The organism is Paucibacter hankyongi, from assembly GCF_037482915.1.
GTDB lineage: Bacteria > Pseudomonadota > Gammaproteobacteria > Burkholderiales > Burkholderiaceae_C > Paucibacter_A > Paucibacter_A hankyongi.
This window is the reverse complement of sequence record NZ_JBBHJX010000013.1, coordinates 57,672-113,245: the sequence shown is the minus strand read 5'-3', so window position 1 is coordinate 113,245 and position 55,574 is coordinate 57,672. Positions and strand designations below refer to the sequence as shown.

Sequence of the window (55,574 nt, the reverse complement as noted above, 5' to 3'; positions counted from 1 at the left end):
GGATCGCTGGGCGCTGCGTCAAAGACCAAGCGCGCCAAGCTGGCATAACCATGTTGACCTGCGGAAGCACACCAGGCCAGGATCTGCGTGCGGTCTGTGCCGGCCACGCCCCACACGGCTTGCGCCAGCGGGCTGACCTCAGTCCGGCCATCGAGCGCTTTCTGCGCATGCCGCATGGCCCGCAGGCCCAGCCAGGCGCCGCTGCCTTCATCACCGCAAATCCAACCCCAACCGCTGGAGTAAGCCCGCGAACCATCGAGACGCAAGCCCTCGCCAACGGTGCCGGTACCGGCCGCCACCACCAAACCGGGCTGACCCGCATGGGCACCCAGCAAGGTGGTGAAGCCATCGTTGTCCAAGGCCAGCAAGGCATAGCCCGGCTGCAGCGCCAAGAAGGCCTCAACCTGCTCGACCACCCCGGCGCCCGACAAACCCAGGCCGATGGCGCATTGCGCAGGGTTCAGGGCCGGCAATCCAGCCTGCGCCGCAGCGGCCTGCGCGGCCTGCTGGATATGACGCCAAGCCTGCTCAGGCCCCTGCCCCAAAGCCGAAGGTCCGGCCTCGCCCTGCCCCAGCAAGACGCCATTCAAATCGGCCAGACGCACCCGTGTGCCAGTGCCACCGCCATCCACCCCCAAGAGGTATTGAACAGCGCCATTCGCCTGGCTCAAGATGCGGGTATGGGAGAAGTCGATGTGCGGCAACATATTCATACCAGTCTAATACCAAAAATAAGGCCAGTCAACGCAACTGGCATTGGTGTTTACCTTGGGTTTCCCCTTGGTCCAGAGACCGCTCTAGGGGGTAATCGGGCGATCATGTCAGGGTCTTACATACCAGTTCAGCACCAAGTTGCGGCTATCCTTGCGGCTATCCTTGGCGCTTTTTTGCGCCTCCGCGGTTGCCTGACGCCGCCCCATTTCCCGAACACATCGCTTCGCCGTGACCGACGCCCTGAACCTTGATGCGCTGACGCGCCTGTCCACCGTGGCCAAGCGCCACCCGGAAAGCGCGCTGCTGCGCCTGGCCGCACTGGAACGCAAGGCGCGCGCCGCCGGCGAACTGGCCGCGGCCGGCGATGCACTCTATGCCCGCTTCTACCTGCTGGAACACCGCGGCCGCGCGCTGGAGCTGCAGGCCGCCCTGACCCAGACCGAGCGAGAGCTGACACCGGAACGCGAGCCCTTGCAGGTCGCGCGCCTGTGCGAAGCACTGGGTCGGCTGGCCTACCAGCAGGGCGAGTACAGCGAGGCCACCGAGCAATGGCGGCGCGCCGCCGAGCTGGCCGCGCAGCTCGGTGAGGCGCGGGTTGGCGCCGCCGCCCGCATCGGCCTGGGCCAAATCCATTACGCCTTCGGCGACTGGGAGCGTGGCCGCGAGGTGCACCGCGAAGCCGCCGCACTCTTGGGTACGGCCGACGACAGCTACCTGGCCGCCAAGCTCGCCCTGAACATCGGCGTGGGTCATTTCGAAACCCATGAGTTGGACGACGCCGAACGCCACTTCAGCCATGGCCTGGCCGCCTCGCGGCGCGGCCAGCACCGCGAGTACGAGGCCGAGGCGCATTGGCAGTTGGCGCGCGCGGCGCTGGCCCGCGGACGGCTCGACTGGGCCACCACCGACTGCCGCATGGCCCTGAGCATTGCCAGCAAGCTCGGCCACAGCTGGCTGGAGGCGGCCGCCAGCCGCAGCTGGACAGATATCGCCCTGGCGCGCGGCGACCAACTCGGCGCCATCCGCAGCACCGAGCATGCCCTGCTCTTGGCTGAACGCATCCATTCGCGCCCGCAGCAGAGCCAAGCCCATCTGCAATTGGCCAAACTGAAAGAGGCGCGCGGTCAAAAAGAAGCGGCGCTGCGCCACCTCTGGCAGCACCAAGCCTTGCAAGCGGAGATCGAACGCCTCAGCAGCGCGGCCCATTTGCCGGCCCAGTCGGCCAGCCACAAGCGCGCCGACGAGATGCTGCTGGCCTTGTCCAATCAACGTTGGCGCATCGGCGACCGGGCCGATCTGCTGCGCGCTTTGCAGCAGCTGTGCGCAGCCAGCGGCCGCATCCTGCAACTCGAGCAGCTGCTGTTTTGGTGGGTGGAGCCCGGCAACGAGGGTGCAAGCGCGGGCACAGCCGATCAAACCGAACCCTTCCCCTGCCTTGACGCTGCGACGCTGCAACCCTATCTGGCCTGGCTCAGCGGCCAAGCCCTGCCCCACGCCCAGTCGAGCCGCGCGGCCCACCCCCATGAGGGCTTGATCGGCAACACGGCGCACTTAGCGACGCTCTTGCCCGGCGCCGCCGGGCACAGCGCGCGCTTGGAAATCCCACTGATGGTCGGCACCCAGTTGGTGGCCTTGCTGTGGTTGCTGCCCAAGCAAAACGAGCACGACTGGAGCAGCCGCGAGCTCTTGCAAGCCAGCCATTTGGCGCGGCTGTTTGAAGCGCTGCTAAGCAGGCGCTAAGCCGGCGACACGGTCTACAAAGCCCAGTCGACCGGCCGACCTTGCCGCGCCAACCAAGCCGCTGCCTGCGAAAAATGCCCGCAGCCGATGAAAGGCGCAGGGGGACGCAGGGCCGACAAGGGCGAAGGATGGTTGGCCTGCAAGATCAAATGCTGCGGCCCGGCCGCGGCGATCAAGCCGGCCTTGGCCTGTGCATACGCACCCCAAAGCATGAAGACCTTGGGCGCCGTATCGCGCGCCGCGGCGGCCACCAAGGCATCGGTCAAGGCCTCCCAACCCTGCTTGGCATGGCTAGCGGGCGCACCGTCCTCGACCGTCAAGCAGCTGTTGAGCAACAAGACACCGCGCTCGGCCCAGGCACTCAGGCTGGGCGACATGGGCGGCTGCTGCCCCAGATCGCGCTGCAATTCCTTGAAGATATTGCGCAGACTGGGCGGCGGCTTCACACCCTCCGGCACCGAGAAGGCCAGGCCCTCGGCTTGACCGGGGCCGTGATACGGATCTTGGCCCAAGATCAGCACCCGGGTCTGGGCCAGCGGCGTGAGGCGCAGGGCGCGAAAAGGATCGGGCGGATAGATGATGGCGCCTGCTGCGGCGCGCTCGGCCAGCAAGGCCAGCAGCTGCTGGCCGGCCGCACTGTCGCGCCAAGCCTCGACGAGCGGCCGCCAACTGCCATCGACCTGGGCCAGGCTAGCGGCCAGATTCATCTCAAGCGAACAAAGCGGCCAAGGCCACACCCGGGTCGGGTGCGCGCATAAAGGCCTCGCCCACAAGGAAGGCGTTGACCTGAGCGGCGCGCATGGTCTGCACATCGGCGGCGCCCAGAATGCCCGACTCGGTCACCAGCAAGCGATCGGCCGGCACGTCTTGCAGCAATCCCAGCGTGGTGTCCAGCGTGACCTCGAAACTGCGCAGATTGCGGTTATTGATGCCGACCAGCGGCGTCTTCAAACGCAATGCCCGTTGAAGTTCGGCACCGTCATGCACCTCGACCAAGACGTCCATCTTCAGACTCAAAGCCACCGCCTCCAGATCGGCCATCTGGGCATCGTCCAAGCAAGCGGCGATCAGCAAGATGCAGTCGGCGCCCATCGCACGCGCCTCAAAGACCTGGTACTCATCGACCATGAAGTCCTTGCGCAGCACCGGCAGCTCGCAGGCGGCGCGCGCCTGCTGCAGATAAGCCACCTGGCCCTGGAAGAACTGCTCGTCGGTCAGCACACTCAAGCAAGCCGCACCATGCTTGGCATAACTTTCAGCAATGGCGGCGGGCTGGAAGTTCTCTCGCAGCACGCCTTTGCTGGGCGAGGCTTTCTTGATCTCGGCGATCACCGCGCTCTGGCCCGCCGCGATCTTGGCGCGCAAGGCGGCTTCAAAGCCACGCTGGTCATGCCGAGCTTCCGCCTCATCACGTACGCTGGACAGCGAACGATGCTGACGCGCCCGCGCCAGTTCTTCATATTTCACCGCAACAATGCGGCGCAGGATGTCAGACATGGCTTGATTCCTTCAGCCTCTTGCTCTTCACAAGCGAGGCGTTCTCATCTGTTTCACAAACTCAACCCGGCCCGTTCCACACCCAGGCGCCGAGCCATCACATCAGCCAACTGGCTGATCAACGCATGCTCGGCGCGCCCGGCATTGGCGCGGGTTTGAAAGACGCGCAAGGGCCGTCCGCCATCGACATGGCGGAACTCCAGCGCCAGCGACTGGCGCTTGGAGCCGGCAATGCACAGCAGCTTCCAGCCGGCGCCCTTCAGCACCGCCGGTGCGCCGGCTTGGCCGACCGGTTCGACCCGCGCGTCGGCCAAGCCGATACGCCAGCCGATGCCGGGCCTCTGCATCAGCACATACATCAGCATGCCGGCCACCACCAAAGACAAGGCCAACCAGCCAAGCTCGCGCACAAAGGGCATGCCCTCAACGCGCACGGTGGCCAGGCCCAGCGCGGTGCCCGCCAGCCCGACGATCAGCGCAGCCGGATGCGGCTCCAGTAAAGGCAGCACCAGGCTGTCCGATGCCTCCGCCTCGCTCAGCAGTCGGCGCAGCAGGGCGGCATTCGACCTCATGCCGCCGCAGCTCCCAGGGTTTGGGTGGCGCCGACAAACTGATTCAGCTTGGCCCGCGCCGCGCCGCTGGCGATGGCCGCGCGCGCCAGCCCAATGCCCTCGGCGATGGAGCCGGCACGATTGGCGGCGTAAAGCGTGGCGCCAGCATTCAAGATGACGATGTCGCGCGCCGGCCCTTCTTCATTGGCCAGGGCGCCCAGCAACATGACCCGTGACTCCTCCGGCCCACTGACCCGCAGGCTGCGGTTCGACACCATGGCCAGACCAAAGTCTTCCGGGTGGATCTCGTACTCGCGCACCTCGCCGTTTTTCAGCTCGCCCACCAGAGTGGCGGCGCCCAACGAGATCTCGTCCATGCCGTCCTTGCCGTAGACAACCAGCGCATGTTCGGCGCCCAGGCGCTGCATCACCCGCACCTGAATACCGACCAAATCGGGGTGGAACACGCCCATCAAGATATTCGGCGCACCAGCCGGATTGGTCAGCGGGCCCAGGATGTTGAAGATGGTGCGCACACCCATTTCGCGGCGCACCGGCGCGATGTTCTTCATCGCCGGATGGTGATTCGGCGCGAACATAAAGCCGATGCCGGTCTGCGCAATCGACTCAGCCACTTGGGCCGGCGTCAGCATGATGTTGGCACCCAGAGCCTCCAGCACATCGGCACTGCCGGTCTTGCTGGAGACGCTGCGGTTGCCATGCTTGGCCACTTGCGCGCCAGCCGCGGCAGCCACAAACATCGAGCAGGTCGAGATATTGAAGGTGTGGGCGCCATCACCGCCGGTGCCCACCACATCGACCAGATTGGGGTTCACGGGCTGCGGCAGCGGCACCTTGTTCGACAACTCGCGCATCACCTGCGCGGCGGCGGTGATCTCGCCAATGGTTTCCTTCTTGACGCGCAACCCGGCCAGCAAGGCGGCCGACATGACGGGCGACATTTCGCCGGCCATGATGCGGCGCATCAGCGTCAACATCTCGTCGTGGAAGATCTCGCGGTGTTCGATGACGCGGGTCAGGGCTTCGGTATCGGTAATCGGCACGGTCAATTTCCTCTCAAGCGAAGTATTCGCGCACGGCGGTCACGGCGCGGTCAATGCCGGCCGCGTCCACATCCAAATGGGTGACAAAACGCAGCTGATAAATGCCGGTGGCCAGCACGCCACGCGACTTCAGATGCGGCAACAAGCCGGCTGCGCGCTCAGCCGCCTCGGACTTGACGCTCACAAACACGATATTGCTCTGCGGCGCCTCCACCGCCAGCGCCTCAATGCCTTGCAGGCCGGCGGCCAGGCGTTGGGCCAAGACATGGTCTTCGGCCAAACGCGCCACTTGATGGTCCAGCGCATAGTGCGCCGCAGCCGCCAGCAGGCCGGCCTGGCGCATGCCGCCTCCGACCATCTTGCGCCAGCGCCGCGCTTGTTGGATGAATGCCTGCGAGCCACACAAGACCGAGCCCACCGGCGCGCCCAGGCCTTTGGAGAAACAGACCGAGACACTGTCGAAATGCTGAGTGATGGCGCGCGCGGAGGCGTAGGGGTCGCCGCCTGCACCGGCGCCAACCACTGCCGCATTGAACAAACGCGCGCCGTCCAAGTGCCGACTCAGGCCATGCTTGAGCGCCAAGCTTGAAGCCTGGGCCAGATAGTCCAAAGGCAAGACCTGACCCCGGATGGTATTCTCCAGCGTCAGCAAGCGGGTGCGGGCGAAGTGGAAGTCATCGGGTTTGATATTGGCCGCGATGTCGGCCAGACTCAGCGAGCCATCCGGCTGATGGTTCAAGGGCTGAGGCTGAATGGAACCCAGCACCGCCGCGCCCCCACCTTCCCAGCGGTAGGTGTGGGCGAACTGGCCGACGATGTACTCATCGCCGCGCTGGCAGTGGCTCATCAAGGCGCACAGATTGCTCTGCGTACCACTGGCGAAAAACAGCGCCGCCTCAAAGCCAAGCCGCTCGGCCAAGGCTTCTTGCAAGGCATTGACGCTGGGGTCGTCGCCAAACACATCGTCGCCCAGCGGCGCGGCCGCCATCGCTTCCCGCATGCCCGCCGTCGGCTTGGTGACGGTGTCGCTGCGTAAATCAATCAAGGCTGCCATGGCGAATTACAAGGCCAGGGTCAGGAAGTTCTTCAGCATCGCATGACCATGCTCGCTGAGGATGGATTCGGGATGGAACTGCACCCCTTCCATCGGGGTGGCGCTGCCGGCCAAAGCCCGGTGACGCACCCCCATGATCTCGCCGTCATCGCTGCGCGAAGTGATCTCGAACTCGGGCGGCAGCGTCGCTTCGTCGATCACCAGCGAGTGATAGCGGATGACGCTGAACTCAGCAGGCAGGCCTTTGTAAACGCCTTTTTGATCGGTGCTGAGCACGCAGGCCTTGCCATGCATCTGATGCTTAGCCCGCACGATCTTGGCGCCGAAGGCCGCACCCATGCTTTGATGCCCCAAGCAAACGCCAAGAATAGGCAGCTTGCCAGCAAAGTGCTGGATGGCCGGCACGCAGATGCCCGCCTCGGCTGGCGAGCAGGGGCCGGGCGAGAAGACCAAGTGGTCGGGCTTGAGCGCGGCGATCTCTTCGATGGAGATCTCATCATTGCGCACCACCTTCACCTCGGCCCCGAGTTCGCCGAAGTACTGCACCAGATTGAAGGTGAAGCTGTCGTAGTTATCAATCATCAACAACATGATCAGAATCCTTCCTCAACCAATTCAGCCGCGCGAATCAGCGCTCGTGCCTTCGCCTCGGTTTCTTGCCATTCCAGCTCGGGCACCGAGTCGGCCACCACGCCGGCTGCGGCCTGCACATAGAGCGCTTCGTCCATGACGATGCCGGTGCGGATGGCAATGGCCAGGTCCATATCACCGGCAAAACTCAGGCAACCCACCGCGCCGCCATAAATGCCGCGCTTGACGGGCTCCAGTTCGTCAATGATTTCCATGGCCCGCACCTTGGGCGCACCGGTCAGCGTGCCGGCCGGGAAAGTGGCTTTGAGCACATCCAGATTGCTGCAGCCCTCGGTCAGCGTGCCTTCGACATTGCTGACGATGTGCATCACATGCGAATAGCGCTCCACCACAAAGGCGTCGGTCACCTTGACCGAACCGATCTTGGCGATGCGGCCAATGTCGTTGCGCGCCAAATCGATCAGCATCAAATGCTCGGCCAACTCCTTGGGGTCGGCCTTCAGTTCTTTTTCCAGCGCCAGGTCTTTTTCCACCGTGCCGCCGCGCGGCCGGGTGCCGGCCAGCGGTCGGATGGTGACCTTCTCGCCGTCCGCGGTGGTCTCTTGGCGCACCAGAATTTCCGGCGAGGCGCCCACGATCTGGAACTCGCCCATATCGTAGAAATACATGTACGGGCTGGGGTTCAGCGAACGCAGCGCGCGGTACAAGCTCAGTGGCGACTCGGTGTAGCGCTTGCGCAGGCGCTGGCCCACTTGCACCTGCATCATGTCGCCAGCGGCGATGTAGTCCTTGGCTTTTTGCACGGCGGCCAGATAGTCGGCCTTGGCGAATTCGCGCTCCACCGGGTGGGCCAGACCGCGCTTCACCGTGGGCGCCGAGACGCTGTAGTTCAGCTTATCCCGCAACTCGGTCAAGCGCTTCTTGGCCTTGTGGAAGGCCTCGGGCTGGCCGGGATCCGCATAGACGATCAGGTAAAGACGACCCGACAGGTTGTCGATCACCGCCAACTCTTCGCACTGCAAGAGCATCACATCGGGCGTGCCCACGCCGCCGGTTTTTTCGGTGTGCGCCAGCTTGGGCTCGATGTAGCGCACCGCGTCATAGCCGAAGTAGCCGGCCAGGCCGCCGCAAAAGCGCGGCATACCGGGGCGCAGCGCCACCTTGAAGCGCTGCTGGTACTGCTCGATGAAGTCCAGCGGATTGCCCTCATGGGTCTCGACCACCTGCCCGTCGGTGATGATCTCGGTACGCTGGCCACTGCTTTTGAGCACGGTGCGGGCCGGCAGGCCGATGTAGGAGTAGCGCCCAAAGCGTTCACCGCCGACCACCGATTCCAGCAAAAAGCTGTTGCGTCCCGATTTGCCGCCATAAGCGCCGGCGCCAGCGCACAGCTTCAGGTAGAGGGACAGCGGGGTTTCAAGGTCCGCAAAAGCCTCGCTGATCAGCGGGATGCGGTTGTAGCCGGAAGCCGCCAGGCTCTTGAATTCAAGTTCGGTCATCATCAGTTCTTTCAAACCCTTGCGGCCCGGCGGACACCTTTTCATGGGGTCGCGAGAGGCCGCGAAAACAAAGCATCAGGGCGCTTGGCTGACAAGCCTGATCTCTGGGCGGCCCCGGTCGGGCTCGGCGCAAGCTTGCGCAAGACAATGCGCCATGTCAGGCGCAAGGAGAGATCAGTGGAATTTTCGCCGCACACGCAAGGTGCGGCGGGCAAGCAGCAAGCGTCTTCTTCAGACGAAGTCGGGCTGGCGACGCCAGGGCCAGGCTCCCCGGTCGTGAGACCCCTTGATGTGCTTGCGCGTGATGAACATGATGAAATCAGTGTATCAGCCTCCTGTGACATCCAGCGCAGACAAGGCCAGGGGCTTCGGGCCATACTCGCTCTGCGTCGCGCGCTACGCAAGTGCGGCCCCACCGAACCGGAACAATCGACAAGATGCGCAATCTTCTATTCGCAACGCTGCTGGCCTTGGGCCTGCAACAGCCCTTGACCGCGCAGGCTCAAGCGCCCGCCACGGCTACAGCGGTCGAGTTGGCTGGCGTCAAGTACGAGCCCAGCCTGAATGTGGGCGGCCAAGTGCTGCAACTGAACGGCGCCGGCATCCGCTACAAAGCCGTCTTCAAGGTCTACACCGCCGGCCTGTACTTGGGCAGCAAAGCCAACAGCACCGAGGCCGTGCTGGCCGCGCCTGGCCCTAAGCGCCTGCACATCGTGATGCTGCGCGAGGTGGACGGCAATGAGTTGGGTCGCCTCTTCACCAAGGGCATGGAGCAAAACGCACCGCGCGAAGAGTTTGGCAAAGCCATCAACGGCGTGCTGCGCGTGGCCGAAGTCTTCGCCAGCCGCAAGAGCCTGACGACGGGAGAACACTTCTCCATCGATTACATCCCCGGCACCGGCTCGGTGGTGCTCTTGAACGGCAAGCCCCAAGGCGCGCCGATCAAGGAGCCTGAGTTCTTCTCGGCCCTGCTGCGCATCTGGCTGGGCAAGTCACCGGCCGACGATCAACTCAAAGACGCCCTGCTGGGCATCGTGCGCGAGCGCGCCGGTCGCAGCTGAGCCCTCAGCCCAGCACGATCTGATCCAGCCGGTCCACATATTGCTGGGCCGGCACCTGGCGAATCGGCTCGCCATGGTTGTAGCCATAACTGACCAGCACCACGGAGCAACCCGCCGCATGAGCCGCCTGCGCATCGTTGCTGGAGTCGCCGATCATCCAGGTCCGAGCGGGCATAGACCCTAAGGCTTCGCAGGTTTTCAGCAAGGGCAAGGGATCGGGCTTTTTGCGCTCGAAATCGTCGCCGCCAAATACTTGGTCAAAAAAGCCATCCAAGCCTTTGACGCGCAGCAAGTCACGGGCAAAGGCTGCCGGCTTGTTGGTCAGGCAGGCCATCGGCAAGCCCAACTCACGCAGGCGCACGAGGCCTTCGCGCACGCCCGGATAGACCTCGGCGAACTGGCCATTCAAGGCGCGGTATTGCTGTTGGTACAGCGCCCACGCCTGTTCATAGACCTCGGGCGATCCGCCCACCTGCGCCAGGCACGTGCGAATCAAGTGCTCACTGCCGCGCCCCACCGTCTTCTCGACAAAGGCTCGGTCCACCACCGGCAGGCCCAGCTCGGCCAACACGCGCTCCAACACCGCCACAAAATCCCCCAAGGTATCCACCATGGTGCCGTCGAGATCGAGGATGAAGGCCTGCGGGCCATGGTGAGGCAAGGTCGGCGAGTTCACAGATGGATTGCGCTAGTCACAAGATGCGCCGTATTAGACCGTAGAGACCGTAGCGGCCGTCACCCGCCTCGGACTCTCGAGGGCGGCCGGATCAGTCGGCGCCCGCCTTGGCCGATCTTTTCGCTACCGGTTTCTGGGCCTCGCCACGCGCCGGCAGGGTCATGGTCACGGCCTTGAGCAGGCCGGGCATCTCCGCCTGGCCGGGCGAGCCTGGGCCCAGCAGTTCGGCCAAGGTGTGGCGGTCCAGTCGGGCCAGGAAGTCGTTCAAGGCCTCGCCCAGGATGCCGGTCAAGCGGCAATAGCCGTTCAGCTTGCAGCTGTTGCCGCTGCCCAGGCACTCCACCAACGCAAAGTCAGGCTCGACGGCGCGCACCAAGGCGCCGATACGGATGTCTTGCGGAGCCATGGCCAGACGCATGCCGCCGCCCTTGCCGCGCACGGTGGCGATCCAGCCCTGCTGCCCCAACTGGTGGGTGATCTTGGTCAGGTGCGCCTCGGACACGTCGTAGGCCTGCGCGATCTCGGCGGTGGTGCACAAGCGATCGGGATTCATGCCGAGATAAATCAGCATGCGCAGGGCATAGTCGGTCATCGCGGTCAAACGCATCGGGCAGGTCCTGGATTCAAGGTCGGGTCAGCCGGGCTGGCCGTCGGCCCGCGGCCGCAGCAGCATCGGCGTGTAACGCCACAAATAGAGCCCAAAAGCCAGACACCACAAGGCGGCCGACAGCTGAGCACTGCGCAGCAGCATTGTCGGCGCAAGCAGCGGGCCAAAAACCCGCAATAGGGCCGCCAGCAGCATCGCCAGATAGGCCCAGCGTTCAACAGCCCCTGCCTTCAAGGGCCGACCGGTATGCCCCAGTGCGGTACGGGTGATCATGCCCAAAGTGATCATGCCGATAAGGCCCAGCGTCAGCGCATGGGTGGCCGGGCCGGCCGGCGTCCAGCCGAGCTGGGCCGAGGCGCGCAGGGCCAGGTGAATCGGCAGCCAAGCGTAGGCGGCGTGCAGCACCCAAACCAGCGGATGACGCAGGGTGCCCCAGGGTTGCCACAGCGCCAGGCGCACGCCGTGCGCCACCATGGCGAAGAGCAAGACGGCCAATAGCGGCCAGCCGCCGACGCCCCAACCATCCATCAACAAAAGTGCCAGCACCGAGCCGAGCGCGGCCTGCTCCACATGCGGCTGCCGCGTCGCCTTCAGGCCCGGCACGCCGTTGTTGGAGAACATCGGCACCACCCGCCCGGCCATCACCGCGATCATGAACAAAAGCACATCCAGCGCCACTGGCAGGCCGAGGCCTTGCAAGACATGGGCCGCGGCCGGCGGCACCCAACCCAATAGACTCATATGCAGGGCCGCGGCGGCGACGCCTATCAAGAGCAGCAAGGCCACAAAAAAGTAGTTGCGGCTGTTTTGGCCGGCGTGCAGCGCTCGCCACAGCCCCCAGGCCGCGCACCAGGGCACGGCCACGTTGACCAACATGGCAGGCACGGCATAGGGCGTCAGCACCAATACCCGTGCCAGCAGCCAGAGCAGGGCCAGCGCCATCAAGGGCTTGCCGGTCGGCGTGTCCTGCCCCGACCAGTTGCGCCCGGCGGTGAACAGAAAGCCAATCACCACCGCCAGCGCATAGCCGAACACCATCTCATGGGCATGCCAGACCGAGCCGCGCAGCAGCGCCTGCGGCAGCAAGCCGGAGAACTGCAAAACCCACATCGGCACGCTCAGCAGGGCCAAGAGCGCCGCCAACAGATAGAAGGGCCGGAAGCCCAAGTCCCACAGCGCCAAACCGCGCGGCGGCGGCGCGCGCTTGGCCTCTTGCAGCGGAATGAAGGGCGAAGAAGCGCCGGACGCGGGCCGCGGCGTCGGCGGCAGGATGGGCATGCTGCGGGCCATAAGGAGTTGCCTGAATGAAGTTGCGAGATTGCCGCAGCGGCCAAGCCGGTGCGGCGTGGCCAACTCAGCCGCCGCAGCAGCCGCAGCAGCTCTTGCCGGCGCCCTTGCGCGCAATGCGCACCAGCCATTGAACCGGCCCGCCCTCCAGCACCGTCCATTCAAACTGGCCCGGCCATTGAGCCTGGAACTGCGCCTTCAGCGGCAGCGGTTCATGGTCGCTGGCCAACTCGAAGGCCGCACCGGGCTCCAGTTGCTGGAACGCAGCAAAGATGCGCGCATGCCGCTCGTAGGGCGGGATCTGGCGTACGTCAATCACGGTCAGGCCAGATTCAACCGGCTCAAGAATGCTGTTCATCGGGCTTGCCTTTTTAAAGTTTCATATTGGATGAATCTATTGTGCAGCAGGCCACCTATTAAAGCAATATTTAAAATGAAGCTTTAAGCAAGGGCCTCACGATTCCAACCCTGTGGCGGCGGGCTCTACAGACTTTCACGCAGGAGCGAGACCGTCACAATCGATTACGCTCGCGGCCCCAGACGAATATTTCCCGCGCGCACCCGGCGCGCACACCCTGTCCGCGCCGCCTCCCCCGCCCCCTCCTCAGTCCCATGACCCTGCTCGTCGCTCCGCAACTCAGCCGCCATCTGGTCGACAACCCCAATCTCGCCGCCTGGCTGGAAGAGTGCGCCGAGGTGTCGCTGGTCTTGGCCATCGCCCCGGCCGGCTTTGGCAAGACCACCGCGCTCTTGAGCTTGCATGAGCGACTGCAGGAAAAAGGCTTTGCCACCGCCTGGATCCAACTCAGCGCCGATGACAACCACGTCGAGCGCCTGTGCGCCCTGCTCGACTCCGCACTGCCCGCCGGCAGCCACAGCGAACAGACCCAGCCGCTGCCCAATTTGATGGACGCCCGCTACACCGGCTCGCGCCTGGGCCAGGATGTGCTGGACGCGGTAGCCGCCTTGAACCGGCCCACCGCCATCTTTCTGGACGACTTCGATCACCTGCGCGAGGCCCGCGCCGTCGACCTGATGCAGCGCTTGATCGAGCGCCTGCCGCCGCAGTGCAAGCTCTTCATCAGCGCCCGCAGCGCGCCGCTCTTGCGCCTGTACAAGCTGAAGGCACAGGGTCGCCTGCTGCAAATTGGCATGACCGAGCTGAGCTTCGACTTCGAACAGGCCGAGACCTTTTTGAACCAACGCCATCAGCTGCAACTGGACGCCCCCAGCGTGCGCCGCCTGCTGCACGCCACCGAAGGCTGGCCGGCCGGCCTGCAACTCGCTGCGTTGGCCTTGAAGGGCCGAGGCGACAAGCGCGGTTTCATCGAAAACTTCTGCGAGCAGACCGCCGACATTGGCCGTTACCTCTACGAAGAGGTGTTCTGGGACCAGGCCGAGGAGATCAAGAGCTTTCTGCTGCAAACCAGCTTCATCAAGCAGCTCGGCCCCGGCATCTGCAATGCGGTCTGCCAGATCAGCAACGCGGCCACGCTCTTGCGCCAACTCGAGCAACAAGGTCTGTTCGTGCTGCGCATGGGCGCGGCCGGCACCGAGTTTCGCTACCACCCCTTGTTTGCCGAGTTCCTGCTGCGCAAGCTCGGCGAAGACCACCCGAACTGGTTGCCCGGCCTGCATCAACGTGCGGCCGACTGGTTTTTGCAGGCCGGTGACCCCGGCGCGGCCGTCGACCATGCACTGGCCGCCGGCAACCATGAACAGGCCTGCACCATTTTGGTGGGCCATGTGTGGCAGGCGCTGGCGCGCGGCCATATCAGCACCTGCCGCCACTGGCTGGCGCAGATTCCGCCGGCGCAACAAGCCAGCCACCCGGAGCTGCTGGTGGCGCTCAGCTGGGCACACATCTTTCGCTACGAATACGCCAAGGCCAGCGAATTGGCCGAGCAGCTGAAGCACGAACCGGCGGTGCAGACCATGCCGGAGTACCGGCTGCTGAGCCCCTTGTCGCTGGTGCTGATGGACCGCCTGGCCGAATGCGAGGCCGCGCTGCACAACCAGGAGGTGCTGGCCCTGGGCGGACTGAGCGAGGCCACCTTCCGCGGCATCAGCGCCTATGTTGACCTGTGCTCGCATCGCTTTGAAGCCGCCATCGACAACTCGGACCGTTCGCTGCAGCTGTTCAAGCGCATGGGCAGTGTTTACGGCACCACCTTCAGCTACGGCATCAGCACCTACACGCTGCTGGCCCAGGGCCGCGCCTTGCAGGTGATCGCGCGGCTTGAGCCGGCGCTGGCCGAACTCAGTCGCGTCAGCGGTCGCCACAGCGCCAGCTGCGCCTATGTGGGCGTGTACTTGGCCGGCGCGCTGTACGAGTTGGGGGAATTCGAACGCGCCGAAAGTCTGGCGCGCGAGTACCTGGACCTGTCCGCCGAATTGGTGTTTCTGGATGCCATCGTGATCGCGCACCGCATCTTGTCGCGCGCCCATTGCCGCGCCGGCCAGTACGCCGAAGCGGCTGCGCTGATCCACTCCGGCACCGAGTTGGGCCGTACCCTGGGCCTGATACGCATCGTGGCGCCGATGCGGCTGGAGCAGCAATACCAGGTCGTGCACCAGTTCGACCACGGCCACCCGCTGGCACCGGAACGGCTGAGCCTATTGCCGGCAGCCTGGGACTTTGCTGCCGACCGCATGACGCCGATCAATGATGTAGAGGACCAGGCCCTGGCCGGCCTGCGCCTGGGCCTGCGCGATGGCCGAGCAGAAGAAGTGCTGGCCGCCTGCAAGATCAAGCGACCCAAGGCACAACAACTGGGCCGGCGCCGCCGCCAACTGAAACTGGGCCTGCTGCAGGCGCAAGCCCTGGCCACGCTGCAACAGGAAGACGAGGCCCTGCGGCTCTTGTCGGAGCTGGTGTTGACCGACGGTGAACTGGCGCTGCGCGCCACCTATCTGGAAGAGGGCCCACAGCTGATTGCCCTGCTGGAGCGGCTGCGCCACTCAAGCCTGGTTCCGCCGGCCCAGGCTCCGCGCCTGCGTGCCTTGGTGAACCTGATCCTGGGCAGCGACGCCGAGGAGATGAGCGCCCCCCTCCTGCTGCCCGACAACGAGCAGCCCACTGCTGCGCCCCCCACAAGCGCCCCGCCCGCCCCAGCAAGCGACTGCGGGCTCTCGCCCCGTGAGCTGCAAATTCTGCAATGCCTGTCCGCCGGCATGCCCAACAAGCTGATTGCCAACAGCCTGCATATCTCCGAGCCGACGGTGAAGTTCCATCTGCGCAACATCAACCACAAGCTCGACGCCCGCAACCGCACCCACGCGGTCTTTATTGCGCGCGAACGCGGCTGGGTCAGCTGAAGCGCATCAAGACCCGATCCAGACCATCCGAATGGACAGGCGACAGAGAGCTCGCCCCTCCCTAGAGTGGCGCTCACTGAAGCTCACCACGGCATTGCCCGGAACCCTTGATGAATCCTGTTCGCCGACGCCTGTTGGCCTGGAGCCTCGCGCCCCTGGTCGGCAGCCTGGGGGCTTGCGCCGTTAGCAACGATCCCGCAGGTCCTGCCAACCCCAGCCAGCCCAAAACCCGCAGCTACACCGAGCAGGTCTCAAGCTTGCTGATCTCCCAAGACCAGACGCAGATCGTGGTGCTGGGCGAGCGATACCACTACCTGTTCCAGGCGACCACCGACTTGGTGCGCCTGAACGACTTCCCGCTCAAGCCCCGCATCAGCGCCAAGATCACGCCCTTCCACGTCGCCCTGGACGGCCAGACCCGCGGCAGCTACAGCCTGCAACTGCCCGCCGACTTGAACCCGGACGAAGCACAACAGGCGCAGGCCTTCGGCTTCAAGCCGCAAGCCGACGGCAGCTGGACGCTGGACAACCAACTCAGTGGCAAGCGCTATGTGGTGGGCAACACTTTCCGCGCGGCGCGCAGCCAAACCAAGCTGAGCCACAGCTATGCAGTCAGCGTCGAAGCAGAAGAAACCAGCGGCCAACAAGCGGTGGATGGCCTGGTGACGCCCGTCACCGTGGCGTCCGACGGCGTCCTGCTGATCTATTTTGTGGCCCTGGCGCCGCTGCTGATTCCGCTGATCTTTTTGTCGCGCGAAAAGCGCCCTTCGCTCCAAACAGCCAAGCCCTAGGGTTGCCCCTGTCACCGGCGAGACAGCGATTCAGGGTATCCCCGCAAGACCTGTCCCTTCGGCTAGTTAGCACTATCCCTTGGGATGGGGGAGACCTAGACGGACGGACGGCGACAGCTCTGGACGGGCCTCCTAGAGTGCGAACTCCGCAGTCGCGCAAGCACTGCAACCACGGCTTCGCCCACGTTCGCACTCCCCTGTCCTTGCCTATCCATGTCGATCGACAGCCTCCTCGCCAGCGCATCGCAGCGCCCTGAGCCCCATGCGCAACACCTGACCCTTGCGCCCAATGGCAGCACCGCGCGCGCCGCCGGCAGCCCAGCCAAGGCGCGGGCGGCGACCAGCCTGGTGTCGAGCTGGCACAACGCGATGGCGCAGGCCATGGCCACCCGAGGTCTGTGCCTGCAAAGCCTGCTGGAGCAATTGGGGCTGGACGAAACCGAACCCGATCCCCGCGTACTGTCCGACGCCTACAGCAACGCCTGGGAGCTGGCCGCGGCCCGCACCGGCGACGCCGCCATCGGCCTGAGCGTGCCAGCCCATCCCTTGGTGGCGCTGGGTCTGCTGGCCCATCTGGTGCTGTCGGCCCGTGACCTGGGCGACGCGCTGCAATACATCCTGCGTTTCTCGGCCCTGCTGTCGCCGGCCGTCTGCATGGACTTGCAGCAGCAGGGCGAGCAATGCCTGTTGCGGGTAGAAATTCTCAAGGGCCTGCAGGCACCCCCGATGCAGCGCTATGACTTCATTGCCAATGTCTTGCTGCAATCCTTGAACTGGGCCACCAATGTGCGGGTACGGCCACTGCATGTGAACTACCCCTTCCCTGCGCCCGAAGACATCGACCCTTGGTTGAAGGCCTTTGGCTGCGAACTGCGCTTCAAGGCCGACAGTTTTTGCATTGCCTTCGCCACGGCCGATCTGGCCACGCCCATCCCCACCGCCAACGCCAGCGTCGCCACCCTGTGCGAGCGCAGCGCACAGCAGGCCATGGTCCAGCGCGGCGGCAGCATCCAGGTGCGTGTGCGCCAGTTGTTGACGCAAGAACTCCCCAAAGGCGACCCGAAACGCGAGGCGATCGCCGCCATGCTGAATATGAGCGAACGCACGCTGCAGCGCCGCCTGCTGGAAGAAAGCACCAGTTTTAACAAGCTGCTGGACGAAACCCGCCGCGAGTTGGCGGCCAGCTACCTGAAGCGCGGCAGCATCTCACCCACCGAGATGAGCTTCGCGCTGGGCTTCGCCGACCCAAGCAATTTCTACCGCGCCTGCAAGCGCTGGTTCGGCCATTCACCGAGCCAACTGCGCAGTCTGGCCTGATCAGATCTGCCGCGCCGCCACCTGAGCGACGCGACCAATAACACCCCATCAACACTGACCCTAAGGACACTCCACAAACTGAAATCGTTCGCCCGAAAGAAGCTTCCTCGGGGTTCTCACTCCCCGTCGAACGGAGGGCATGCAAGGCCAAGAGCTTGGCTCCAAAAGTCACTTGTTTTTGCCAACTATTCCGCATCATTCGTTCACGCCGCTGACAACTCGGCGCAGCAAAGAAGCCCACAAGCTTCTGCGCCGCAAAGAGCAAAACCCGTGACCAGAGACCACGGGAAGCGCGTGCAAGAGACCGCTTCAAACTTCATCGAACGATTCATCAATAAACCTGGAGATACTCAAATGAACGCATTCAAGCTTTCCGCCGTCGCTGCTCTGCTGGCTGCCGCTTCCCTGTCGGCTTCGGCCATGACCGCCATCGACGACAACGCCCTCGCGCAAGTCAGCGGCCAGGACGGTGTGTCGATCGCCGGTGACCTGAACATCAACATCGGTTCCTTCAAGTACACCGACACCGACGGCACCGGCGGCTCGGTCTCGTTCAACAACATCGGCATCACCGGCCTGTTCGTGATGACTGTGGACATCTTGAAGGGTGTTACCGCTACCGACATCGCCGCCGTCAAGGCCGCCTCGACCGCTGCCGCAACGGCAGCAGGTGGTGGCGCTGCCGGTGCTGCAGCCTACGCTTCGACGATGGGTGCCGCACTGGCCCCTCAGATCATTGCGGGTACGGCTGTCGGCCAAATGGCGGCATCGATCGGTAGCCGCTTGGCCGCAACGGGTGACGCAACGACCACAGTCGGCGCCGAACTAGTGAAGATGGTTTCGTCGGGCACTTATCTGGGTGGCGACGTGGTTCAGTTCGCATTCCCTAACGCCGGCTTCGCTCACAGCCTGTCGCCTTCCGTGACGGTTGGCTCGATCAAGATGGGCGGCAGTGACGCTTCCTTCGGCAGCGTGGCCATCAACAACATCGACCTGCAAGGTTCGAAGTTCTCGATCTGGACACATTAATTTTCCCTTGACGATAGTTTGAGGACGCGCTCCCAGGAGCCGTCCCCTTCAATTCACATTGACGACAAAGGACCTCAAATGAAATTCTTCAAGCTCGCTTCTGTTGCCACCCTGCTGGCTGGCGCCGCTCTGTCCGCTTCTGCCATGACCGCCATCGATGACAGCGCTTTGTCGCAAGTCAGCGGCCAAGACGGCGTCTCCATCGCCGGTGACTTGAACATCAATATCGGTTCCTTCAAGTACACCGATACCGATGCCACCGGTGGTTCCGTGTCCTTCAACAACATCAACATCAACGGCCTGTTCGTGATGACGGTGGACATCATCAACAACGCCACCTTCAACGCAACAACGGTCGGCGCTGCCATGACCGCAGAGAAGCCTGCTGGCGACGTGGTTCAGTTCGCCTTCCCTAACGCAGGATTTGCACACAGCCTGTCGCCTTCCGTGACCGTGGGTTCGATCACCATGGGTGGCAGCGCCGCCTCCTTCGGCAGCATCGCCATCAACAACATCGACCTGCAAGGTTCGAAGTTCTACATCTGGGCGCACTGATCGGCCCGGTCTTTTCCTGAGTTGAACGCCTGTTGTTGACGATCGGCCCGGCGCCTCGCTGCCGGGCCGATTCTTTCTCAGCAGCCCTCGCCCCACACCGAATCCTCCACCCCATGAACCGGCTGCATCTGCTGCTCATCGCTGTGCTTGTCCTGCTGCCCGCCTTGTTGCTGGCCGGCTCGGCGCACGCCATGAGTGCAATGGATGACGCAGACCTGGCCGATGTGCATGGGCAAGACGGGGTGACGCTGGCGGCGGACCTGGACATCAAGGTCGGATCCTTCGTCTACAGCACCAAGAGTGCCAGCAACCCGGAAGGCGGCTCGATTGCCTTCAACAACCTCAGCTTGCGCGGTCTGTTTGTGATGACCGTGGACATCTTGAATTCCTCCGGCTTCAACACCGCCATGGGCAACTCGATGGCGGCTTACGGAGCCGATGGCGCCGCGGGCATGAGCCGCTTGCTGGCCTCCGGCGCCTATGACGGGCGCAGTGATGTGATCCAGTTCGCCGTGCCCAATGCCGGCCTCGATCACCGCCTGAGCCCCAGCCTGGGCATTGGCTCCATCACCATGGGCAATAGCAGCGCCTCTTTTGGCTCGGTCAGCGTCAGCAATATCGATCTGCAAGGCTCCAAGATCTGGATGTGGGCGCATTGATGATGATGTCCTTGCTGCTCCAGCGACTTGGCCAACTGACCGCGCGACGGTCGGCCCTGCTGCTCGGCCTGCTCTCTAGCCTGCTGGTCACACCGACTGCGCAAGCCCAAATGGCCGCGCTGCGCGACACCGAGTTGTCCGGCGTCTGGGGCCAGGCCATGGTGGCCATCAGCAACAGCAGCCTGAACGGCCTCGATTTCTCTCGCTTCACGCTCAATGCCGATCTGTCCTTGAGTGCCAACTTCGCCAAGGTACGCCTGGGCGAGTACGCGCATGCGCCGCGCAACGGCAGCGGCGCCGACATCGACCTGAACCTGCTGCAATTCGGCCGCAGCGATATGGGCAACGCGCAGCGCACGGTGGCGCTGAGCAACCCCTTCTTCGAACTGGTTTACCGCAATGTCGGCGACAACAGCACACGCGAAATCGTCGGCATGCGGCTCGGCTTTGAAGGCGTCAACGGCGCCTTTGGTCTGAACGCAAAAACGATCAGCGGCTCGCTGGCCATCGGCGATGGCGCGGGCAACACCTTGGACTCACGCCAAGACCCGCTCGGCGGCAAGCGCTGGGATGGCAGCAGCTGCGGCGCTGCGGCCTGCCCCTTCACGCTGGCACAGATCGGGTCTTTGCAGGCCGGCGATGCCTCCGGCCCCAGCCGCGATCTCTTCTTGTCGGTGCTGAAATCGGCGGTGCAATTTCCCGCCGCGGTAGCCGGCATGGCCGCGCCCGATCTGGCGCAGGCTGGCATCTGGATGAATTGGCGCGACAAACTGACGGCGACCAATCTGGGTGGCATCGTGCCCCCCAACCTGCCACCAACACTGCCCACCATGCCCAGCATGCCGGGCGCTGCAGTCAGGCCTGGCGGAGGCTGACGATGCAGACCCCGCGGCGCGATCACAGACATGAAACAAGCAAGGGCTTCAGCGCCCTTGGGGTGTTGCTGGTCTGGCTCGCGAGCGGCTTGCATGCGGCACAGGCGCTGACGCCGATCTCCGACGAAGAACTGGCCCGCGTGCAGGGGCGCGACGGCTTCGCTTTCAATCTGCGCGGCTTCTCGCTCGAGGGGCCACTGACCTTGCGCCTGGGCGCGGCCGATGGCTCGGGTCTGAGCTTGTCGAACTTTGCGCTGTCACGCTCCGATGATCTGGCCGCCACCTATGCCGACCCTTATTTGCTGACCTTGGTGAAAGGCCCCGCCGGCATGCCCGACCGGGTGACCCTGAGCGAGCCGCTGAATGCGCTGGGCCGCCTGAGTTGGCAGTTCGCCGCCGACCTGAGCCTGATCGACGCCCGCGCCGACGCCTCGACCCGAAGCTTCAACGCCGGGGCGCTGCTGCTGCAAGACCTGCGCAGTTTCGGCGGCAGCCTGAGCATTGCGCCGAACGCCGACCCGGCCGAGCAGGGCATTGCCTTCGGCCTGGGCGTTCGCTTGGATGTTGGCGCCTTGCTCTTGCGGCCGCGCGGGCGCGCCGACACGACCTTGTTTGACAGCCCGGCCGCGCCGGAACAATTCAGCCTGCGCGGCATTCATTTGGCCGCCGCCACGGCCGACGGTCAGCTGAGCGACAAGCCCTGGCAGCTGGCCGATCTGGACCGCCAACGCCTGCTGCTGAACGCCATCACCACGCCCGAGGGCAGCAGTTTCTTGCATCTGAATCTGGCCTGGCCCACTGGCGCTCCGGGCGCGACCGCGGCCGCCGGCAGCCTGCTGATCGACAACATCAGCTTCAAAAGCGATCTGGGCCCCAACGTGGATCTGGGCAGCAGCCGCATCGGCAGCATGCAGATCCAGTACCTGGATGTGCGCTTGAAGGCGGGGCAGTGAACATGAAGCGATTGATGCCTCGCCACTGTGCCTTCGGCTTGATGTGCCTGCTCTGGCTTGGCTTGCCGGCGGCACAAGCCGCCGAAGCCGACAAGCCCCGGCCGCTCGCCAAGACCGCCTTGTCCGATGAGGAGTTGGGCCATGTCAGCGGCCAGGCCGGCATCGTCCTGAACGCCCATCTGGAGCTGAATACCGGCGCGCAGTCGGAGAACCGCATCAGCCTGGGCTTCCAGCTTGGCGGCAACACCACCTATCTGCTGCTGCACAACCTCAGCGGCACCTTGGATCTGCTCGGGCTGACCGTGCAGGCGGTGGCCGGGCCGGCCGAAGTCGGCGATGTGATTCAGCTGACGCTGCCGAGCTTTGTCGGCTTCAAAGACTTCGGCATCAAGGCCATCGGCGTGCAGACCGATCCCTTGGCGCCGATTGGCCCGAGCCTGGGCCAGATTCAGCTGAACGGCAGCGTGCAGATGCAGGGTCAGGTCTTGCTTTGGTCCAGGTAGATGGTTTGAACGGGTTGTAGCGGAAGTCGTAGCAGTAGCAGTATGGAGACCTGGACATGTGGATGATCTTGCTCGGCGCCTTGGCGGCGCTGATCGGCGGCGCGACGCTGGAAACCCAGTACCCGTTCCAGGAATTCCCGGCCGAACAGTTTCAGCTGCCCATGAAGCAGGTCGGAGGCGGCCTGTCTTCGATGGCGGTGCGCATGGAGCCGCTGTCGGAAATCAAATTCCGCAACATCGTCCACCAGGCCTATGACTACAGCTGCGGCTCGGCGGCGCTGGTCACTGTCATCAACAACTACCTCGGCATCAAGGTCAACGAGCAGCAGGCCATGGAAGGCATGCTGGCCTTTGGCGAGCGCGACAAGATCATCGCCCGGCGCGGCTTCTCGCTGCTGGACATGAAGCGCTACGTCGTGAGCCTCGGGGCCGAAGGGGCCGGCTTTCGCGCCAGCATCAAGGACCTGAGCGAGCTGACGCAGCCCGCCATCGTGCCGATCGACTACGCCGGCTTCAAACACTTCGTCGTCTTCCGCGGCATCCGCAATGGTCGCGTCTATCTGGCCGACCCGGCCATCGGCCACATCGTTTTCTCGACCCGTGAATTCGAGGAACTGTGGGACCGCAACACCTTGTTCCTGCTGACGCCCGGCAAGGGCCAGCCCCAACCCCTCACCCTGTTGGCCATTGGCGACCAGGAACTGGGCGTCATCGATGACGACCTGGTCCATCGCCAGGCCAAGCTTTCCCCCATGGACACCAGCGAAGCCTTGCGCAACGCGGTCCAAGCCAACTTTGGCATCTTCAATCTGCGACGCTGATCATGAAATCCCTGACTCCCTCCCCCGCCTTCGCCCTGTCCCTGACCCTGCTGCTGGCAGCCGCCGGCGCACAAGCCCAAAGCACCGATGGCAAGGCCGCCGATACCAGCAAAGACGCCGCCCGCGAGGCGCTGGCCAAGCAAGAAGGCGACGTCGACCAAGCCGCTTTGCTGAAGGCCGCGCTGACCGCACAGGACAAGCAATACACCTTGATTCGCAAAGGCAAGGTCTCGGCCACTTATGACTTTGGCTACGCCTATATCGGCGCGCAGCAGATCAATGCCAAGTTCAATGATTCGACGCTGACCCTGTTCAACATCCAGAACACCCGCTCGCACAGCGTGACCAACACGGTGTCGGCCGACTACGGCGTGCTCGACAACCTGACGGCCAATGTCAGCGTACCCATCGTCAGCAAGTTCTCCGAGTCGGAAAGCTTCTCCGGCATGGTGAATGGCTTTGGTGACATCGGCATGGGCCTGCGCTGGCAGCCGCTGTCGCAAAGCCGTGACATGCCCTCGATCACCGCCTCGACCTCGCTGCGCCTGCCCACCGGCACCAGCCCCTTCAAAATCGTGTCCGGCCAGGGCCTGAGCACCGGCTCCGGCTACACGGCGCTGAGCTTCGGCGCCAACACCTCCAAGGTGATGGACCCGGTGGCCTTGTTTGGCTCGGTCTCGGTGACGCTGGGCGTGCCGGTTCGGCACCTGCACCAACAATTGAACGGCGCCGTCTTGGCCGGCGTGAATCCGGGCGCCAGCTTCGGCTTCGGCATGGGCTTTGCCTACGCGCTGTCCTACAAGGTGTCGACGACGATGTCCTTCCAGGAAACCATTTCGGCCAAGACCAAGCTGATCCTCGCCGATGGCAGCACCAGCATGACGGCGCCGCAAACCTCCGGCATGCTGAGCTTTGGCTTGGGCGTGCGCACCTCGCCGCTGACGACGCTGAACGTGTCGGTCGGCGTCGGCCTGGGCCCCGATTCGCCGGCCTTCACGCTGGGCTGCAATCTGCCGCTGAATTTCTGAGGCCCTCATGAACAGCAAAGCAAGGGGCCGGCGTTGGCCGACCCGAATGGCCCTCGCCTGGGCGATGGCGCACGCTGGGTTTTCACAAGCCGCGCTGACCGACAACCTCGGCGCCAGCGTGGTGGCCATGTCCATGGGCAATGCCGTGACGGCCGATCCGCCGGGCCTGGACTCGATCCACTTCAACCCGGCCGGCTTGGCGCGCCTGCAGGCCAACCGCAGGCAGGACGCCGTGTTCGGCGCCTCCATCAAGCCCTATGCCAGCTTTCATCAACCGGAAGGCTTTGACATCGGCGGCTGGCGTGAAGACCCGCTGAACGGCACCCGCACCGGCGCGGATGTGCAGGGCTCCTTGTTCTTGCCGATCTACGGCCCGATCAAGCGCCCGCTGCCCAGCGCCATCGGCGCCGGCCTGGGCCTGGCCTTTCACACGCCCGGTTCGAAGTGGACCTTTGGCACGGCCTCTTATGTGCCAATGGCCGTGGGCATTGACCGCACCTCCAACCCGGACGACCCGGCGCGCTTCGACGGCAAGAAAGTGGTGATCCAGCGTCTGGTTTATCTGTCGCCGACCGCCGCCTACAAATACAGCGACAGCCTGAGCTTTGGCATTGGCGTGCCGATCGCGCACCAGGGCTTTGCGCTCAACACCGATATGCGCATGCCAAACGAGTTGCTCGGCATCATCGGCAAGCTGCAGGACGCCTGGTGCGGCGACCAGGGCAACCCGCTCGATACGCTGGCCTTTGGCCTCTGCGGCGGCGGCAAGGAGGGTCGGCTGCGGCCCTTCAACAAGGCCGGCAATATGGACTTTGAACTGACCGCGCCGGTGGACCCGACCTTGAACATCGGCATGCTGTGGGAGCCCAAGGACTGGTTTGCCTTCGGCGCCACCTACCAATTCGGCAGCAAGCCGGCGATGACCGGGCGCTTCAGCTTCCAGGCCGACCCGATGCTGCGCAAATTCGTCGAAGGCCTGTACAGCAGCCTGCAGGGCCCCATCATGGCTGCCACCTTCGGCATGCCGACCAAAATCCCCGAGGTGCAGAGCGGCAATGTGACCCTGGTGCTGCCCTTCCCCGAACATGCGCAGTTCGGCATCAAGGTCAAGCCACTGTCCTTTCTGCAGTTCAATGTGGATGCCAACTGGACCAACTGGAAACGCTGGGACAAGATGACCTTCCAGTTCGACCAGCAGATTGCCCTGCTGCAAATGGCCCGCCTGTTTGGTCAGGCCGATGCCAGCAAGCTGATCATCCCGCGCGGCTACACCAGCCCGGTTCACTTCGGCTACGGCATGGACCTGAGCATTGGCCAAAACATCCACCTGCGCGCCGGCTACGAGCCGCGCAAGAGTTCGGTGCCGCGCTCGGCCATGGACCTGATCGCGCCGATGCCAGATCTAACCGTCAAAAGCATCGGACTCGGCTACGTCACCAAGACCGGCACCCGCTTCGACTTCACCGCCAGCTATGCCCACGGCAAGTTCGATCTGCCCGCCAACACCAGCTGCAACCTGAACTGCAACAACTTCTTCAACGTGATCTACAACCCCTATGCCGGCCTCGACATCAATGGCGGCATTCGCGTGCGCTATGCGGGGCTGTCGATGTCCCACGAGTTTTGACACCGCCTGCGCTCCTCATTCGTTTCCCTGTTCACCTGTCCACATCCCATGAAGCTCGCCCCGACACTTTTCTCCCGCCCGTCCCAACTTTCATTGCTGTCTCTTTGCGCCGCCATGGTCGCCGCCCCGCTTGCTGCCCAGGCACAAACCGCGGCCGCGCCGGCCAGCAGCCCGAGCAATGCCGCCGCCAGCCAGGACAAACGTCAGGCCCTGGTCGACAAACTCCTGAGCCTGTGGCGGGTTGAGGACGTCGCCGTGGTGATGGTGCAGCGCCCCGCCACCAGCGCGATGGAACAGGCGCGCATTGCGCTGCAGGGCCGGGTGAGCGTCGAGAAACGCGACCGCACGATGAAGGACATCAGCACCGATGTGCAGACCTATGTGGACGAAGCCACGCCGATTGCCCGCGCCAGCGCGCAGCGGCTGGTGAAGCCCACGCTGAGCCCGCTGCTGCTGGCGCAATTCAACGACGATGAGCTGCGCCAGATCATTGCCCTGCTCGAGTCGCCGGTGAAGAAGAAGTTCGAGAAGCTGGTGCCCGAGCTGGAGCGCACGCTGGGCGAGAAGGTCGCCGACGACAGCGGCGCCGCCATCAACCCCAAGCTGCAGACGATGACGCAGGCGGTGGGCCTGAAGCTGCGCGCAGCCTCGATCGCGCCCTGAGTTCAGCGCCAGCGCGATGGGCCGAGCTCAAGGCTCCTGCCGATAACGCTTCATCATCAAGGCGTAGTCGGGGCTTTGCCGGTATCGGCTCATAGCTTGGGCAAAGCGCTGCGCCAGGGCCGCATGGCCGCGCGCGCTTGAGAAGGCGATGTAGTTGCGCGTGCTGGCGATGGCGGGTTGCAGCGCGGTCAGGCCGGCGAACTCGGGCCGGCCTTGATAGGCGGTGTTGAAGTCATTCCAGTTCACCGCGGCCACCGTCGCGTGCCCGGCCAGCAAGCGCCGCACCAGGTCATCCATGGAGCTGGCTTCAATGCGCTTGGCCCGGTCGATTTCCGGCTTGCCAAACTGAAAGCCGCGCACCGCCACCAGGCTCTGCTGTGCCAAGAAACTCGGCAGGTCACCATTGAAGGCGAGGCGGGCCGCATCCTCCTTGCGGGCGATGAAGCGGATCTCGGCGGTGGACAGTTGATTGCCATCCAGAAACACCGCCCAGGCCTCGCGCTCCGGCGTGCGTGAGATATAGGTGATGGCATCCGCTTGCCCGGTCTCCACCATCAGCAGCGCGCGCTTCCAAGGCAGACTCGTCCATCGCACCCGCATGCCTAGGGTCTTGGCCGCGGCCTCGACCAACTCCACATGCAGCCCGGCCGGCTTGCCCTGCAGCGTCATTTCAAACGGCGGATAGTCCTCGTCGCCGCGCACCAGCTCCAGCGTAGCCGGCTGGCTGACCTGCGCCCACACGCTCGCAGCGCCCAGCCCCAGCAAGAGCGCTGCAAAGAAAGCGGGCAGTAGTCGCGGCAAAGTCTTCATGCGGTTCTTTCCAGCGCTCGGCAGGCTGAAGCAAGGCAGAGTCAACACCGCCTCGCGATGAGGCCGCGCACTTGCAAGTCTAGCTTCCGCCCGATTACCCCGAAAAATGAACAAGTGTCCTTATCAAAAGACACTTGTTTTATGATGCAGGCATGAATTCCAAAAAGGATCAGCTGCTCGCCCTGATCGCCCACAACCCCTTCATCGGCCAACAAGACCTGGCCGAGCGGCTGGGCTTGTCGCGTTCGGCGGTGGCCGGGTATGTGGCGGCGCTCACCAAGGAGCGCCGCATCCTGGGCCGCGCCTATGTATTGCCGGCAGCGCGCAAGATCGTCTGCATCGGCGGCAGCAATGTAGACCGCAAGTTGCGCGGCCTTGCGGCCTTGCAGATGGGCAACTCCAACCCCGCCAGCCTGAGCGAAAGCGCCGGCGGCGTGGCCCGCAATGTGGCCGAGAACTTGGCACGGCTCGGCCTGCCGGTGCAACTCTTGACCGCCGTCGGTGACGACGCTGCCGGTCGCTTCTTATTGGGCCACGCGGCCCAAGTCGGGCTGGACAGCAGCGCCAGCCTGATCGCCACCGACGCGCCAACCGGCAGCTACACCGCCGTCTTGAGCCCCGAGGGCGATTTGGTGCTGGGCCTGGCACAGATGGAGTTGTGTGAGCGCCTGACGCCGGACTATCTGCGCCAATGCGCGGCGCAGCGGGCGCAGGCCGGCCTGACTCTGCTGGACCTGAATCTGCCCGCCGACAGCATTGCCTATCTGCTGGCCGAGGCCACGCAGGAGAACGCTGTGCCGCTGGTGGCGGTGGCTGTCTCGGCGCCCAAGATGGCGCGGCTGCCACAGTCGCTGCGCGGCCTCAGCCTGCTGATACTGAACCACGATGAACTGGCGGCCGCCACCGGCTTGGCGCTGAGCGACGAAGCCGATTTGCAGCGCGCCCATGAAACCCTGGCCACCCGGGGACTGCAACGCCTGATCGTCACCCAGGGCGCCGAGCGGCTCTACTTCGGCAGCGCTGCCCAGCCCTTGAAATCACTGAAGCCCCCGGCGACCAAGGTGGTGGAAGTCAGCGGCGCTGGCGATGCCTTTGCGGCCGGCGTTTGCGCCGCGCTGCTGCAAGACCCCGATGACCTGGGCGCCGCCTGCAAGCTGGGCTTGCGCCTGGCCCGACTGACCCTGCAAAGCGAGCACAGCGTCTCGCCCGAACTCAGCCCCGAACTGCTCTGACCATGCACGCATCCAAGGCCTCAAGCTACCTCGCCTACTCCCCGGAAGTAGCCGCCGCCCGGCAAGCCGGCCTGCCCATCGTTGCGCTGGAAAGCACCATCATTTCGCACGGCATGCCTTACCCCCAGAATGTGCAGACCGCGCGCGAGGTCGAAGCGCTGATCCGCGCCGGTGGCGCCGTGCCCGCCACCATCGCGGTGTTGGACGGCAAGATCCGCATCGGCCTGTCCGACGCCGAGCTGGACCTGCTGGGCCGCTCGCCCGAGGCCATGAAGCTGAGCCGTCGCGACTTGGCCTATGCCATCGCCAGCAAGAAGATCGGCGCGACCACCGTGGCCGCCACCATGATCTGCGCCGATCTGGCCGGCATCCGGGTGTTTGTGACCGGCGGCATCGGTGGCGTGCACCGTGGCGCCGAGACCAGCTTCGACATCTCGGCCGATCTGCAGGAACTGGCGCGCACCTCGGTGGCGGTGGTCTGCGCCGGCGCCAAATCGATCCTCGACATCGGCTTGACGCTGGAATATCTGGAAACCCATGGCGTGCCGGTGTTGAGCATCGGCCAGGACAACTTCGCCGCCTTCTACACGCCGGACAGCGGCTTCAAGGCCGATTTCCGCATCGACACCGCGGCCGAGCAAGCGCAGTTTCTGCGCGCCAAGTGGGACTTGGGGCTGGCGGGCGGCGTGGTGATCAGCAACCCGCTGCCGGCCGAGGAAGCGATGCCGCGCGAAGAGATTGATCGCATCACCGCGCAGGCGCTGCGCGAGGCCGAAGAACAAGGCATTCAGGGTAAGGCGGTCACGCCCTTCCTGCTGGCGCGCATCAAGGCGCTGACCGAGGGCCGCAGCCTGGCCAGCAATATCGCGCTGGTGAAGCACAACGCCAAGGCCGGCGCGCGACTGGCGGTGGCCCTGCAGGCGAGCGCTTGACGGGGTCGGCCGCGGACGGGGCTGCGTTCAGACCCGCTCCAGCGGCCGATGCTCGCCCTCGGGCAGCTGCACGCGAATCGCATCACCGGGGCACAACTCCCCGCCGCTGATGACCACGCCCATCACCCCGGCCTTGCGAATCAGCTCTCCCTCGGGGCCGCGGTCCAACACGGCGGCCAAGAGCCCGGGCATGAAGTTCTCAATCTGCGCACAGGGGTTGCGCAGACCGGTCAGCTCGACCACGGCCTCGGCGCCCAAGTGCAGGCGCGCGCCCACCGGCAGCGCCAGCAGGTCCAGGCCCTGGGTGCATACGTTCTCCCCCATCTGGCCGGGCTGCACCGGCAAGCCGCGGCCGGCCAGCTCGGTGAACAACTCCTTCGGCAACAGATGCACCTGGCGAAGATTCGGCTGGTTCGGGTTTTGCGCGACGCGGGAGCGATGCTTGACGGTGACACCGCAGTGCGCGTCACCGGCCACCCCTTGGTCGGCAATCAGTTGAATGGCAGGCGCCTCTTGCTTGCTGAAACGATGGCTGGCGTCCTTGAAGACGGCGACGATATGTGGATTCATCTCAGGACCTTGTTGACGGCTTATGCAAAAGCCGAAGATGCAAAGAAGAGTTTCGCATCAAGGTCAGTGGGCGATCAGCGCCTTGCAAGGCCACTGCATCCAGTAAGCTCTCGCCCTGCCGCAAAGCCCCGTTCCCCAAAACAGAAAGCTTCCCCATGTCCCGCAAGCCTGCCCTGGCCTTGATTGTTCTCAGTTTGATCGGTGCCGGCGGCGCCTGGTTTTGGAACAAGAAAGGGGCTTCGCCGCAGGAGGGGGCGCCCGGCGCTGCGCCGGCCACGGCCGCAGCCTCCGGCGCTGGAGCCGGAGCCGGAGCCGGTGCCGGCAAGGGCGGCCCTCAAGCCGTCGCGGTCCTGGCTGCGGTGCAGCAAGATGTGCCGGTGATGCTGGAAGCCAGCGGCACGGTGACGGCGCTGAAGCAAGTGGACCTGCGTGCGCAGACCACCAACACGGTCAAAGAGGTACTGGTCAAGGATGGCCAAACCGTGCGCAAGGGCGAGCTGCTGTTCCGTTTTGATGAGCGCGCCGACCGCGCCAATGTGGACAAGGCGCGCGCGCAACTGGCCCGCGACCGCGCCACGCTGGCCGATTTACAGCGCCAGCATCAACGCGCCGTTGACCTGCGGGCGCAGAGCTTTGTCGCGCAAAGCGCGGTCGATTCCGCGCTCAGCAATTTGGAAGCGCAGCGCGCCTTGATCCAGTCGGATGAAGCGGCGCTGCAGTCGGCCCAGGTGGCGCTCAGCTACAACGAAATTCGCGCGCCGCTCAGCGGCCGCGCCGGCACGGTCAATGTGGTGGCCGGCAGCCTGGTGCAAGCGAACGCCACGGCACTGCCCTTGCTCAGCATTGCGCAGATCGATCCGATCGCCGTCGGCTTTTCCCTGCCGGAGACCCAGTTGGCCGCGCTGCTGCAGGCCACGCGCGCCGACAAGAGCGGCAGCGCCGAAGGGCTGAGCGCCCAGGTGTTGATGCCAAGCGAGCGCGCCCGCAAGAGCAGTGACAAGGCCGACGGCAAGAGCGAAGCCCCACCGCAGGGCCGTGTGACCTTTGTCGACAACCTGGTCGACAGCAGCACCGGCACGATCAAGGTGCGCGCCGAGTTCGACAACGCCCAGCAAAAGCTCTGGCCCGGCCAATATGTGCGGGTGCGCCTGCAGCTGCGCACGCTGAAGGACGCGACCGTGATCCCGCAGGCCGCCATCATCCAGCGCGGCAATGAACGCTCGGTCTATATCGTCGATGCCAACAAGACTGCCCAGCAAAAGCCGGTGCAGATTCGCTATGCCTTTGGCGATATGGCGGTGGTGGACGGCATTGCCCCTGGCGACAAGGTGGTGCTGGACGGCAAGCAAAACTTGCGCCCCGGCACGCCGGTGAAAGAGCAGGTCGCGGCCCTGAACCCGGCGGCCAAGAAGCCGCAAGCCTCGGCCTCCTCGGCCGTCTCAGCTTCAGCAGCCTCCGGAGTGTGACCATGTCATTGACGGAGTTGTTCATCCGGCGGCCGGTGATGACCGTGCTGCTCAATATCGCTTTGGTGATTGCCGGTCTGGCGGCCTGGGGCAAGATCCCGGTGGCGGCCCTGCCGTCTTACAACACGCCGGTGATCAATGTGCAGGCCTCGCTGCCCGGCGCCTCGCCGGAGACCATGGCTTCCTCGGTGGCGCTGCCGCTGGAGAAGCAGTTCTCCACCATCGCCGGCCTGGCCACCATTTCCTCCACCAGCATTCTGGGCAGCACTTCGCTGACGCTGGAGTTCGAGTCTTCCCGCAATATCGATGCAGCGGCGGTCGATGTGCAAGCGGCGCTGTTCCGCGCCCTGCGTGCGCTGCCCTCCGAGATGACCTCGCCGCCCAGCTATCGCAAGGTCAACCCGGCCGATGCGCCGGTGCTGCTGGTGGCGCTGACTTCGCCGTCCATCAATCTCTCGGAGTTGAATGACTTCACCGAGAACCTGCTGACGCCCAGCCTCTCCACCATCGAGGGTGTGGCCCAGGTGTCCATCTATGGGCAAAAGCGCTATGCGGTGCGCATCAAGGTGAATAACGATTTACTCAGCCAGCGCAATATCACGCTGGAAGAGTTGCAAGCGGCGATTCGCGGCGCCAATGCCAACACGCCGGTGGGCGTGCTGGACGGCAAGCGCCAGACCCTGACGATCCAGGCCAATAAGCAGCTGCGCAACGCCAAGGAGTTCGGTGCCATCGTGGTGGCGGCGCGCAATGGCACGCCGATCTTGCTGCGCGATGTGGCCGAAGTGCAAGACAGCTTCGAGACCACCAAGTCCTTCTCCAACTTCAACGGCGAGCGCTCCATCGTGCTGGCCGTGCAGCGCCAGCCGGATGCCAACACCGTCAAGGTGGTGGATGCCGTCAAGGCCATGCTGCCGCGCTTTGAAGGCCAGCTGCCCGCCTCGGTGCAGATGAGCACCTTGAACGACCGCTCTTTGTCGGTGCGCGAGTCGCTGCACGATGTGTACTTCACCCTGGCGCTGACGGTGGCCCTGGTGGTGCTGGTGATCTTCTTGTTCCTGCGCCGCGCGGTCGCCACGCTGATCCCGACCCTGTCGCTGCCGATATCTTTGATCGGCGCGCTGACGCTGCTCTTCGCTCTGGGCTACAGCCTCGACAACATCTCGCTCTTGGGCATCACCTTGGCCGTGGGCCTGGTGGTGGATGACGCCATCGTGATGCTGGAGAACATCCATCGCCACATCGAAGACGGCATGGACCCCTTTGCCGCCGCCGTGCGCGGCGCCCGCGAGATGGCCTTCACCATCGTGTCGATCTCGATCTCTTTGGTGGCGGTGCTGATCCCGATCTTCTTCATGCCGGGCGTGATCGGCCTGCTCTTCCATGAGTTTGCAGTGGTCGTGGGCTTGTCCATCTTGGTGTCGGCCCTGGTGTCGCTGAGCCTGGTGCCCATGCTGTGCAGCCGCTTCCTGAAGGCGCACGATGCCCATGAAGAAAGCGCCCTGGGCCGGGTGTTCGAGAAGTCCTTCAATGCTCTGCTGGGCGCCTACACCCGCAGCCTGGACCTGGCCCTGCGCCATCGCCGCTGGGTGATGGCCGTGGCCGTGGCCAGCTTTGCCGCCACCGCCTGGCTTTACATCGTCATCCCCAAGGGCTTTTTCCCGGAAGAAGATATTGGCCAGATCCAGGCCAGCACCGAAGCGGCCGAAGACATCTCCTTCAACGCCATGACGGTGCTGCAAGAGCGGGTGGCGGAGTTGGTCAAGAACGACCCCGCCGTGGCCAGTGTCTCGGCGGCCGTGGGCGGCGGTGGTGGCGGCGGCAATGCCGGCAACACCGGGCGACTCTTCATCAACCTCAAGCCGCGTGGCGAACGCCCGCCGATGAAGGAGGTGCTGGAAGGCCTGCGCAAAAAGCTGCGATCGGTGCCTGGCATTCAGGTCTATCTCCGCCCGGTGCAGAACTTGCAGCTGGGAGGGCGCCAAAGCAAGAGCCGCTATCAATACACGCTGCAATCGGTGGCGGCGGGCGAGCTGAACCTCTGGGTCGGCAAGCTGCAAGAGAAGTTGCGCGCCGACCCGCTATTCCGCGACGTCACCAGCGACTCGCAGCTGCGCGGCCTGCAAGCCAACTTGATCATCGACCGCGAACGCGCTGCCACCCTGGGCGTGCAGATGCAAGACCTGCGCAGCGCCCTCTACAACGCCTTCGGCGAACGTCAGGTGTCCAGCATCTATGCGGAGAGCAACACCTACCAGGTCATCATGGAAGCGGGTGACTCGGACCGCGAGAACGAAGATGCGCTCGCCAAGATCCATCTGCGCGGCAAGAACGGTGCCTTGGTGCCGCTGACCGCATTCGCCACCGTCCAGCGCGGCCTGGGCCCCACCGCCGTCAACCACCAAGGGCAGTTGCAGGCGATCACCATCTCCTTCAACCTGGCGCCCGATGTGCCACTGGGCGACGCCACCGCCAAGCTGGACCGTTATGTCAAAGACATCCAACTGCCCTCCAGCATCATCACCAGCTATGGCGGCGATGCAGCGGTCTTCCAGGACAGCCAGGGTGGGCAGCTGCTGCTGATCGGCCTGGCGGTGGCGGTGATTTATGTGCTCTTGGGTGTGCTGTACGAGAGCTATATCCACCCCCTCACCATCTTGGCCGGTCTGCCTTCGGCGGCGGTCGGTGCACTTCTCACGCTGCAGCTCTTTAATATGGACCTGACCTTGATCGCCACCATCGGCATCTTGATGCTGATCGGCATCGTCAAGAAAAACGCCATCATGATGATCGACTTCGCGCTCGACGCCCAGCGCAACGGCGGCATGGCCCCGCCCGAGGCGATTCGCCAAGCCTGCATCCTGCGCTTCCGCCCCATCATGATGACCACGCTTGCTGCCCTGATGGGCGCCTTGCCGATTGCCTTGGGCCTGGGCGCTGGCGCCGAGCTGCGCCAGCCGCTGGGCCTGGCGGTGGTGGGCGGCCTGATCCTGTCGCAAGCGGTGACGCTGTACATCACCCCGGTGATCTATCTCGCGCTGGACCGCTTCAGCGGCAAGGGGCCGGATACGCGGGTGGTGCCTGACGCGGCTTGAGGCGCTTCAGGCGGGCGACCGGGTGAGCCATGGGCTGCGTGGGATGCAGCGCAACTGGTCCAGAGTCAACGTCCGTTTTGTGCCCAAAGCGGTCGACTGGGATTGCCAAGTGGCTGCGGCATTCGACCCATTGCTGCCCGTGGCCGATTTCCGGGCGAAGGACCGGTCTACAGCGCTCGCCTGCCGCCTTCGTCAACAGCAGCTAAGCCGCAGCTCTACGAAAACTATTTGAACCTAGTGAAGTTTAAGGTGACTTGGCACGCAGGGCGGGTCAGTCCCAGAAAGCCGTGTAACCGAGTGGCCATGGACTAAAACGGACAGAGTTGGGGCAGTGCTTGACTTCCCGGCAAGCGCGGCCCGCCTTGGAACAGATCGGTAGCAACCGTTCCAATCATAGTTTCAGACCGACTGGCGTCGGAGAGCTCGACAGCCGACGAAACCCAGGCCGACCAGCATCAAAAACAAAGTCTCCGGCTCTGGCACCGCAGTCACCCGCACATTGTCCAGCGCCAAGCCGGCGTCCCCGACGGTGGTGCTGGAAAAGCTGAGCGTGGTGCTATCGCCGGTGGCAACGAAGTCGAAAGTCGTCGACACCCACCCCATCGCGTCCTTAGTGCTGCTGCTATTGTCAAAGCTCAGATTCTGGCTGACGCCAGCCGCCGAGACGGTGCCGGTCTTGACACTCGGGCCGCTGAAGAAATTGCCGCCCAAGTCAAAGCTAACACGGTAGGCCTGCCCGGCAAAGGTGGCAATTGCCTGGCTTACCGACCCTGCACCGACACCGCTCAAATCCAGAGAGTAGTCGCCGTCGGATGCTTTCCAGGCCTGTGGCCCGACTACATCCACACTGTTGCCTCCGATGGCCCATCCGTTGATCCCAGTGTTGCCGGCGTTGAACTGAGCGCAGAAAGTGCTGCCCTGCGGGCAAAGCGCATCGGCCGAGCCAGCGTTGAAGGACTCAAAGCTGCCGTTCTGCGTACCGGCCGCAACCGACACCGTCGACACCAGCGCGGCGACCAACCCGAAAACCCCTATGTGAAAGTTCTTCATGATTTGCTCCCGTTGAACCACATAGAACGAAAGTGTGATGGCAAGTTGGCCGTAGACACCCCCCCGATCTGCGGGGGGGCAAACGCGCCGAGTCAGCGCCCGAGCCCTACGACAGAGGGTTCCTGAATTGGGTCACGACGGGAAGCGCTCACTCGGATGCGGATCAACACTCGAGCGATGAATGGGCGTTGTGGTGCGTCTTCCTGCACGGCGATGGCCATCACATCCTGTTTCGCAAACGACTGCTTCTCGGTAGCAAGTCCTACGCTCGGAAAAGGTAGGCCTGGGAAGGGCGCACCGTCTGTATCGGAGGTCGATCAGGGCGGCAAAACTGCGGGGGACTGCGTTGATGCCGGGACACCCTTGAGCGACCTCTGCCCTGTGGCGACTGTGCTTACTTACCGGTCATCGGCGAGGCGATTTTCTGATGAATCGTATGACCGGAAGTGGCCAGGTGCGTGAGTAGAACGAACTAGGGCGGAAGTCGCCTTTGGGAACGAAGCTGACTTCCAGAGTCAGCGGCGAATCAGGTCCACTGGCCAACCCTGGCTTCAAATCCCATACGGCGATACAAGGCTCAGCCCCGCTGTTCAAGCATGCGCCCCGCGGCGAGGCCGATCTGACGCCCGCAGCGTGCGGCCAACCCCAAGTCATGCGTCACCATCAGCAATGTGGAGCCATGCTCGCGGTTCAACTCAAACATCAATTGCATCACCGCGGCGCCAGTGGCAGCGTCCAGGCTGCCGGTCGGCTCATCAGCCATCAACAAGGCCGGCGCAGTGACAAAAGCGCGAGCAAGGGCCACCCGTTGCTGTTCCCCACCGGATAGATATTTGGGGTAGTGGCGCAGGCGAGCCCCCAGGCCCACCCGCTCCAGCATTGCACGCGCCTTCTCGCGCGCGCCTTTGTCGCCGCGCAACTCCAGCGGCAGCGACACGTTTTCCAGCGCGGTCAGATGCATCAAGAGCTGAAAGGACTGGAACACGAAGCCAAGCTTGTGCTTGCGCATGTCCGCCCGGCCATCTTCATCGAGGGCAAAGATGTCCTGCCCCTCCAGCCAGACACTGCCCTGACTGGGGCTGTCAAGCCCGGCCAGCAGCCCCAGCAAGGTGGACTTGCCGGAACCGGAGGCGCCCACCAGCGCCACCGTTTCGCCCGGTTCGACCGAGAAGGAGATGTCACGCAAGATCGTCAGTTCTCCGCTGGCGTCGGGCACATGCTTGCTGACGTTCTTGACCACGATGGCCGGTGTTGTGCTGTTCATGGTTGTTTGCTTTTTTTCAATCAATAGGACAAGCGGCGCGGCCTTAGGCACCACGCAAACTGAGCAAGGGCGCTTGCAGCAGGATCTTGCGTAGCCCCATCCACCCGCCCAGCACCGCGCAGGCGGCGCCCACGCTCAGGCCGGCCAGCCAGAGCAGCGGCGAGAAGCTCCAGTCCAGGTGAAACACCGATTGAGCCAGCGCCCAACTGATGGCCGAAGCGCCAGCCGAGGCCAGCAGTCCAGCCAAGCTGCCCATGAGCAGATATTCGATCCACTGCGCTCTAGAAAGCTGTTGACGGGTGGCACCCAGCGTGCGCAAAAGCGCGGCCTCCTGCATGCGCTGGTCTTGCGAGCCGGCCAAGGCCGCATACAGCACCAGCACGCCGGAGGCCAAGGTGAAGACGAATAGAAATTGGACCGCCGACGCAACTTGGTTCAGCAGCACACGTGCCTGCTCAATCAGGCTGCCAAAATCTATTGCGCTCAGGTTGGGAAAGTCATGCAGCAGCCCGGTGATCAAGAGCTGCTCGCCGGGCGGCAAATAGAAATTGCTCGTGTAGGTGCGCGGCAGATCGACCTTGCTGTCGGGTTTGAGCAAAAAGAAGAAGCCCATTTGCCGGACGCCGTCGGTCTGCTTGTGCAGGCTGGAGATGCTGGCGCTATAAGCCTGACCGGCGAACTCGAAACTCAAGCGGTCCCCCAATTTCAGTTCCAGCCGCTTGGCAAGGCGGGCGCTCACCGACACCTCGGCCTCGCCCTCGGTCGGCTGCCCGCTGGCCGGCTGCGGTTGTTGATGCTTTGCTTGCTGAGGAAGATGCCAGCGGCCGGCCGTGAGCTGATAGTGAGGCGGCAGCGTCGCAGGGTCGGAGAAATCGAACTCCTGCTCGCCTATGCGCAGCGCCTTGGCGTCGCTGAACTTGATGTCGGCGAGGTTCTTGCCGTTGATTTGAAGCAGGCGGCCGCGCATCAAGCTCTGCATCTCGGGCGCACCGATCTTGGCCAGTCGGGCGCTGATCTCGGCGCGTTGCGCCGGCATGATGTTGAAGATCACATGGTTGGGTGCATGGGCGGGCGCGCTGTTTTTCCAGGACTGCATCAAGTCGCCGCGCACCACGGTCAAAAGCAGCAAAGCCATCAAACCCACCGCCAAGGCGACGATCTGGGTCACGGTGGCGGCCGGCCGGCGCTGCAAGGCGGTGATGGCGAAGCGCCAAGTGGGATGGGCCGAGAACAGGCGGCGCGTCAGTTTGAGCGCCCGCAGGCTCAAGATCGCAGCGCCCGCGAAGCCTGCAAAACCGAGCAGGAAGCCGCCGATGCTGAGCAGGCCAAGTTTGAGCTCGCCGGTCTGCCAAAGCAGCAGGCCGGTGAAGGCCAGCAGGCCCAGGCCATAACTCGCCAAGCTCAGCCACTTCAGCGGCATAGCCTCGTGGCGCAGGACCCGAGCGAGCGGCACATGGCGCAGTTGCAGCAAAGGCGGCAAGGCAAAGCCGAGCAGCAAGACCAAACCGCTGGCCAGGCATTGCAGGGCAGGCAGCCAGGTCGGCGCGGGCAGTTCCTGGCTGAGCACTTGACCCAGCAAGGCCAGCAAGACCCAGTGGCCAAGGAAACCGATCGCCACGCCCGACGCGCAGCCGATCAAACCGACCAGCATGAACTCAAGCAGGTAGACGGTGCCGAGCTGATTTTGCGCTAGGCCCAACACGCGCAACATCGCGCTGGCATCGAGGTGACGCCACATGAAACGGCGTGCCGCCATCGCCACCGCCACCGCCGCCAGCATGGCCGAGAGCAGGCTCACCAGGGCCAGGAACTGCTCACCGTTTTTCAGCACCGACCCGAGTTGCTCGCGGCTGCTTGCCAGCGTATCGAAGCTGATCTCCTTCAACTTTCGGGACTCGGCCTCGGCCTGCAGCGTGCTCTTGACCGCCTCCACGGCCGCTGGCGCGCCAGCCAGCAACAATCGGTAGCTGACCTGCGAGGCCGGCCCGATCAATTGGGTGGCGGCCAGATCCGCCTGGGCCATCATCACGCGAGGGGCGAATCTGCGCAGGGCGCCGCTGCTATCGGGTTCGCTGATGATGATTTGAGTGACCCTGAGCGTCTTGTCGCCGAGCTGCAAGGTGTCGCCGAGCTTCAGTCTGAGCTCGCTCAGCACCAGTTCGTCCACCCAGGCGCTGCCCGGCGTGGGCGTGTCGCGAGTGGCAACGCTGAGCTCACCCTGCTTCAAGCGCATTTGGCCGCGCAGCGGGTAGCCGGCGCTGACCGCCTTGACGCCGACCAGGTGTGAACGGGCATTCGCCCCACTACCCGCCATGGCGACGCTGAGGGTCTCGACGGTTTCGGCCGTTTTCAGGCCGTGTTGCGCGGCCATCGCCGGCCAGCCGGCTTCAATCGGTTTGACGCTCGCAACGCGCAAATCGGCGGCCAGCATCTGGCCCGCGTCGCGGTTCATACTGGCCCGCATGCGGTCGACAAAAAAGCCCACCGAAGCGATCGCCGCGACCGACACCATCAGCGCAATCAACAGGAACTGCAATTCACCCGCGCGCCAGTCGCGCAGTGTCATCAACAGGGCAAACTTTGGGGTGTTCATAGGCGTCCACCGGAGCTGGGTGGCCCAATGTAGGTGGGCCCGAGGCGCACCGCCGCGGCGATGTGACGAAGCACGCTATGGCATGGATCAAGTCGGCCAGGGTGCGACCAGAAGCCGTTGATGGACGCGGCAAGCCAATGCAGTCGCTGCCTGGTTCAGCCCAAGGTCCCGACCTTTTCCCCGCGACGTTACCGAGGGTCAATTCACCGCTTAACTGATTTCCCGCAGTCCCGCTGGCCCCAGGGCTTTGCTTGAACTGATACCGTCTGAGTTTGTTTCGCCCAACAAGGTCTCACTCATGCTGTTCTCTCCACTCCAAGTCGGCGCCCTCACCTTGCCCAACCGCGTGCTGCTGGCGCCGCTGACGCGCACCCGCGCCGATGCCGGCCACATGCCCAATGCCTTGATGGCCGAGTACTACGCCCAGCGCGCCAGTGGTGGTCTCTTGATCACCGAGTGCACCATGGTGGCGCCCGGCACGTCAGCCTTCGTGAACGAACCCGGCATCTACTCCGCCGAGCAGGTGCAAGCCTGGAAGCAGGTCACAGACGCGGTGCACGCCAAGGGCGGCCGCATCTTCATGCAGATCTGGCACTCCGGCCGCGCCGCTCACCCAGCGGCCAATGACGGGGCTGAGAACGTCTCCTCTTGCAATGTCGCCATCGAGGGCGATGTGCACACCCCGCAAGGCAAGTTGCCGAATGCGCAGCCGCGAGAGTTGCGCGCCGATGAGTTACCCGCCATCGTCGAGGCCTACGCGCAAGCGGCTCGCAATGCCATCGCCGCCGGCTTCGACGGCGTCGAGGTGCATGGCGCCAACGGCTATTTGATCGACCAGTTTCTGCGTGACGGCGTCAACAAGCGCAGCGATGCCTATGGTGGATCTTTGGAGAACCGTGCGCGCTTCCTGTTCGAAGTGCTCACTGCCGTCACTGCGGCCATCGGCGCGGAGCGCGTGGGCCTGCGCCTGTCGCCGCTGAACAGCTACAACAGCATGGTGGACAGCGACCCGGTCGCCCTGATCGGCTTCCTGGCCGAGCGCCTGAATGACTACAAGCTGGCCTATCTGCATGTGATGCGGGCCGACTTCTTCCAGGTGCAAAAGGCCGACGTCATGCCGGCGGCGCGCGCCAAGTACAAGGGCGTGCTGATTGGCAATATGGGCTACAGCGGCGAAGAGGCCGAACAGGCCATTGAGTCCGGCTTGCTTGATGCCGTCGCTTTCGGCACCAGCTTCCTCGCCAACCCGGACCTGCCTGCCCGACTCAAGGCCGGCGCCGCGCTCAATGCAGTGGACGCCAGCACCTTCTACACGCCGGGTGCCAAGGGCTACACCGATTACCCCACGCTCTGAGCTGAGTAAAGATTCACAGATTCGCGGGCAGCCTCAGGGCTGCCCTTTGTGTTTTGGAGTGTGGAACCGCGGGCCTAGGTAGGATGGCAACACACGACGGAGGATGACTCGGCATGGTCACGACGATCAAACGCGAAGATTTCTGTTTCTTGGTGGTGGACGATTTTTCGACCATGCGCCGCATCATCTCGGGCCTGCTGCGCGAGCTGGGCTTTCGCAAGATCTTGGAGGCCGAGGACGGCCAAGTGGCGCTACGCACCCTGGAGGTGGCGGCCGAGTCGGGCGAGCCGGTGCACTTTGTGCTCAGCGACATCAATATGCCGGTGATGAACGGCTTCCAACTGCTGGAAGCGCTGCGCCAAAAGCCCGAGGGCAGCGAGTTGCGCCAAGTACCGGTGCTACTGGTCACGGCCGAGGGCCGCAAGGAAGACATCGTGCGCGCCGCCCAGCTCGGCGCAAGCGGCTATGTGGTGAAACCTTTCAACAAGGACACCATTGGCGACAAGATTCACCTCGTGCTGAAGAACCGCCACGTGATGGTGGCCTGAAGCCCGCGACAGCGAGTCGGTTCAGACCTTGGGCAAGCTGCCCTTGCGCCAGGCCTCGCCCAAACCGGCCACGCCGCGCTCGATCAAAGCCAGCACATGGTCAAAGCCGGCGGCCGGGCCGAAGTAAGGGTCGGGCACGTCTTGCCCTTCCAGACCGGGCACAAAGTCCAAGAGCAAATGCAACTTGTGCTGCAACTCCGGTGGGCAGAGTTTGCGCAGCACCGCCAGGTTATCGGCCTCCATGGCCAAAACCAAGTCATAACGCTCAAAGTCTTCGGGCTGCACCCGCTTGGAGCGCCACTTCTTTTCGACCGAGAGCTGAGCCCGCTGCAAGGCCGCCAGCGCGCGCGCATCGATGGGCTCGCCGCGCGGGCCGGCTCGTGCACCGGCCGATTGCACCATTTCAAACGCTGAGGCGGCGCCCAGCCCCAGCGATTCGCGGCGCGCTTTCAGCACCGCCTCGGCCATGGGCGAGCGGCAGATATTGGCCGTGCAGACGAACAGAACCGAAGGCACGGCCGATCAGCGCGCCAACTCGGCGCGCATCGCGTCGATGACGGCCTTGTAGTCGGGCTTGCCGAAGATGGCCGAGCCGGCCACAAAGGTGTCGGCGCCAGCGTCAGCGATCTGGCGGATGTTGTCCACCTTCACGCCTCCGTCAATCTCAAGGCGGATATTGCGGCCGCTCTTGTCGATGATTTTGCGAGCGGCTTCCAGCTTCTTCAGCGCGCTGGGCAAAAAGCTCTGGCCGCCGAAGCCGGGGTTGACGCTCATGATCAGAATCATGTCCACCTTGTCGATCACCCACTCCAACACATCCAGCGGCTCGGCCGGGTTGAAGACAAGGCCGGCTTGCTTGCCCTCGGCCTTGATCAGTTGCAGGGTGCGGTCCACATGCTTGGAAGCATCGGGGTGGAAGGTCACCATGTCGGCGCCGGCCTTGGCAAAGGCGACGGCCAGGCTGTCCACCGGCTCCACCATCAGGTGCACATCGATCGGGCATGGCGTGCCGTCCGGCTTGACCGAGTGCTTGCGCAGCGCTTCGCAGACCATGGGCCCGAAGGTCAGATTGGGCACGTAATGGTTGTCCATCACATCGAAGTGGATCCAGTCGGCACCGGCCGCCAGAACGTTGCGCACCTCCTCGCCCAGGCGGGCAAAGTCGGCCGAAAGAATGCTGGGGGCAATACAGAAATTGGTGCTCATGGCGGACCGTCCGGGTGATGCAGAAAAAGGGCGATTCTAAAAGGCCCGGCTTCAGCGCGGTGGATTGAAGGCGCGCCGCGCCGCCAGCACCTCGGCGCGCGTGACGCAGTCGCTGCCATGGTCATTGACCAAACCCATCGATTGGATGAAGGCATACATGGTGGTGGGGCCGACGAACTTCCAGCCGCGGCGCTTCAAGTCCTTGGACAAGGCGCGCGAAGCCTCGGTCTCGGTGGCGGGCTGCGGCGTGTCCAGCGGCTCAGGTTCGAAGCGCCAGATATAGCGAGCTAGCGAACCCTGCTCGGCCACCAGTTCAAGGCAGCGCTGCGCATTATTGATGACCGCTTCGATCTTGCCGCGGTGCCGCACGATGCCGGCGTCTTGCAGAAGGCGCTCAACATCCACCTCGCCAAAACGCGCCACCCGCTCGAAGTCAAATCCAGCAAAACCGGCCCGGAAGGCCTCTCGCTTGTTCAGGATGGTGCGCCAGGACAGGCCCGACTGAAAACCCTCCAGACAGAGCTTCTCGAACAAGCGTTTGTCATCGGCGACCGGAAAGCCCCATTCGGTGTCGTGGTAATGCAGATAGCCGGCGTCACCGGCGGCCGCAGCACACCAGCGGCAGCGAGGACGGCCATCGGGCGGCAGGTAGAAGGCTTGGTCTGGGTTCATGGCACAGCGCGAACGAAAGCAAGGATCGCAGCATAGCGGCCAACAGGCAGAAGGAATGCTGCAGCTCGCCAGCCTGGCCGCCTAGAATCAGGCCATGGCTAATCCGCAACTCAAGTGCAGCGTGCTGGTGCAAGTGCTGCCCGAACAAACCGACGCACAGCAGGGCGTGCACGCCTTCAGCTACCAGATCACGATCGAGAACACCGGCGACATCACCGCCCAGGTGATCGGCCGCCATTGGCACATCACCGATGCCCAGGGCACCGAGCAGACCGTCGATGGCCTGGCCCTGGTCGGCCACCAGCCGCTGCTGGCGCCGGGCGAGAAGTTCCAGTACAGCTCCTGGGCCCAGATCGCCACGCCGCAGGGCAGCATGCATGGCAAGCTGCTGTGCGTCACCGAAGCGGCCGAAGTGTTCTATACCGAGGTGCCCGAGTTCATGCTCGCCGACAGCGGCGCCCTGCATTGATGGCTTGGTTGCGTTCGGCGCAGAGCTGGGACCTCACCGCCCTGTTGAACGCCGCCGACCCACGCGCGCGCCTGGCCAACCGCAATCTGTGGCTGGCCCGCCTGCTGGAGTGGCTGCGCCACCCGGCCACCCGCGATGAAGTAGGCGGCGGCAGCACAGCGCTGCCGGTGCTGCGGCTCAAGCATCTGCTCAACGTGCTGGAGCGCAACCCTGAACATGCGCGCGCGTTCGCCGGCGTGCTGAATTCGATCTGGCGGGACGTCGACGCCATCGGCCTGTTTGCCGATGTCGGCTTCGCGCCGCGCGTGGCCCTGTGGGGCGAGTTTGTGCACCGACTGCGTCAACGCCTGCTGCCGCGCACCGCCGACACCACCGACCTGGGCGAGTTGTTCGACCTGCTGTTCCCGGACGAGTCGGACGAACATTGGTTGCTCGCCCTGGACGATGATTTGCTGCAACGCCTGACACGCCTGCTGCAGTCGGCCTCGCAAGGCGCCGGTCATACGCCGATCAAGGATTGGCAGGCGCCCATGCTGAGCGGGCTGACCACGCTGGTCAGCTCGGTCCGCGCCGAAGGACTGGCCGGCGCGCTGCGGCGCCGCATGAGCGCAGAGTTACTGGTCGGCCAACCGTTCGAACAATTGGCCAGCGCCTGCGATGACCTGGTCGACGCGGTGCGAGACGGCGATGACACCGCGACCACGCAAGCGCTGCAATACCTGCGTGCGCTGCTGGACGCCTGCCGGCGCGCGGCGGCCAGCATTCCCGAACACTTGGAAGCGCACGGCGTCTCGATCGAGATCGTTTTCGCACTCGAACAAGTGCAGGCACGCATTCTGCGCATTGAGGCCCTGCTGGACTGTCTGGTGGCCGAACACCCGCAGCGCGAGATGGCCCGCCTGCTGGCCAGTCTGGTGCGGGTGGTGCATGAGCGCCGCAGTATCACGCAGCTGTTTTCCAGCCACTATTCGCTGCTCGCCCGCAAGGTGGCCGAACGCAGCGCCGAAACCGGCGAGCACTACATCACGCGTGACCGGGCCGACTACCGCTTGATGCTCAAGCATGCGGCCGGTGGTGGGGCCATCATCGCCGGCACCACTTTTGCCAAGTTCAGCGTCATTGCAATCGGCCTGAGCGCCTTTTGGACCGGCTTTTGGTCCGGCGCCAATTACGCGATGAGCTTTTTGATCATCCACCTGCTGCATTGGACGGTGGCCACCAAGCAGCCGGCCATGACGGCGCCGGCGATGGCCCACAAGCTCGAGCACATTGACGACGAGGCCGGGCTGAACAGCTTTGTCGACGAGGTGGCCAATTTGCTGCGCTCGCAGTTCGCCGGCATCTTCGGCAATCTGGCCGTGGTGGCGCCGATTGTGCTGGCCGTGCAACTGGGCAGCTGGCTGCTCTTTGGCGCCCCGATGGTGGGCGAGAAGGCGGCGCATTACGTCTTGCACTCGCTGACCCTGCTCGGCCCCTCGGCGCTGTTCGCCGCCTTCACCGGCGTCTTGCTGTTCGCCAGCAGCATGGTGGCCGGCTGGGTTGAAAACTGGTTTGTGCTGCACCGTCTGGAAAGCGCCATTGCCTGGAACCCTGGCGTGATCGCCAGGCTCGGCCAAGCCCGTGCGCAGCGCTGGGCGCATTGGTGGCGCGACAACATCTCCGGCGTGGCCGCCAATGTCTCGCTCGGCATGATGCTGGGCTTGGTGCCGGTCTTGCTGAACTTTGTGGGCCTGCCGCTGGATGTGCGTCACGTCACCCTGTCGACCGGGCAACTGGCGGCGGCGATTGGCGCGCTCGGCCTGGACATCTTTGGCATGGCCGACTTCTGGTGGTGTGTGGCCGGCATCGCCTTGACCGGTGTGCTGAACCTCAGCGTCAGCTTTTTTCTGGCCCTGAAGGTGGCGCTGCGTTCGCGCGGTATTCGACTGGCCGACCGGGCCCGACTCAGCTCAGCCATCTGGCGCCGGCTGCGCGAACAGCCGCGCAGCTTTCTGCTGCCGCCCAAGCGGGACAAGCAAGCCCAGACGGAGTCGTCCGATCAGCCTTGACGATCGTCGGAGTCCGCCTCGGGGCGTCGTTCGCCCCCTTTGCGGCCCGAGAACATGGTCCACCAGATGATGAACACGAACAGCGCCAAGGCGCCCAGCGCCTCCAGCAATAGCAATCCCATCGCAGCCTCGATTCCTGCCAGCACCCTGCTGCGGCAGGCTGCCGCAACGGTCGCGATTCTAGGGGGACTGGTCGGGTGCAGCACGCCGATGCCCACGCAAGACGCCAATCCGGCGGCGCCGCGCAAGGTGGAGGTCCAAAACCCGAGCAGTCCAAGCAGCCCGCTCGGCGCCGAGGCGCAGCGAGCGCGGGCGGTGCTGCTGCGTGAACGCTCGCGCTGGGTCGAGGCGGACTGGAGCGAGCTACCCGGCTGGGGCGCAGACCGGGCCGCCGAGTTGTGGCCGGCGCTGTCGCGTGGCTGCGTCCGGCCGGCCGAAGGCTGGGCGGGGCTGTGCGCACGCATCAACCAAACTCAAGTGCCCAGCGATGACGCACAAGCGGCGCTGTGGCTGATGCAGCATCTGAAACCCTATCGGGTCGAGAGCCACCAAGGTGAGTCGCAAGGTTTGGTGACCGGCTATTTCGAACCGATGTTGGACGCCACAAGACGGCCGCTGGCCGGCTTTCAAGTGCCGGTGCTGGCGCCGCCCACCGACCTGAACCAGCGCCGCCCCTATTTCACCCGCCAACAGATCGAGTCGGACCCGCAGCTGCGCAGCCGCTTGCGCGCCAATGAGCTGGCGTTTCTGGAAGATCCGCTGGACCTGCTGGTGCTACAGATCCAAGGCTCCGGTCGCCTGCGTATCAGCGACAGCGCCGGCCGCCAACAATGGGTGCGCATGGCCTTTGCCGGACATAACGACCAGCCCTATCAGTCCATCGGCAAGGCCTTGATCGAACGCGGCGAGTTGCGCCCCGGTGAGGCTTCTTGGCCCAGCATTCGTGACTGGCTCAAGCGCAATCCGCAACAGGCACGCGAACTGCTCTGGAGCAACCCTCGCTACGTTTTTTTCCGCGAAGAGCCGCTGCCTGACCCCAACCAAGGGCCGCGTGGCGCGCAGGGCGTGCCCCTGACGCCCGGCCGCTCGATCGCCGTCGACAAGGCCAGCATTCCCTATGGCACCCCGGTCTGGCTCGACGCCAGCGAGCCGCTCAGCGGCACACCGCTGCGCCGCCTGATGATGGCTCAAGACACCGGCAGCGCCATCACCGGCGCAGTTCGCGCCGACTACTTCTGGGGCTGGGGCGCGGAGGCCGAGCAGCAAGCCGGCCGGATGAAGCAGCCGTTACGGTTGTGGGCGCTGTGGCCAGCAGCGGGTCGTTGAGGCTGGGGCGAGCTCAGTCCTGAATCTCCACGCCCTTCCAAAAAGCGTAGTGACCCTTGATCTCAGCGGCAGCCTCGGTGGGCTCGGGATAGAACCAAACGGCGTCGGGGTTCATTTCGCCATTGACGAACAGGCTCAGGTAATGGGCTTGGCCTTTCCAGGCGCAGCCGCTGCGGTGGTTGCTGAAGCTGGTGTATTCGCGCTTCAATGCCTCGGGCGGGAAGTAGTGATTGCCTTCCACCATCACGGTGTTGGCACTCTCGGCCACCACGACACCATTCCAGACTGCCTTTGTCATGCCCTTATCTCCTCAGGTTCATTCATCAACGCGCATGCGCTTGGCCGAAGTATCGGACAGAGCGCCGACAATGCGACGGTGAAACGCTATTACTCCCACCTCGACAAAGACATCTTCATCACCTCAGGCTCGGCCAAGGACTTGGCCCCCGGCAGTTTTGGCATCTGCGCCATTGACGGTGGCGCACAGGGCTGGTCCATCGTGCATATCGGCCCCGAGGGAGACGCCGCCGACCTGGGTGGCGAGAGCTATTTCGCTACGCCCGAAGAGGCCTTGGAATTCGTCAAAGAACTGATCGAGTTGCTGGGCGCATAGCGCACAAGGGCCTGCCATATCGGGCATATACCGGGTCTGTTCGTCATCGACTTGCGCATATGCTGGCGCACCTTTGCAGCCTGACTCCTTGTGGTGATTCCGTTTCCTTTGTTTCTGCTCGGCAGCGTACTGAGCCTGTTGATCACCCGACCCGCCCAAGCCAACACCGCATCGCCGCTTCCGCCGGTGAAGAGCATCGTCTGGTTGACCCCGGACGCGACGCAAATCGGCCAAAGCCGGGTCGGCTTCGGCGTCGCAGACAAACTGGTGAAATTTGTGGCGGCGCAACTGCCCGCCATTGAGCACAGCGTGGTGCGCGCCAATGCCAAGCGCAGCCTGCAGATGTTGGAGCAAGGGGAACCCGCCTGTCACGCTTCCTTGATTCGATCCAGCGAGCGTGAACGGATCGCCTATTTCAGCAACACCCTGCTGCTGGCGCCGATGCAGCTGATCGTGCGCGCCGACAAGGTCGACGCCCTGCCGCGTGATGCCCATGGAGAGGTTGATCTGGCCAAGCTTTTGGCGGACGGTCGACTGCGTGGCGCCCTGACCGACCGGCGCAGCTACGGCGACTACATCGATGCCATCATCGCGGCTCGGCCCGACAACCGAGCCGTGGTCAGCCACTCGCACGGCGACTTTGGGGGCAAGCTGCTGCAGATGCTGCAGGCCGATCGGGCCGACTACCTGATCGACTATCCCACCTCGATGGACCTCATGCTCAGCAAAGCCCCGGAGTCCAGCCAAGAAACCTTGCGAAGCCTGCCCATCCAGGGCGCCAGCGAACTGGTCGTCGGCGGCGTTGCCTGCCCGCGCAATGCCTGGGGACTGGCGGCCATCACCTCGATTGACCGTGCCTTGGGCACGCCGGCCGGCGTGGCCATGCTGCGGGAATCCTCCGACCGGCTGCTGCGGCCCGAGGCCCGGCGCGTCTGCGCTGCGCGCCAAGATGCCTTCTACAAAGAGCGCGCGCGGCCCAGCAAGAGCTTTTGAGCGCAGTGCCGGCAAGCCCTAAACTCGGGGCCACTCTCTGCTCAATTGGACGCCCGCTTGATGAAGCTTCTGCTCATGAGTCTTGTGCTGGTGGCCGGCTCGGCTCAGGCCGCAGTTGCGGCGCCGGGCGTGAGGGCGGCGCCGGTTCCTATTGAACGCATCATCTGGCTGAAGGCAGACGCGAGCAAAACGAACCCTACACTCAGCTACATCGCCGGCAAGCTGCCGCAGATTCGCCATGAATACTTGTCCGCCAACTCGATACGCAGCTGGCAGATGATTCAAAGGGGCGAACCGGTGTGCCGCGCACTGACGGTGCGAACCGCAGCACGCGAGTCGGAGGCCTATTTCACCGACCAGATGCTGGCCGCGCCGGCCGAACTGTTGATGCGGAAATCCAAACTCGACCTGGCGCCCCGTAACAAGGCGAACGAGGTGGACCTGGCAGCACTACTGAGCCAAGGACAGTTGCAGGGAGCCGTCTCCCGAGGTCGAAGCTACGGCGAACACATCGACCAACTCGTGAGTCAGTATGTGGGCAGCAAACAGTTGGCCGACTACGCCACCGCGGGCTATGGCGAGCGGCTGCAAGACATGTTGACGCGCGGCCGCACCGACTACTTGATCGACTCCGGCGCGGCCTTGGCGCAAATGCGGCAACGGCAGCTGGCCACCGATGACTTGATCCGCCTGCCCATTCAAGGAGCGACACAGCCCCTGGTGATCAGCATTGCCTGCCCTCGCACGCCCTGGGGCTTGGCGGCTATCCAAGCCATTGACGAGGTACTGGGCACACCCGAGGCGGCAGCGCATTTACGCAAAGCCGCGGGCGAGTGGGGTGGCCAACAGTCCTTGGAGCAAATCAAACCACTGATCGAGCAGTTCTATGCTCGGCGCAGCAAACCCCAATTTGGGCGCTGAGGCAGCGCCGCCTAACGCGACTCGGCCGGCGTTGCCTTAGGCTTTCAAAATGGCGGCACCCAAGGCCTCGGCCACCTCGATGCCATCCACCCCGGCGGACATGATGCCGCCGGCATAACCCGCACCTTCACCGGCGGGGTAAAGGCCCTGCACATTGAGGCTTTGGTAGTCGCGCCCACGAGTGATGCGCAGCGGCGACGAGGTGCGCGTCTCAACCCCGGTCAAGACCGCATCGGCGCGCGAGAAGCCCTTGATCTGGCGTTCGAAGGCCGGCAAGGCCTCGCGGATCGCGTCCAAGCAATACTCGGGCAGACTGCCGCGGCCTTTTTGCTGGAGATCGGTCAGGGTCACGCCGGGCTTGTAAGAGGGCTCCACATTGCCCAGCACCTTGGAGCGCTGACGCTTGATGAAGTCGCCCACCAAGGCACCCGGCGCCATGTAGCCGCCCTCGCCCAGCTCATAAGCGCGGCTTTCCCAGATGCGCTGGAAGGCCATGCCGTCGAGCGGGCTGACCGGGCCTTCATGCTTGCCGTCTTGCCGATAGTCTTGCGGGTTGATGCCCACCACGATGCCGGCATTGGCATTGCGCTCATTGCGCGAATACTGGCTCATGCCATTGGTGACGACGCGCAGCGGCTCGCTGGTGGCGGCCACCACCGTGCCGCCGGGGCACATGCAAAAGCTGTAGACCGAGCGGCCATTCTTGGCGTGGTGCACCAGCTTGTAATCGGCCGCACCCAAGATCGGGTGACCGGCGCTGGCGCCGAAGCGCGCCGCGTCAATCACGCTTTGCGGATGCTCGATGCGGTAGCCGATGGAGAAAGGCTTGGCCTCCATATAGACGCCACGCTCATGCAGCATCGTGAAGGTGTCGCGGGCGCTGTGGCCCAGGGCCAGCACCACATGATCAGAGGCAATCTGCTCGCCCGAGGCCAGGGTGACGCCGCGAATATGCTTGCCCTTGGGGCCGTCTTCGATCAAGACATCGGTGACCTTTTGCTCGAAACGAATCTCGCCGCCCAAGGCCTCGATATCGGCGCGCATCTTGATCACCATGGACACCAAACGGAAGGTGCCGATGTGCGGCTTGCTGACAAAAAGGATTTCTTCGGGCGCACCGGCCTTGACGAACTCGGTCAAGACCTTGCGGGTCAGATGGCGCGGGTCAGAGATCTGGCTCCAGAGCTTGCCGTCCGAGAAAGTGCCGGCACCGCCCTCGCCGAATTGCACATTCGACTCCGGGTTCAGCTCGCTTTCGCGCCACAGGCCCCAGGTGTCCTTGGTGCGCTGGCGCACGTCTTTGCCGCGCTCCAGCACGATGGGCCGCAGCCCCATCTGCGCCAGGATCAGGGCAGCGAAGATGCCGCAGGGGCCGAAACCGATCACCAGCGGACGGCGCTGCGCCTCGGGGGTGAAAAAGTCAGCCGGCGCATGGCCAACAAACTTGTACTGGGTGTCCGGGCTGGGCTTGATGTGCGGATCGCCCTCGAAGCGCTGCAACGCCGCGGCCTCGTCGCTCAGCTCGCAGTCCAGGGTGTAGATCAGCTGAATGGCCGACTTCTTGCGCGCGTCATAGCTGCGCTTGAAGACATGAAAAGCCAGCAAGTCGGCGTCAGTGTGCAGACCCAAACGCTGCACGACGGCGGGACGCAACGCGTCCTCGGTGTGATTCAGCGGCAGACGGAGTTCGGTGATACGAATCATGGCTGTCGTTCAGCGATTGAAGAAGGGGAAATGGCTGCGCTGGCGTGCGCGATCCATGCAAAAGCGTAGCGCAGAAATGAGATGAGGCCCTGAACGGGGCCTCATCTCATTTCCCTGCCCGACGTCGACCCGATGCGGGCGCCGACGTCAGTGACAAGCGACGGCAATCAACCGCCGTTGCTGCAACGCTTGCCAGGGTTCTTCTTGCTGCGAGTGTGCGAACCACGCTCGAGGCTGCACTTCTGGCCACGGGGAGCAGTGAAGGTCACGCCCTTGGGGGCGACAGGGCGGGGGGTAGCGCGACGTGCGGCTTCGGTGATGATTTTGTTGCCCATGAATGGCTCCGGAACAAAGGATTGGTTGCAAAAAGCAAAGTCCACCAACCCCCTTACGAGTAAAACAAGTAAAGACGCGGCACTGATCGAGCAAGAAAATCGCCCAAACTCGACGCGGCAGAGTTGGAATGAATCGAGCATTTTACTTTGGAATACCGATTTGCCCAAACAGGCCCAGGTTTTTCTTGTGCACATTCGCGCCAAGAGGTGGCAAAAACCGCTGCCCGAGACCTCAAAAAGCAGCACTTTGCAAGCGGCGCTTGCCTTGCCCACCCGCCTTGGCCAGCATGGGCCAATGAATTCCCCTGCGAAGCGCCCGATGAGAAACCAAAACCGTGCTCGGCGTTGCAGCCATCTGTCCGGCTTGCTCGCCCCGCTCGCACTATTGCTTGGCCTGAGCGCCTGCGCCTCGATCAACAACCCGGCGCGCGAGAACCCGCAGCAGCGTCGCGAACGCTTGGCGAACCAATACGAGATGACGGCCGAGGGCTGGCACAGACTGGGTTCCGCGTCGCAGCGGGACCGCTACCTGCGCCTGGCCGAACAAACCCGCAGTGCGCCGCCAGAAGAGAGCGCCAGCCCCGGCGCGGGGGGCTTCATTGAGGCCTTGGCCAATGCCGTGTTTGGCACCGGCCCGCCGAGCCGGAAGTAGTCCCGAGAGCCCGAACTCAGTGGTTCAGTCGCTCAGCCGCTTAAGCAGATGTGGCCGACCGCTGGTCGCGCCACTGTTGCAGGCGCTGCAAATCCATCGGCTTGGCGATGAAATAGCCCTGCACCAGATCGCAGCCGGTGCGGCGGATGACCGCCATCTCGGCCTCGTTCTCGACCCCTTCGGCCGTCACCATCAGCCCCAGGCTATGCCCCAGCTTGACGATGGAATCGAGTAACTCCTGCCGGCGTGGATCACCATCCACACCATCGACAAAGCTGCGGTCGATTTTCAGCTCATGGACCGGCAGCCGCTGCAGATAAGCCAGCGAGGATTGCCCGGTGCCAAAGTCATCGATAGCCAGGCGCACCCCCAGTTTGCGCAGCGAATGCAGCACCCCAATCGGGTCCAGGCCACTGTCCAGCAAACCGGTCTCGGTCAATTCCAGCTGCAAGGACTGCGGCGGCACGCCTGACGCCGCCAACAAGGCGCCGACGCGCTCAGGCAAGCCTTCATCTTGCAGATCGAGCGTCGACACATTGACCGCTATTGACAACTCATGCCCGGCGGCCTGCCATGCTGCCAGCGTCCGCACCGCCTGCTCCAACATCCATTGGGTGACCTGCCGGATGCGCCCGGTGCTTTCGGCAAAGGGGATGAATTCGCTCGGCGGCAGCCAGCCGCGCTGCGGATGCTCCCAGCGCACCAGCGCCTCTACACCGGACAAGCGGCCATCGAGCGCCGAGACCTTGGGCTGCAGGAACTGGCGCAACTGACCCTGCTCAATCGCCTCCTGCAAGTCCGACAGCAAGCTCAGATGCGCCAAGCGGGACGCTTCCAGATTCGGGTTGTACAGCGACATCGGCAGGCGATAGCGCTTGGCCTCGAACATGGCTTGCTCGGCATGCCGCAGCAGCGACTCGCAAGTCTGCGCGTGCTCCGGGTACAACGCCATGCCGACCGACACCGACAGATCCAGGCTGTGGCCCTGCCAGCTGTGCTTGTGCTGCACCGCCGACTGCACCTGATCGGCCAACTGGGCAGCCTCATCCGGCCGCTCCATCGGCACCAGGGCCACAAAGGTGCCGCCCGCCAGGCGTCCAAAGCTGGCCTTGGCCTTCAGCATGCCGGCCAACTTGCTGGCCGCGCTGACCAAGAGCGCATCACCAGCATCAAAGCCCAACACGCTGTTGACCGTTTTCAAGCGATCAACGTCCATGCACATCAGCACGGCCAAGCCTTGTTGCGCAGCCAATTTCTTCAGCAGCCCATCGCCATCCAAAATGAAACGTGAGCGCAAGGGCAGGCCGGTCAGCATGTCCACATTGGCCATGCGCAGCAATTGCTGCTCGCGTTCGCCCACCGCTTCGGCCAGCGTGTTCATGGCCAGCGACAACTGCCCCACCTCGTCATGGCTGCGGACCGGGATGCGGTGGCCGTACTGGCCGGCCGCAATCTCGCGCGCGCCGGCCTCGGTCAGCGACAAGGGCCGCACGATGCTGCGCGCCACCGCCCAAGCCAGCGCACCGCCCACACCCAAGGCGACCAGACACAAGACAAGCACGGTGTTGCGATCCCGCCCGATCTGCCCCCGCAAGCCCTCCGCCTGCTTCAGCGATGCCACCTGCTCCAAGCTGGTCAAGCTGCGAATGCCGTCAATCAACAGGCTCAGCGCCTCCTCGGTACGGCCGCCCAACATCGCGCGTGCGTCCTGGTGCTGCTCGGCCTCGATCAGATCGACCGTCTGGTCATAGCGTTCGCGGAATTGTTTCAACCGCTGCTGCACATTGACCAAGGCCTCGCGGCGCTCACCCTCCGGCAGGCGCTGGTCGAGCAAGCGCATGGCAGCGTCCAACTGCCGGTTGGCGGCATCGATCTCGGTATAGGCCAGCACGCGGGTTTCGCGCTCGGTACTGATCAGCACCAACAACTTGCGGGCCGCGTCCTCGGCATTGGCACTGACGTCGTTGATGCTTTCCAGCGTCTCGGCCTGCTCCCCCACCACGCGGGTAAAGGCGCGGGAAAAGGCGTCCAGGCGCAGCATCGTCAGCGAGGCAAGCACCAGCAAGGACACCATCAGCACGCCAAATGCCAAGCCCAAGCGCGTACCTATGCGCTTACCAAAGCGGACTCGCGTTTCTTTCAAGGCCATGGATATGGGGAATGTAAAAAGGCGCCAGCGCACAAGGCGGCGGCGCAAGCGGCCATCTTAGCCAGCTTGATGCGGGACTGTCTGCCGAGATTGCCGGGAGTTTTCAGCTCGTCTTCGCCCAACACTTCAGCATCAACTGGGCGCCGGCCAGATTGGTGGCGCAGGGCACGTTGTGGACGTCGCAAGCCCGCACCAGGGCATTGATGTCAGGCTCATGCGGTTGCGGCGTCATCGGATCGCGCAAAAAGATCACCGCATCAACTTGCCCCACGGCCAGCCGAGCACCAATCTGCAGGTCGCCACCCAGCGGGCCACTGAGCATGCGTTCAATTTCCAGCCCCAGTTCTTCATGCAGCCGCCGACCGGTGGTGCCGGTCGCCATCAAGGTGCAAGTTTTCAAAAAGGGCAAAAAACCAGCGGCCAGGGCCACCATCTCGTTCTTCTTGCCATCGTGGGCGATCAGCGCAATTTTCATCCCCGCCATCTTAAAGACTGGCGGTTACAGCAGGGCGTCAAGCTGCGGCAGCCTCACGAACGAAGCCGGCCGAGGCCCGCATCAGCTGGCGCGTGTAATCAGCCTGCAGCCGCTGCGCGACCAGATCGCTGGCGCTCAGCGTCTCCACCTCGCGCCCGGCCTGCATCACCACCAAGCGCTCGCACAAATGCGTGACCACCGCCAGGTCGTGGCTGACCATCAAAAAACTCAGGCCGCGCTCGCGCCGCAAGGCTTCCAACAGATTCAAGACCTCGGCCTGCACCGAGGCATCGAGCGCCGAGGTCGGCTCATCGAGCAGCAAGACTTGCGGCTCCAAAATCAAGGCGCGCGCAATCGCCACCCGTTGCCGCTGGCCTCCGGAAAGCTGATGAGGGTAGCGAAAGCGAAAGCCCTGCCCCAGCCCCACCGCGTCCAGCACCGCTTCGATGCGCCGTTCGGCATCACCAAGCTTGTGAATGGCCAAGGGCTCCGCCAGCATGCTGTCCACCGTTTGGCGCGGATGCAGGGAGCCGTAGGGATCTTGGAACACCATCTGTACGCGGCGGCGGAATTCGCGGCTGCCGGCTTCGGGCAATGTCCCCAGAGCTCCTTCGCTT

At 64.2% G+C, this 55,574-nt stretch carries 54 protein-coding genes (2 of these 54 cut by a window edge); 28 read left to right on the top strand and 26 right to left on the bottom strand.

Annotation, left to right across the window (positions count from 1 at the left end; translation table 11 throughout):
* Nucleotides 1-707: the 5' portion of a glucosamine kinase nucleotide-binding domain-containing protein gene (locus WG899_RS17445; protein ID WP_339596927.1), read on the bottom strand. The gene continues 226 nt to the left of window position 1, outside the view; 707 of the gene's 933 nt are visible here — the first part of the coding sequence; its start codon is at nt 705-707; its stop codon lies off the left edge, out of view.
* 235 nt (nt 708-942) lie between these two features.
* Between WG899_RS17445 and WG899_RS17440 the strand changes: the two genes are divergently transcribed.
* On the top strand, nt 943-2,454 hold the full coding sequence (locus WG899_RS17440; protein WP_339596926.1) for a tetratricopeptide repeat protein: 1,512 nt from the start codon (nt 943-945) through the stop codon (nt 2,452-2,454).
* Nucleotides 2,455-2,468: 14 nt separating this feature from the next.
* Here the strand turns inward: WG899_RS17440 and WG899_RS17435 are convergent, their stop codons facing one another.
* From WG899_RS17435 to trpE, 7 genes are read right to left on the bottom strand one after another with little or no spacing between them, the layout of a single operon-like run.
* On the bottom strand, nt 2,469-3,161 hold the full coding sequence (locus WG899_RS17435) for a uracil-DNA glycosylase (RefSeq protein WP_339596925.1): 693 nt from the start codon (nt 3,159-3,161) through the stop codon (nt 2,469-2,471).
* A 1-nt stretch (nt 3,162) separates the two neighbouring features.
* Entirely contained in the window at nt 3,163-3,951 is a 789-nt protein-coding gene (gene trpC / locus WG899_RS17430; protein ID WP_339596924.1) for an indole-3-glycerol phosphate synthase TrpC, read from the bottom strand.
* Between the two features lie 53 nt (nt 3,952-4,004).
* On the bottom strand, nt 4,005-4,523 hold the full coding sequence (locus WG899_RS17425) for a hypothetical protein (protein WP_339596923.1): 519 nt from the start codon (nt 4,521-4,523) through the stop codon (nt 4,005-4,007).
* On the bottom strand, nt 4,520-5,566 hold the full coding sequence (trpD, locus tag WG899_RS17420; RefSeq protein ID WP_339596922.1) for an anthranilate phosphoribosyltransferase: 1,047 nt from the start codon (nt 5,564-5,566) through the stop codon (nt 4,520-4,522). The genes WG899_RS17425 and trpD overlap by 4 nt, the downstream gene beginning before the upstream one ends.
* Before the next feature lie 13 nt (nt 5,567-5,579).
* Nucleotides 5,580-6,620: a low-specificity L-threonine aldolase gene (gene ltaE, locus WG899_RS17415; protein WP_339596921.1), complete on the bottom strand. Its 1,041-nt coding sequence runs from the start codon at nt 6,618-6,620 to the stop codon at nt 5,580-5,582.
* A 6-nt stretch (nt 6,621-6,626) separates the two neighbouring features.
* The gene (locus tag WG899_RS17410) at nt 6,627-7,211 is read right to left on the bottom strand and encodes an anthranilate synthase component II (protein ID WP_339596920.1); all 585 of its coding nucleotides are present in this window, start codon (nt 7,209-7,211) and stop codon (nt 6,627-6,629) included.
* A 2-nt stretch (nt 7,212-7,213) separates the two neighbouring features.
* Entirely contained in the window at nt 7,214-8,713 is a 1,500-nt protein-coding gene (trpE, locus tag WG899_RS17405) for an anthranilate synthase component I (RefSeq protein ID WP_339596919.1), read from the bottom strand.
* 434 nt (nt 8,714-9,147) lie between these two features.
* On the opposite strand from trpE, the gene WG899_RS17400 reads away from it, so the two are divergent.
* Nucleotides 9,148-9,771 carry a chalcone isomerase family protein gene (locus tag WG899_RS17400; protein ID WP_339596918.1) on the top strand — a complete coding sequence of 208 codons (624 nt, stop codon included), beginning with the start codon at nt 9,148-9,150 and terminating at the stop codon, nt 9,769-9,771.
* A 4-nt stretch (nt 9,772-9,775) separates the two neighbouring features.
* Here the strand turns inward: WG899_RS17400 and WG899_RS17395 are convergent, their stop codons facing one another.
* From WG899_RS17395 to WG899_RS17380, 4 genes are all read right to left on the bottom strand, one after another.
* Nucleotides 9,776-10,384, bottom strand: a complete 609-nt coding sequence (locus tag WG899_RS17395) for an HAD-IA family hydrolase (RefSeq protein WP_444718865.1) — start codon at nt 10,382-10,384, stop codon at nt 9,776-9,778.
* A gap of 154 nt (nt 10,385-10,538) precedes the next feature.
* The gene (locus WG899_RS17390; protein ID WP_339596916.1) at nt 10,539-11,054 is read right to left on the bottom strand and encodes an RrF2 family transcriptional regulator; all 516 of its coding nucleotides are present in this window, start codon (nt 11,052-11,054) and stop codon (nt 10,539-10,541) included.
* Nucleotides 11,055-11,081: 27 nt separating this feature from the next.
* Nucleotides 11,082-12,344, bottom strand: coding sequence for an NnrS family protein (locus tag WG899_RS17385; protein ID WP_339596915.1), 1,263 nt, complete (start codon nt 12,342-12,344; stop codon nt 11,082-11,084).
* Nucleotides 12,345-12,408: 64 nt separating this feature from the next.
* Complete coding sequence (locus tag WG899_RS17380) at nt 12,409-12,699, bottom strand: DUF2249 domain-containing protein (RefSeq protein WP_339596914.1); 291 nt, start codon at nt 12,697-12,699, stop codon at nt 12,409-12,411.
* 254 nt (nt 12,700-12,953) lie between these two features.
* Between WG899_RS17380 and WG899_RS17375 the strand changes: the two genes are divergently transcribed.
* The 13 genes from WG899_RS17375 (at nt 12,954) to WG899_RS17315 (ending at nt 26,480) form a co-directional block, all read left to right on the top strand.
* Complete coding sequence (locus tag WG899_RS17375; protein ID WP_339596913.1) at nt 12,954-15,659, top strand: helix-turn-helix transcriptional regulator; 2,706 nt, start codon at nt 12,954-12,956, stop codon at nt 15,657-15,659.
* 110 nt (nt 15,660-15,769) lie between these two features.
* Nucleotides 15,770-16,450, top strand: a complete 681-nt coding sequence (locus tag WG899_RS17370) for a YidX family protein (protein ID WP_339596912.1) — start codon at nt 15,770-15,772, stop codon at nt 16,448-16,450.
* 213 nt (nt 16,451-16,663) lie between these two features.
* Nucleotides 16,664-17,767, top strand: coding sequence for an AraC family transcriptional regulator (locus tag WG899_RS17365; protein WP_339596911.1), 1,104 nt, complete (start codon nt 16,664-16,666; stop codon nt 17,765-17,767).
* 294 nt (nt 17,768-18,061) lie between these two features.
* Nucleotides 18,062-18,796, top strand: a complete 735-nt coding sequence (locus WG899_RS17360; protein ID WP_339596910.1) for a DUF6160 family protein — start codon at nt 18,062-18,064, stop codon at nt 18,794-18,796.
* A 78-nt stretch (nt 18,797-18,874) separates the two neighbouring features.
* Nucleotides 18,875-19,351, top strand: coding sequence for a DUF6160 family protein (locus WG899_RS17355; protein WP_339596909.1), 477 nt, complete (start codon nt 18,875-18,877; stop codon nt 19,349-19,351).
* Between the two features lie 113 nt (nt 19,352-19,464).
* Nucleotides 19,465-20,010, top strand: coding sequence for a DUF6160 family protein (locus tag WG899_RS17350; protein WP_339596908.1), 546 nt, complete (start codon nt 19,465-19,467; stop codon nt 20,008-20,010).
* A 5-nt stretch (nt 20,011-20,015) separates the two neighbouring features.
* The gene (locus tag WG899_RS17345) at nt 20,016-20,885 is read left to right on the top strand and encodes a hypothetical protein (protein WP_339596907.1); all 870 of its coding nucleotides are present in this window, start codon (nt 20,016-20,018) and stop codon (nt 20,883-20,885) included.
* 2 nt (nt 20,886-20,887) lie between these two features.
* The gene (locus WG899_RS17340) at nt 20,888-21,838 is read left to right on the top strand and encodes a hypothetical protein (RefSeq protein ID WP_339596906.1); all 951 of its coding nucleotides are present in this window, start codon (nt 20,888-20,890) and stop codon (nt 21,836-21,838) included.
* A gap of 14 nt (nt 21,839-21,852) precedes the next feature.
* Nucleotides 21,853-22,341 carry a hypothetical protein gene (locus WG899_RS17335; protein ID WP_339596905.1) on the top strand — a complete coding sequence of 163 codons (489 nt, stop codon included), beginning with the start codon at nt 21,853-21,855 and terminating at the stop codon, nt 22,339-22,341.
* Between the two features lie 56 nt (nt 22,342-22,397).
* A complete protein-coding gene (locus WG899_RS17330; RefSeq protein ID WP_339596904.1) occupies nt 22,398-23,162 on the top strand; it encodes a C39 family peptidase in 765 nt (254 codons plus the stop codon).
* 2 nt (nt 23,163-23,164) lie between these two features.
* Nucleotides 23,165-24,190: a transporter gene (locus WG899_RS17325; protein ID WP_339596903.1), complete on the top strand. Its 1,026-nt coding sequence runs from the start codon at nt 23,165-23,167 to the stop codon at nt 24,188-24,190.
* Between the two features lie 7 nt (nt 24,191-24,197).
* Nucleotides 24,198-25,817 (top strand): OmpP1/FadL family transporter, encoded by a 1,620-nt coding sequence (locus WG899_RS17320; protein WP_339596902.1) that lies wholly within the window; start codon nt 24,198-24,200, stop codon nt 25,815-25,817.
* A gap of 114 nt (nt 25,818-25,931) precedes the next feature.
* A complete protein-coding gene (locus WG899_RS17315; protein ID WP_339596901.1) occupies nt 25,932-26,480 on the top strand; it encodes a DUF2059 domain-containing protein in 549 nt (182 codons plus the stop codon).
* A 27-nt stretch (nt 26,481-26,507) separates the two neighbouring features.
* Here WG899_RS17315 and WG899_RS17310 read toward each other — a convergent pair whose 3' ends face one another.
* On the bottom strand, nt 26,508-27,290 hold the full coding sequence (locus tag WG899_RS17310) for a substrate-binding periplasmic protein (protein WP_339596900.1): 783 nt from the start codon (nt 27,288-27,290) through the stop codon (nt 26,508-26,510).
* A 152-nt stretch (nt 27,291-27,442) separates the two neighbouring features.
* On the opposite strand from WG899_RS17310, the gene WG899_RS17305 reads away from it, so the two are divergent.
* Complete coding sequence (locus WG899_RS17305) at nt 27,443-28,522, top strand: carbohydrate kinase (protein ID WP_339596899.1); 1,080 nt, start codon at nt 27,443-27,445, stop codon at nt 28,520-28,522.
* 2 nt (nt 28,523-28,524) lie between these two features.
* Nucleotides 28,525-29,454: a pseudouridine-5'-phosphate glycosidase gene (locus WG899_RS17300; RefSeq protein ID WP_339596898.1), complete on the top strand. Its 930-nt coding sequence runs from the start codon at nt 28,525-28,527 to the stop codon at nt 29,452-29,454.
* Between the two features lie 27 nt (nt 29,455-29,481).
* On the opposite strand, the gene WG899_RS17295 is transcribed toward WG899_RS17300, so the two are convergent.
* A complete protein-coding gene (locus WG899_RS17295) occupies nt 29,482-30,024 on the bottom strand; it encodes an MOSC domain-containing protein (protein ID WP_339596897.1) in 543 nt (180 codons plus the stop codon).
* Between the two features lie 155 nt (nt 30,025-30,179).
* On the opposite strand from WG899_RS17295, the gene WG899_RS17290 reads away from it, so the two are divergent.
* Both WG899_RS17290 and WG899_RS17285 read left to right on the top strand, forming a co-directional pair.
* Complete coding sequence (locus tag WG899_RS17290; protein WP_339596896.1) at nt 30,180-31,490, top strand: efflux RND transporter periplasmic adaptor subunit; 1,311 nt, start codon at nt 30,180-30,182, stop codon at nt 31,488-31,490.
* Nucleotides 31,491-31,492: 2 nt separating this feature from the next.
* Nucleotides 31,493-34,585, top strand: coding sequence for an efflux RND transporter permease subunit (locus tag WG899_RS17285; RefSeq protein ID WP_339596895.1), 3,093 nt, complete (start codon nt 31,493-31,495; stop codon nt 34,583-34,585).
* Nucleotides 34,586-34,984: 399 nt separating this feature from the next.
* Here WG899_RS17285 and WG899_RS17280 read toward each other — a convergent pair whose 3' ends face one another.
* The 3 genes from WG899_RS17280 to WG899_RS17270 form a co-directional block, all read right to left on the bottom strand.
* The gene (locus WG899_RS17280) at nt 34,985-35,635 is read right to left on the bottom strand and encodes a choice-of-anchor C family PEP-CTERM protein (RefSeq protein WP_339596894.1); all 651 of its coding nucleotides are present in this window, start codon (nt 35,633-35,635) and stop codon (nt 34,985-34,987) included.
* A 577-nt stretch (nt 35,636-36,212) separates the two neighbouring features.
* Complete coding sequence (locus WG899_RS17275) at nt 36,213-36,899, bottom strand: ABC transporter ATP-binding protein (RefSeq protein WP_339596893.1); 687 nt, start codon at nt 36,897-36,899, stop codon at nt 36,213-36,215.
* A 43-nt stretch (nt 36,900-36,942) separates the two neighbouring features.
* The gene (locus tag WG899_RS17270; protein ID WP_339596892.1) at nt 36,943-39,492 is read right to left on the bottom strand and encodes an ABC transporter permease; all 2,550 of its coding nucleotides are present in this window, start codon (nt 39,490-39,492) and stop codon (nt 36,943-36,945) included.
* A gap of 298 nt (nt 39,493-39,790) precedes the next feature.
* Here WG899_RS17270 and WG899_RS17265 point away from each other — a divergent pair, with 298 nt between their 5' ends.
* Nucleotides 39,791-40,846 (top strand): alkene reductase, encoded by a 1,056-nt coding sequence (locus tag WG899_RS17265; protein WP_339596891.1) that lies wholly within the window; start codon nt 39,791-39,793, stop codon nt 40,844-40,846.
* A 113-nt stretch (nt 40,847-40,959) separates the two neighbouring features.
* Nucleotides 40,960-41,394 (top strand): response regulator, encoded by a 435-nt coding sequence (locus WG899_RS17260; protein WP_339596890.1) that lies wholly within the window; start codon nt 40,960-40,962, stop codon nt 41,392-41,394.
* A 21-nt stretch (nt 41,395-41,415) separates the two neighbouring features.
* On the opposite strand, the gene WG899_RS17255 is transcribed toward WG899_RS17260, so the two are convergent.
* Genes WG899_RS17255 through WG899_RS17245 form a run of 3 tightly spaced genes read right to left on the bottom strand, consistent with a single transcriptional unit; the run spans nt 41,416 to nt 43,272 of the window.
* Entirely contained in the window at nt 41,416-41,910 is a 495-nt protein-coding gene (locus tag WG899_RS17255; RefSeq protein WP_339596889.1) for a low molecular weight protein-tyrosine-phosphatase, read from the bottom strand.
* 6 nt (nt 41,911-41,916) lie between these two features.
* On the bottom strand, nt 41,917-42,600 hold the full coding sequence (gene rpe, locus WG899_RS17250) for a ribulose-phosphate 3-epimerase (RefSeq protein ID WP_339596888.1): 684 nt from the start codon (nt 42,598-42,600) through the stop codon (nt 41,917-41,919).
* A gap of 51 nt (nt 42,601-42,651) precedes the next feature.
* A complete protein-coding gene (locus WG899_RS17245; RefSeq protein ID WP_339596887.1) occupies nt 42,652-43,272 on the bottom strand; it encodes a DNA-3-methyladenine glycosylase I in 621 nt (206 codons plus the stop codon).
* Nucleotides 43,273-43,366: 94 nt separating this feature from the next.
* On the opposite strand from WG899_RS17245, the gene apaG reads away from it, so the two are divergent.
* Nucleotides 43,367-43,741: a Co2+/Mg2+ efflux facilitator ApaG/CorD gene (apaG, locus tag WG899_RS17240; protein WP_339596886.1), complete on the top strand. Its 375-nt coding sequence runs from the start codon at nt 43,367-43,369 to the stop codon at nt 43,739-43,741.
* Nucleotides 43,741-45,789 carry a transporter-like protein TlpB gene (gene tlpB / locus WG899_RS17235; RefSeq protein ID WP_339596885.1) on the top strand — a complete coding sequence of 683 codons (2,049 nt, stop codon included), beginning with the start codon at nt 43,741-43,743 and terminating at the stop codon, nt 45,787-45,789. The genes apaG and tlpB overlap by 1 nt, the downstream gene beginning before the upstream one ends.
* Here the strand turns inward: tlpB and WG899_RS17230 are convergent.
* The gene (locus WG899_RS17230; protein WP_339596884.1) at nt 45,780-45,911 is read right to left on the bottom strand and encodes a hypothetical protein; all 132 of its coding nucleotides are present in this window, start codon (nt 45,909-45,911) and stop codon (nt 45,780-45,782) included. The two genes, tlpB and WG899_RS17230, sit on opposite strands and share 10 nt — an antisense overlap.
* An 88-nt stretch (nt 45,912-45,999) precedes the next feature.
* On the opposite strand from WG899_RS17230, the gene mltA reads away from it, so the two are divergent.
* Nucleotides 46,000-47,115 carry a murein transglycosylase A gene (gene mltA, locus WG899_RS17225; protein ID WP_339596883.1) on the top strand — a complete coding sequence of 372 codons (1,116 nt, stop codon included), beginning with the start codon at nt 46,000-46,002 and terminating at the stop codon, nt 47,113-47,115.
* A 13-nt stretch (nt 47,116-47,128) separates the two neighbouring features.
* Here the strand turns inward: mltA and WG899_RS17220 are convergent, their stop codons facing one another.
* A complete protein-coding gene (locus WG899_RS17220) occupies nt 47,129-47,413 on the bottom strand; it encodes a DUF427 domain-containing protein (RefSeq protein WP_339596882.1) in 285 nt (94 codons plus the stop codon).
* Nucleotides 47,414-47,491: 78 nt separating this feature from the next.
* On the opposite strand from WG899_RS17220, the gene WG899_RS17215 reads away from it, so the two are divergent.
* From WG899_RS17215 to WG899_RS17205, 3 genes are all read left to right on the top strand, one after another.
* Nucleotides 47,492-47,728 (top strand): hypothetical protein, encoded by a 237-nt coding sequence (locus tag WG899_RS17215; RefSeq protein ID WP_339596881.1) that lies wholly within the window; start codon nt 47,492-47,494, stop codon nt 47,726-47,728.
* Nucleotides 47,729-47,821: 93 nt separating this feature from the next.
* On the top strand, nt 47,822-48,721 hold the full coding sequence (locus WG899_RS17210; RefSeq protein ID WP_339596880.1) for a TIGR02285 family protein: 900 nt from the start codon (nt 47,822-47,824) through the stop codon (nt 48,719-48,721).
* Nucleotides 48,722-48,781: 60 nt separating this feature from the next.
* Complete coding sequence (locus WG899_RS17205) at nt 48,782-49,642, top strand: hypothetical protein (RefSeq protein WP_339596879.1); 861 nt, start codon at nt 48,782-48,784, stop codon at nt 49,640-49,642.
* A 36-nt stretch (nt 49,643-49,678) separates the two neighbouring features.
* Here the strand turns inward: WG899_RS17205 and WG899_RS17200 are convergent, their stop codons facing one another.
* Complete coding sequence (locus tag WG899_RS17200; RefSeq protein WP_339596878.1) at nt 49,679-51,346, bottom strand: NAD(P)/FAD-dependent oxidoreductase; 1,668 nt, start codon at nt 51,344-51,346, stop codon at nt 49,679-49,681.
* 318 nt (nt 51,347-51,664) lie between these two features.
* On the opposite strand from WG899_RS17200, the gene WG899_RS17195 reads away from it, so the two are divergent.
* The gene (locus tag WG899_RS17195) at nt 51,665-52,333 is read left to right on the top strand and encodes a hypothetical protein (protein WP_339596943.1); all 669 of its coding nucleotides are present in this window, start codon (nt 51,665-51,667) and stop codon (nt 52,331-52,333) included.
* Between the two features lie 40 nt (nt 52,334-52,373).
* Here WG899_RS17195 and WG899_RS17190 read toward each other — a convergent pair whose 3' ends face one another.
* The 3 genes from WG899_RS17190 to WG899_RS17180 form a co-directional block, all read right to left on the bottom strand.
* Nucleotides 52,374-54,482, bottom strand: a complete 2,109-nt coding sequence (locus tag WG899_RS17190; RefSeq protein WP_339596877.1) for a putative bifunctional diguanylate cyclase/phosphodiesterase — start codon at nt 54,480-54,482, stop codon at nt 52,374-52,376.
* A 103-nt stretch (nt 54,483-54,585) separates the two neighbouring features.
* The gene (locus WG899_RS17185; RefSeq protein WP_444718864.1) at nt 54,586-54,957 is read right to left on the bottom strand and encodes a methylglyoxal synthase; all 372 of its coding nucleotides are present in this window, start codon (nt 54,955-54,957) and stop codon (nt 54,586-54,588) included.
* A 37-nt stretch (nt 54,958-54,994) separates the two neighbouring features.
* Nucleotides 54,995-55,574, bottom strand: the 3' portion of a protein-coding gene (locus tag WG899_RS17180) for an ABC transporter ATP-binding protein (RefSeq protein ID WP_444718863.1). It continues 206 nt past the right edge of the window; 580 of the gene's 786 nt are visible here — the last part of the coding sequence; its start codon lies beyond the right edge, outside the window — the gene reads right to left on this strand; its stop codon occupies nt 54,995-54,997.

What these genes read in the sequence shown, in the direction of transcription:
- WG899_RS17435 (WP_339596925.1), bottom strand. Translation starts at nt 3,161, where the DNA reads ATGAATCTGGCCGCTAGCCTGGCCCAGGTCGATGGCAGTTGGCGGCCG.
- trpC (WP_339596924.1), bottom strand. Translation starts at nt 3,951, where the DNA reads ATGTCTGACATCCTGCGCCGCATTGTTGCGGTGAAATATGAAGAACTG.
- WG899_RS17425 (WP_339596923.1), bottom strand. Translation starts at nt 4,523, where the DNA reads ATGAGGTCGAATGCCGCCCTGCTGCGCCGACTGCTGAGCGAGGCGGAG.
- ltaE (WP_339596921.1), bottom strand. Translation starts at nt 6,620, where the DNA reads ATGGCAGCCTTGATTGATTTACGCAGCGACACCGTCACCAAGCCGACG.
- WG899_RS17410 (WP_339596920.1), bottom strand. Translation starts at nt 7,211, where the DNA reads ATGTTGTTGATGATTGATAACTACGACAGCTTCACCTTCAATCTGGTG.
- trpE (WP_339596919.1), bottom strand. Translation starts at nt 8,713, where the DNA reads ATGATGACCGAACTTGAATTCAAGAGCCTGGCGGCTTCCGGCTACAAC.
- WG899_RS17400 (WP_339596918.1), top strand. Translation starts at nt 9,148, where the DNA reads ATGCGCAATCTTCTATTCGCAACGCTGCTGGCCTTGGGCCTGCAACAG.
- WG899_RS17395 (WP_444718865.1), bottom strand. Translation starts at nt 10,384, where the DNA reads ATGGTGGATACCTTGGGGGATTTTGTGGCGGTGTTGGAGCGCGTGTTG.
- WG899_RS17390 (WP_339596916.1), bottom strand. Translation starts at nt 11,054, where the DNA reads ATGCGTTTGACCGCGATGACCGACTATGCCCTGCGCATGCTGATTTAT.
- WG899_RS17385 (WP_339596915.1), bottom strand. Translation starts at nt 12,344, where the DNA reads ATGGCCCGCAGCATGCCCATCCTGCCGCCGACGCCGCGGCCCGCGTCC.
- WG899_RS17380 (WP_339596914.1), bottom strand. Translation starts at nt 12,699, where the DNA reads ATGAACAGCATTCTTGAGCCGGTTGAATCTGGCCTGACCGTGATTGAC.
- WG899_RS17375 (WP_339596913.1), top strand. Translation starts at nt 12,954, where the DNA reads ATGACCCTGCTCGTCGCTCCGCAACTCAGCCGCCATCTGGTCGACAAC.
- WG899_RS17370 (WP_339596912.1), top strand. Translation starts at nt 15,770, where the DNA reads ATGAATCCTGTTCGCCGACGCCTGTTGGCCTGGAGCCTCGCGCCCCTG.
- WG899_RS17365 (WP_339596911.1), top strand. Translation starts at nt 16,664, where the DNA reads ATGTCGATCGACAGCCTCCTCGCCAGCGCATCGCAGCGCCCTGAGCCC.
- WG899_RS17355 (WP_339596909.1), top strand. Translation starts at nt 18,875, where the DNA reads ATGAAATTCTTCAAGCTCGCTTCTGTTGCCACCCTGCTGGCTGGCGCC.
- WG899_RS17350 (WP_339596908.1), top strand. Translation starts at nt 19,465, where the DNA reads ATGAACCGGCTGCATCTGCTGCTCATCGCTGTGCTTGTCCTGCTGCCC.
- WG899_RS17345 (WP_339596907.1), top strand. Translation starts at nt 20,016, where the DNA reads ATGTCCTTGCTGCTCCAGCGACTTGGCCAACTGACCGCGCGACGGTCG.
- WG899_RS17340 (WP_339596906.1), top strand. Translation starts at nt 20,888, where the DNA reads ATGCAGACCCCGCGGCGCGATCACAGACATGAAACAAGCAAGGGCTTC.
- WG899_RS17335 (WP_339596905.1), top strand. Translation starts at nt 21,853, where the DNA reads ATGCCTCGCCACTGTGCCTTCGGCTTGATGTGCCTGCTCTGGCTTGGC.
- WG899_RS17330 (WP_339596904.1), top strand. Translation starts at nt 22,398, where the DNA reads ATGTGGATGATCTTGCTCGGCGCCTTGGCGGCGCTGATCGGCGGCGCG.
- WG899_RS17325 (WP_339596903.1), top strand. Translation starts at nt 23,165, where the DNA reads ATGAAATCCCTGACTCCCTCCCCCGCCTTCGCCCTGTCCCTGACCCTG.
- WG899_RS17320 (WP_339596902.1), top strand. Translation starts at nt 24,198, where the DNA reads ATGAACAGCAAAGCAAGGGGCCGGCGTTGGCCGACCCGAATGGCCCTC.
- WG899_RS17315 (WP_339596901.1), top strand. Translation starts at nt 25,932, where the DNA reads ATGGTCGCCGCCCCGCTTGCTGCCCAGGCACAAACCGCGGCCGCGCCG.
- WG899_RS17310 (WP_339596900.1), bottom strand. Translation starts at nt 27,290, where the DNA reads ATGAAGACTTTGCCGCGACTACTGCCCGCTTTCTTTGCAGCGCTCTTG.
- WG899_RS17305 (WP_339596899.1), top strand. Translation starts at nt 27,443, where the DNA reads ATGAATTCCAAAAAGGATCAGCTGCTCGCCCTGATCGCCCACAACCCC.
- WG899_RS17300 (WP_339596898.1), top strand. Translation starts at nt 28,525, where the DNA reads ATGCACGCATCCAAGGCCTCAAGCTACCTCGCCTACTCCCCGGAAGTA.
- WG899_RS17295 (WP_339596897.1), bottom strand. Translation starts at nt 30,024, where the DNA reads ATGAATCCACATATCGTCGCCGTCTTCAAGGACGCCAGCCATCGTTTC.
- WG899_RS17290 (WP_339596896.1), top strand. Translation starts at nt 30,180, where the DNA reads ATGTCCCGCAAGCCTGCCCTGGCCTTGATTGTTCTCAGTTTGATCGGT.
- WG899_RS17285 (WP_339596895.1), top strand. Translation starts at nt 31,493, where the DNA reads ATGTCATTGACGGAGTTGTTCATCCGGCGGCCGGTGATGACCGTGCTG.
- WG899_RS17280 (WP_339596894.1), bottom strand. Translation starts at nt 35,635, where the DNA reads ATGAAGAACTTTCACATAGGGGTTTTCGGGTTGGTCGCCGCGCTGGTG.
- WG899_RS17275 (WP_339596893.1), bottom strand. Translation starts at nt 36,899, where the DNA reads ATGAACAGCACAACACCGGCCATCGTGGTCAAGAACGTCAGCAAGCAT.
- WG899_RS17270 (WP_339596892.1), bottom strand. Translation starts at nt 39,492, where the DNA reads ATGAACACCCCAAAGTTTGCCCTGTTGATGACACTGCGCGACTGGCGC.
- WG899_RS17265 (WP_339596891.1), top strand. Translation starts at nt 39,791, where the DNA reads ATGCTGTTCTCTCCACTCCAAGTCGGCGCCCTCACCTTGCCCAACCGC.
- WG899_RS17260 (WP_339596890.1), top strand. Translation starts at nt 40,960, where the DNA reads ATGGTCACGACGATCAAACGCGAAGATTTCTGTTTCTTGGTGGTGGAC.
- rpe (WP_339596888.1), bottom strand. Translation starts at nt 42,600, where the DNA reads ATGAGCACCAATTTCTGTATTGCCCCCAGCATTCTTTCGGCCGACTTT.
- WG899_RS17245 (WP_339596887.1), bottom strand. Translation starts at nt 43,272, where the DNA reads ATGAACCCAGACCAAGCCTTCTACCTGCCGCCCGATGGCCGTCCTCGC.
- apaG (WP_339596886.1), top strand. Translation starts at nt 43,367, where the DNA reads ATGGCTAATCCGCAACTCAAGTGCAGCGTGCTGGTGCAAGTGCTGCCC.
- tlpB (WP_339596885.1), top strand. Translation starts at nt 43,741, where the DNA reads ATGGCTTGGTTGCGTTCGGCGCAGAGCTGGGACCTCACCGCCCTGTTG.
- WG899_RS17230 (WP_339596884.1), bottom strand. Translation starts at nt 45,911, where the DNA reads ATGGGATTGCTATTGCTGGAGGCGCTGGGCGCCTTGGCGCTGTTCGTG.
- mltA (WP_339596883.1), top strand. Translation starts at nt 46,000, where the DNA reads ATGCCCACGCAAGACGCCAATCCGGCGGCGCCGCGCAAGGTGGAGGTC.
- WG899_RS17220 (WP_339596882.1), bottom strand. Translation starts at nt 47,413, where the DNA reads ATGACAAAGGCAGTCTGGAATGGTGTCGTGGTGGCCGAGAGTGCCAAC.
- WG899_RS17205 (WP_339596879.1), top strand. Translation starts at nt 48,782, where the DNA reads ATGAAGCTTCTGCTCATGAGTCTTGTGCTGGTGGCCGGCTCGGCTCAG.
- WG899_RS17200 (WP_339596878.1), bottom strand. Translation starts at nt 51,346, where the DNA reads ATGATTCGTATCACCGAACTCCGTCTGCCGCTGAATCACACCGAGGAC.
- WG899_RS17195 (WP_339596943.1), top strand. Translation starts at nt 51,665, where the DNA reads ATGATTTTGTTGCCCATGAATGGCTCCGGAACAAAGGATTGGTTGCAA.
- WG899_RS17190 (WP_339596877.1), bottom strand. Translation starts at nt 54,482, where the DNA reads ATGGCCTTGAAAGAAACGCGAGTCCGCTTTGGTAAGCGCATAGGTACG.
- WG899_RS17185 (WP_444718864.1), bottom strand. Translation starts at nt 54,957, where the DNA reads ATGAAAATTGCGCTGATCGCCCACGATGGCAAGAAGAACGAGATGGTG.